Raw genomic sequence first — 57,671 nt, 5'->3', positions numbered from 1 at the left:
CACCTCCTCCTTTGTATTTTAAAATAGCGAGGTCTTGTGCAAATAAGAACACTGAAAAAAGAGAAAAGAAGAAGGAAATAAATAGTTTCATTAAAATTCGTTTAAAAATGCAACAGAATGGCAAGCTGCAATTGCAGCTGTTTCTGTTCGCAAACGTGTCTCACCCAAAGTTACAGGAATAAAGTTACGTTGCAAGGCCATTTCGATTTCTTTAACGCTAAAGTCGCCTTCAGGACCTATGAGGATTGTACAATCTGTTGCTGTTTTTAATTGTGATTTTAAAGATTTTTTATCTGTTTCTTCGCAGTGCGCAATAAAAATTTGAGCCTTAAAATTTTGATCTATAAAATCTTTAAAAGCAATGGGCTTGTTAAGTTTTGGTAAATAATATTGCAGGGATTGTTTCATTGCAGACTGAATGATTTTTTCAAAACGTTCAATCTTTACCACTTTTCTTTCACTGTGTTCGCAGATAATAGGAGTTATGGTTTCAACGCCAATTTCAGTAGCTTTTTCCAAAAACCATTCGTACCTATCGTTCATTTTAGTTGGTGCAACAGCTAAATGTAAATTGTAATTACGTTTAGGTTGTAAGCTTTTAGACTGTATAGAAACGACACATTTTTTTTGTTCAGCTAATATAATTTCAGCGACAAAAACCCAGCCTTTACCATTGGTAATGTGTAGTTTGTCGCCAATTGTTTTACGTAAAACTTTAGCAATGTGTCGGCTTTCGTCTTTGTCGAAACTAAAACTAGTATCGGTTTCCGAAATATTTGAATTGTAGAATAATTGCATTAATCTATGTCTTCAGAAAATTTTAAAACTGTAATCTCTTCAATAGCTGTTCTGTCTTCTGTTTTAATAGCGAGATAATATTTTTGATTTTCAATATCGTCTATTGAAAATATTTCGTCAATAGCATGGTTTTTACCAAAAGCAACTTCGTCAAAAGCAGTTGGCATTTCTCCGGCTTTAATCCAACCTGTATCTCCTCCTTTTTTTGCAGTATGATCAGTAGAGTGGTGTTTTGCTAAGTCTTTAAAACGGTAACCTTCTTTATACTGAGCTATTACCTTGTTACGCTTTTTTATGGCTTCTTCAGTAGACATTTTTGAGGCGTCTATTACAATAATGCTAAATTTTAAATAATCTATTTCAGCTTTATCAATGACTTTGTAGTAGGTTTTTTTAAAATCTGTTCTAATTACTTTTTTGCCACCTTTAGAAAGGTTAAATAAGTCATTAGCTAATCTGGTTTTATGTTTTTCTTTATTGAATATGAAAAGTTTACCTTGTTTGGGCTTGTTTTCTTTTAAAAACGTTGTAGCTTCATCTGAAGTAGAAATAGAATCTAATTGTTGCTCTAATGCTATTTGAGAAAAACCTAAGAAAGGAATTAAAAGCAATAGCGTAAATAAATGTTTCATGTTAAATTTTGTTTAAAGTGATTTGGATACTGCAAAACAACTAAATTTTAAGATACAATAGAGGTGAATAGTTGTAAGGATGTTAACAGATGTTTTAACAATTTTAGAGAAGTGATTGCTTTTTGATAATTAAATTAAATTTTTAAATAAATTTAAAACCCTTTAAAAGAAAAAAAATTGAGGAGTAATCAATAAAAGGGTTAAGATAAGCACATATCAATTAAAGTTAACATCGCTATTAAATACTAGAAATTTGGAATTACTCTTCGTTTATATTTTTAATCGGGCAGTAGCCATAACATTAAAATCTGAAAAATCCTTTTCTAAATATTTTAAATAACCAACAATAGCAATCATTGCGGCATTATCTGTAGTATATTCAAATCTTGGAATATAACTCGTCCAACCAAATTTTTGTTCGGCATCTTTTAAAGCTTTTCTAATACCAGAATTAGCAGAAACACCTCCGCCAATGGCAATGTGTTTAATGCCTGTTTGCTTTACCGCTAGTTTTAATTTGGCCATTAAAATACCTATGATGGTATATTGAATAGATGCGCAAATGTCATTTAGATTTTCTTCAATAAAATTAGGGTTTGCTTTTACTTCGCGCTGAATAAAATATAAAATATTAGTTTTTAATCCTGAAAAACTAAAATTTAACCCATCGACTTTTGGTTTTGTAAACTGATAAGCCTTTGGGTTGCCAAGTTGTGCACGTCTATCAATTTCTGGCCCAGCAGGATAGCCTAAGCCTAATACCTTTCCGCTTTTATCATAAGCTTCTCCTACGGCATCGTCTATAGTTTCTCCTAAAACTTCCATATCAAAATGAGTATTCACTTTTACAATCTGTGTGTGGCCTCCAGAAATAGTCATGGCTAAAAAAGGAAAAGGAGGTTTTTTATGATCTTTTTCGTCTATAAAATGTGCTAAAATATGCGCTTGCATGTGGTTTACGTCTATTAGCGGAATATCTAAACCAAAAGCCAGAGATTTGGCAAAAGATGTACCAACCAATAACGATCCCATTAAACCTGGACCACGAGTAAAAGCTATAGCGTTTAATTGCTCTTTTTTTATTCCTGCTTTTTCTAGGGCTTGGTGTACTACTGGAACAATATTTTGTTGATGCGCTCGAGATGCCAATTCTGGGACTACGCCTCCGTACTCTGTGTGTATTTTTTGATCAGCAACAACGTTACTTAAAATTTGGTCGTTGCATAGTATGGCAGCAGATGTGTCGTCACAAGACGACTCAATTCCGAGGATATAAATATTTTCTTTTTCCATAGTAGATATTAGGCACAATAATTGTTAATTTTGTTAGTTATAGCTCATTGCCATAATTAACAGCATAGTGTTGCTGCAAAGGTAGTGAAGATTTAAAACTTTAAAACGCATTAATTTTATCAAACGGGTACTTAAAATATTAGGAAAAATAGTAGCAATAATACTGCTACTTTTTTTCATTTTATTTTTGGTACTATCTATTCCTGCTGTACAAACCAAGTTAGGACGGTATGTTACAGATACACTTAATAAGGATTTTAAAACGGATATTAACGTTGGTAGAGTAGGTTTGCAACTGAATGGAGATGTTGAACTGAAAGAAATTTTAATTAGAGATTATAAAAAAGATACACTTATAAGTGTTGGTGAATTAAATAGTTCTATCATTAGTTTTAAGAATCTTTTGAATAGTAAGTTGAATTTTGGCGATATAGATTTGCAAAATGTCATTTTTAATTTAAAAACATACCAAGGTGAACAGGACTCAAATTTAGATGTTTTTGTAGCAAAATTTGATGATGATAACCCAAGAGTTGGTCCAAGTGAGTTTTTATTCTCTTCTAGTGATGTGTCTATAGAAAACGGAATTTTTAGACTAATTGACGAAAACCTAGAAACACCAGAAATCTTCGAATTTACTGAGCTTAATGCTAATACGACTAATTTTTTAATAAATGGGCCTGAGGTAAGATCTCGAATTAATACATTTAGTTTTAGAGACAGTAGAGGTATTGCTGTTAAGAATTTAATGGCAAACTTTGAGTACACATTAGATCATATGTCTTTTGGAGACCTTAATATTAAAACAGAACAGTCTGAGCTAAAAGGAGAGTTAAGATTTGATTATAATCGAGAAGATTTTAAACATTTTACAGACAAAGTTAATGTAGCCGCAAGTTTTAAGGATTCTGATATTTCTTTAACAGAGCTCAACGTCTTTTTTGATGAATTTGGGGTAAGTCAACATGCAAATTTTAATGCAGATTTATCGGGGACTTTGAATAATTTGATTGCTAAAAACCTTAATGTAAGTACCTCTAGAAATACAAGAATTATTGGTGATATTACGTTTAAGAATTTATTTAGTAAGGCCGACGATAGTTTTGCGTTACAAGGGAATTTTCAAAATTTAGCTTCAAATTATAGAGATTTAACGGCTTTATTACCAAGACTATTGGGGAATTCTATTCCTAGTGTTATTTCTAAGGTTGGGAATTTTAATATCAAAGGCACATCTTTTATCACAACTAAGCGTGTTGAAGCAGATTTGGAGATAGATACGGATTTAGGGTTTATAAAATCTAATTTACTACTTACAGATATCGATAATATTGACAATGCAAATTATATAGGGAATATTGTTTTAGATGAATTTAATCTCGGAGAGCTTATTAATGAACCTTCAGTAAAAACAGCTTCTTTAAATCTCGATGTTGATGGTAAAGGGTTTACTATTGAGAATTTAAAAACAGATGTAAAAGGAGATGTTTATGTTTTAGATTATAACGGTTATACGTACAGAGATATTTCACTTTCGGGAGATCTTGGAAATAAAATATTTAATGGTATTGTAAAAGCTGAAGATCTTAATTTACAACTCGACTTTAATGGTTTGGTAGATTTTTCTGAAGATCTTAAAAAATTCGATTTTAAGGCTAATGTTGGTTATGCCAATCTTAATAAATTAAATTTTGTTACACGAGATAGTATTTCAGAATTTAGAGGGTTAGTAACCATGAGTGCTAGAGGTACAACACTAGACAATGCAACAGGTGCTATTAATATAAAGAATACAACGTATAAAAATCAAGATAAGAGTTATGGTTTTCAAGATTTTGATATTGTCTCTTCTTTTAGAGATACCGAACGTACCATTACTATAAACTCTCCAGATATTATAGATGGAAAAGTCTCAGGCCAATTTAAAACTAAAGATATTATTGGATTAGTAGAAAATTCAGTAGGAAGTATTTACACGAATTATGTTCCAAATATTGTAGAAGAAGGGCAATACCTCAATTTTAGATTCAATATATATTCTAAAATAGCAGCGGTATTTTTTAAGGATTTAACTATAGGAAGTAACACGTTTATTGAAGGTAGAATAGAAACGGATGAGAAAGGATTTGAATTAACGTTTAATTCGCCAGAAATTAAATTTAAAGACTATTTTGCTAACAATATCAATATAAACATAGATAATAGCAACCCAATATATAACACGTATATAGAAATAGATAGTATTGGTGCAGGTATATACAACGCTTCTCAATTTAGCTTAATTAATGTTACAAAACGTGATACTTTACTCATCAAGTCTGAGTTTAAAGGTGGAGAAAATAATGCAGACGATTTTAACCTAAATTTATTTTACACTATTGACGAAACTAATAAATCTGTAGTTGGTTTTAGAAAATCAGATGTGTTATTTAAAGGTTACGATTGGCTTTTAAATTCTAAAAAAGATACCTTAAATAAAATTCGATTTGATAGAGATTTTAAAACGTTTGATATCTCACCAATTAAAATTACACATGATAATGAAGAAATTTTGCTTTCTGGTAAAGTAAAGGATTCAGTTAACAAAGATTTTAATGTAGATTTTAAAGATGTACAGCTTGTTAAAATTACGCCACGTATAGATAGTTTAGCTTTAAAAGGTATTGTAAATGGTAAACTTGATGTGGTTCAAAACAATGGAGTGTACCTGCCTAAATCTAATGTAGAAGTAAGTGGTCTTTTTGTTAATGATTATGATTTAGGAAACTTAAAAGCTAAAATTGAAGGGAATAACTCTATTACAAACTATAATGTAGATGTAACACTAATTAATGACAATTTAAAATCGTTAGACGCAAAAGGTGTTATTGATGTTGCAGAAAATAATCCTATTATAGATTTAGATGTAGTGTTTGAAGAATTTTTATTAGATCCATTAAACCCTTTGGGTGAAGGGGTTATTAGTAATATTAGAGGCTTAGTATCTGGTTATGCTAATGTAACTGGAAGCTTAAAAAAACCAGCAATTTATGGTGAGTTACTGTTAGATAGGGCAGGCTTGTCTATTCCATACCTTAATGTAGATTATGGTTTTGATTTTGACTCTAAGGTATCACTAAGAGGGCAGCAATTTGTTTTTAATGACGTTTCAATGACGGATTCTAAATACTTTTCCAAGGGAAGTCTCAATGGGTTTATAGCACATGATAATTTTTCGGATTGGAAATTAGGTTTAGAATTAAATACAGACCGTCTTTTAGTGTTGAACACTGAAGAAACAGAAGATGAGCTATATTATGGTACAGGTTTTATTTCAGGAAAAGCAGAAATAAAAGGACCAACAGATCAGCTGGTTATTAAAGTTATAAACGGACGAACGGAAGCTGGAACAGAGTTTTATATTCCATTAAATGATTCTGAAAGTTTTGGAGACAACTCTTTTATTCATTTTTTAAGTCCAGAAGAAAAAGCTGCCAGAATAAAAGGAGAGGTTTCAGATTTAATTGAAGTTAAAGGTTTAGTCTTAGATTTTGATTTAAATGTAAATCAAAATGCCGTGATTGAAATAGTTATAGATAAAGAGGCCGGTAGTACTATTAAAGGTAGAGGTGTAGGAGGTTTAAACTTTTTAATCAATACCAATGGCGCCTTTAATATGTGGGGAGATTTTGTGGTTTATGACGGAACATACAACTTTAAATATGGAGGTGTTGTAGAAAAAAAGTTTAAAGTAGAACAAGGAGGAAGTATTGTTTGGGAAGGAGATCCAATGAACGCGGAGCTAAACTTAAAAGCAGTGTATGAAGGTAGTGCTAATCCTTCTGTATTATTAGACAATCCTATTAATCAGAGTATAGACGTAGAAGTCGAAATTCATTTAACAGGTCAATTAGAACAACCAGACCCTCAATTCGATTTTAGATTTCCTAATGTAAGTTCTACAGTAAAGTCAGAGTTAGATTACAGGCTGTCCTCTAAAGATGAACGCGACAATCAGGCTTTAATTTTCTTAGCAACAGGAGGGTTCTCTAGTAGTTTAGGAGGTGCTAATTTTACAGGTACCATTTCAGAACGATTAACAGGGATTGTCAATAATCTTTTTGGTACAAATAATGGAAATTTAGATGTTGGTATCGATTTAGAACTAGGACAAGACACACCAGAATTACAAACCAATAATAAAGTAGGAGTTACACTTCAAACTAAAATAAGTGATAAGATTTTAGTTAATGGTAAAGTTGGTGTACCATTCGGAAGCGCCAGTCAAACAGTTATTAGTGGAGATGTTCAAATAGATCTTTTATTAAATGAAGACGGAACACTTAAAGCCAAAGTTTTTAATAGAGAAAATAGTATTAGAAATTTTGGAGAAGAAATAGGGTATACACAAGGTGTTGGTCTCTCTTATAATGTCGAGTTTGATACCTTTAAAGAACTCCTTCAAATTATCTTTTCGGGTAAAAACAAAAAAGATGAAAAGGCTAAAAATAAGTCACAAAAAAAAGAGAGTGACGATGAAAAAATGATGCCAAATTACATGACAATGAAGAAAAAAAAGACGAAAACTCAGTCTTAAAACCTTCAATTCTTCATTTATATTAAAATACTTATTAACGAAAACGTTTGAATTACTTTAATGCTATTTTTTTTATGATAATAGTCACATTATTATATGTATAGTTTCTTAATTTTACTATAAATAATTAAGACAATGCTACATACAATTAAAAAAATAGGTGTTTTAACATCTGGTGGAGACTCACCAGGAATGAATGCAGCAATTAGATCTGTAGTTAGAACATGTGCTTTTCATGATATAAAATGCTACGGAATTTATAGAGGTTATGAAGGAATGATCGATGGCGATTTTATTGAGATGGACGCACGAAGTGTAAAAGGAATAATCAATAAAGGAGGTACAATATTAAAGTCTGCACGTTCAAAAGGATTTAGAACTAAAGATGGTAGACAAACAGCCTACAATCAATTAAGAAAAGCAGGTATTGATGCTTTTGTGGTTATTGGTGGTGATGGTAGTTTTACAGGTGCTATGGTTTTTAATCAAGAATTTAATTTTCCTGTAATGGGAATTCCTGGAACTATAGATAACGACATTTATGGTACAACGCATACTCTTGGCTATGATACAGCTTTAAATACCGTTGTAGAAGTTATAGATAAAATTAGAGATACAGCAAGTTCACATAACCGATTATTCTTTATAGAAGTTATGGGACGTGATGTTGGACATATTGCTCTTAACGTTGGAGTTGGAGCAGGTGCAGAAGAAATTTTAATACCTGAAGAAGATTTAGGATTAGATCGTTTAGTAGAATCTTTAAGACGAAGTAAAGCTTCTGGTAAATCTTCTAGTATCGTTGTTGTTGCAGAAGGAGATAAAATAGGTAAAAGTGTTTTTGAACTGAAAGATTATGTTGATGAAAACATGACAGAATACGAAGTACGAGTTTCTGTTTTAGGACATATGCAACGTGGCGGAGCACCTTCTTGTTTTGATCGTGTTTTAGCAAGTAGAATGGGAGTAAAAGCTGTAGAAAGTTTAATTACAGGTAAAAGTAATTATATGGTTGGTATTAAAAATGATATTATGGATTTAACACCATTTGATCAAGCTGTAAAAGGGAAATCTAAAATAAACATGGAGCTTTTAAGAGTTTCAGATATAATGTCAATATAATTAAGAACAAAAATAAAAACAAAGATAGAGTAATGGCAAATTTAAAATTAGGAATCAATGGATTCGGTAGAATAGGAAGAATTGTATTTAGAGCAACAGTAAAACGTAATGATGTTGATGTTGTAGCAATAAACGATTTATTAGATGTAGAACATTTAGCGTATTTATTAAAGTACGATTCAGTTCATGGAAGATTTGATGGAACAGTTGAAGTAAAAGATGGTAACTTAGTTGTAGACGGAAAAACAATTCGTGTAACAGCCGAAAGAGATCCAAAGAACTTAAAGTGGGATGAAGCAGGAGCAACAGTGGTTGCAGAATGTACAGGTATTTTTACAACTCTAGAAACGGCTCAATATCATATAGATGGTGGTGCTAAAAAAGTAGTGATTTCTGCTCCAAGTAAAGATGCTCCTATGTTTGTAATGGGTGTAAATGATGATAAATTAACAGCGAATAATACAATTGTGTCTAACGCCTCTTGTACAACAAACTGTTTAGCTCCTTTAGCTAAGGTGATTGAAGATAATTTTGGAATTGAAGAAGCGTTAATGACAACAATTCACGCTGCAACGTCTACGCAATTTACAGTAGATGCACCTTCTCGTAAAAATTACCGTTTAGGTCGTTCAGCTATTAACAATATTATACCAACTTCTACAGGTGCTGCAAAAGCAGTAGGAAAAGTAATTCCAGAATTAGATGGAAAACTAACTGGTATGGCATTTAGAGTACCAACTGTAGATGTATCTGTAGTAGATTTAACAGTAAGAACTAAAAAAGAGACTTCATTAGCAGAAATTAAAGCTGCAGTTAAAAAAGCGGCAGAAGGTTCTATGAATGGAGTTATGGGCTATACAGAAGATGCTGTAGTATCTCAAGATTTCGTTAGTGAAGAAAGAACAAGTGTATTTGATGCAGATTCTGCAATAGAATTAAATTCTAAATTCTTTAAATTAGTATCTTGGTACGATAATGAGTTTGGTTACTCTAATAAACTTGTAGATTTAGCACAGAAGGTTAATAACCTTTAATTTATAATATAATTCTTAAATTCCGTAGGATTATGTGTTTGCATAGGCTACGGAATTTTTATATAAAAATATTATCATGATTCTAATTACAGATGGAGGTTCAACAAAATGCGACTGGATTGCGATAGATCAAAACGGTAAGCAAGCAGTTGATAAAATAAGAACTAAAGGCTTAAATCCGGCAATTGTTGCTGAAAAGAAACTCAATAAAACGATCCGAAAAAGTAAAGAGCTAATGGCAATAGCCAATGAGGTTACACATGTTTACTTTTATGGCGCAGGATGTGGCACAGAAAAGCCTAGACTTTTATTGAAAATGATACTAGAATCGTTCTTTACAAGTGCTATAGTAGAAGTAAGAGAAGATACTTATGCTGCAGTGAGAGCGTGCATTAATTCAAATGATGAAGCTGCTGTAGTTTGTATATTAGGAACGGGATCAAATTGTAGTTATTACGATGGTAAAGACTTACATCAACGTGTGTCAAGTCTTGGATTTATACTAATGGATGATGCTAGCGGAAACTATTTTGGTAAGCAATTAATTAGGGATTACTACTTTAAAAAGATGCCAGATACTATTAGCGTGGCTTTTGCTCACAAACATAATCTAGATGCTGACTATATTAAGTATAACCTTTATAAGCAAACCAATCCTAGTGCTTATTTAGCAGACCATGCAGAGTTTATGTTTATTAATAAGGATTCTGAATATATTAGTAATATCATAACTAAAGGAATTCGTCTGTTTGCAGAAAATATGATTCTTCAATATAAAGAAGAATTAAAAGCAGGAACTCCGGTTCATTTTGCAGGTTCTATTGCCTATTTTGGACAAGATGAAATTAAGCAAGTAGCCAAAGAATACGGATTTAAAGTCGGTAATTTTGTAAGACGACCAATAGAAGGTTTAGTCGAGTATCACGTTAAAAATCTTTAATATGGAAATAGCTATAATAGCTCACGATGGAAAAAAAGCAGAAATGGTTCAGTTTTTAAATGAGCATAGCGAAATTTTACATCACAAAAATATCAACCTAGTTTCTACAGGAACAACTGGAGAAAAAGTCTCTAAAGCAGGTTTTAATGTTAATGCGTTATTATCTGGTCCTTTAGGAGGAGATGCTCAAATAGCAGCGCGAGTAGCAGAAGGACAGTGTAATATGGTCTTGTTTTTTAGAGATCCATTAGATCGCCATCCGCATGAACCAGATATTCTTATGTTAATGAGACTGTGTGATGTACACAATGTGCCCTTGGCTACAAATCCTGCTACAGCAGATTTATTAATGAAGTCTCTATAAATTTTTTTAATAACCTGTTAATAAAACTAAGATTACCTATTGTAAAACTTATATTTTGGTTATATCTTTGTACTAACAAAACGTAAACGATACAAGAATTATGTTCGACTTTGATCAATATTTAGGATTTTTAGCATTTTTAACCATATTAACTATAGGCTTTTGGTTAATGATTTTCCTTTTAACTTTCGTTATTCCTTACTGGATTTTTGGTGCATCAATGGAACGTCTAAAAGAAATTAGAGAAGAAAAGAAAGCTAAACGTGAAGGGTTAACCCTTTAATAGCATATTATTATATAAAAAAAGAGCGCAATTTGCGCTCTTTTTTTTATGTGGTTATATTACAAATTACTTTAAACTTGTAACACACCCATATTAAATGGTTTTTCAATAGGAGCATGATTTGCGGCTTCTATGCCCATAGAAATCCATGTTCTGGTATCTAAAGGGTCAATCACACCATCAGTCCAAATACGAGACGCAGCATAATAAGGAGATACTTGATCATCGTATCTATCTTTAATTTTATTAAATAATTCTTCTTCCTTTTCTTTTGTTATTTTTTCGCCTTTTTTCTTTAGCGAAGCCGTTTCAATCTGTAATAAAACTTTAGCCGCAGAATTACCACTCATCACAGCAAGTTCGGCACTTGGCCAAGCTGCAATTAACCTTGGGTCATAAGCTTTTCCACACATCGCATAGTTTCCGGCTCCATAGCTATTTCCTAAAACAATAGTGAATTTTGGAACTACAGAATTACTAACAGCATTTACCATTTTTGCACCATCCTTTATAATACCAGAATGTTCAGATTTACTACCAACCATGAATCCTGTGACATCTTGTAAAAAGACCAAAGGAATTTTCTTCTGATTACAATTTGCTATAAAGCGCGTTGCCTTATCAGCAGAGTCGTTATAAATAACACCGCCAAATTGCATTTCACCTTTTTTGTTTTTTACTAATTTTCTTTGATTGGCAACAATTCCAACAGCCCAACCTTCAATTCTAGCATAAGCTGTGATAATAGTTTTGCCATAATCCTGTTTGTATTCGTCAAACTCAGAGTTATCTACCAAACGTTTTATGATCTCTTTCATATCGTATTGGTCAGCACGACTTTTTGGAAGAATTCCATAGATATCATCCGGATTCTCTTTTGGTTTTTTAGAATCAGTTCTATTATAACCTGCTTTATCAAAATCACCGATTTTATCAACGATGTTTCTAATTTTATCTAAAGCATCTTTATCATCCTTAGCTTTGTAGTCTGTAACTCCAGAAATTTCACAGTGTGTTGTTGCTCCTCCTAAGGTTTCGTTATCTATAGATTCACCTATGGCAGCTTTTACTAAATAGCTTCCCGCTAAGAAAATACTTCCGGTTTTATCTACAATTAAAGCTTCATCACTCATAATTGGTAAATAAGCACCACCAGCAACACAACTTCCCATGACAGCGGCAATTTGCGTAATTCCCATACTGCTCATTACAGCATTATTTCTAAAAATACGCCCAAAGTGTTCTTTATCTGGGAAAATCTCATCCTGCATTGGTAGAAAAACTCCAGCGCTATCCACCAAATATATAATTGGTAAACGGTTTTCTATGGCGATTTCCTGAGCACGTAAATTCTTTTTTCCTGTAATAGGAAACCAGGCTCCAGCTTTTACTGTGGCATCATTAGCAACAACAATACATTGTTTACCTTTAATATAGCCCATTTTTACAACGACACCTCCAGAAGGACAACCACCATATTGCTCATACATGCCTTCACCTGCAAAAGCACCAATCTCTATAGATTTAGATTTTGGGTCTAACAGATAGTTTATACGCTCTCGAGCTGTCATTTTGCCTTTTGCGTGATGTTTTTCTATACTTTTTTCGCCACCACCTAGCTTTACTTTTGCAAAGCGTTTTTTTAGATCAGAAACTAAAAGTTTATTGTGGTCTTCGTTTTGGTTGAATTTGATATCCATTAATACAGATTTGTTTTGCACGAATTTACAAAACGAAACGATGTTTGGAAAGCGAATGTTTTGCTAAATAATATTACATGGAATTATTTTCCTTGGAAACTAATTTGTTTTGTTGTAGATTTGTATCATTAAAACATATAAAAAATGAAAAAAAATAAAATTATTTATTACGTAGCTACAGGCTTATTAACCTTGTTAATGTTATTTTCCATTAGCATGTACTTTTTTAAACATGACGATATGGTAATGGCATTCACAAATTTTGGATATCCATCTTATATTATATATCCCTATGCTGTTGTTAAATTACTAGGATTGATAGTGCTTTGGGCACCAGGTTTAAAAACCTTGAAGGAATGGGCATATTCAGGCTTCTTTTTTGCATTTATATTGGCCTTTTTTGCTCATTATATGATTGGCGATGGTGAACAAATGGCAGCAGTATTAGCATTTGTTTTACTAATGGTATCATATATCTTTTATAAAAAAATAAATTAAACCTAAATAAGAAATCAATGAAACATATTATAGCGTTTGCAGGAAGTAATAGCAGTACTTCAATTAATAAACAGTTAGCCACTTACGCATCCCAATTAGTAGATGGAGTTAGTACAACAGTATTAGATTTAAACGATTTTGAAATGCCTATTTATAGTTCAGACAGAGAACAGGCTCAAGGTTTTCCTGAGCAAGCTGTAGCTTTTGTAGATCATTTAAAAGGAGCTGATGGTTTTATAATCGCTTTAGCAGAACATAATGGTGCATATACGTCAGCGTTCAAAAACATATTTGATTGGGCTTCTAGAGTAGAGCAAAAAACGTTTTTAAACAAACCGTTATTACTTATGGCAACATCGCCAGGAGCTAGAGGTGGAGCTTCGGTTTTAGAATTGGCTGCTGATCGTTTTCCAAGACATGATGCTAATATTGTAGGGCAGTTTTCTCTACCGTCATTTTATGATAATTTTTCTGATGGTAAGATTGCTAATGACGATTTAAATACAGAATTGTTGAATAAAGTGGAACATTTTAAAAACAGTCTATAATCATGGAATTAAAACACGACACATCAAATAAGAGCAATAGATTCTATCTTTTAGATAATGAGAAAGAAATTGGTGAAATTGCGTATGCATACGTTAATGAAGGTCTTATCGATATCAATCACACAGAGATTGACCCGAATTACAGAGGGCAAAATCTTGGTCATAAATTAATAGAAGCGGTTGCAGATTTCGCAAGAGAAAACAAATTACAAGCTACAGCAAGTTGCCCTTATGTCGCCAAAGTTTTTGGTAAGACCACGCAATATGATGATATCAAAGCTTAAAAAGAATTCTAAGACTATTAATTATGGGAGACTTATCTAAAGATATTAATTCAAAATTTGAAAACAATAGAGTTAAGGCGCTTCTAAACATTATTTATACTGCTAATTGGATTACGAGTATTCAAAGCGAATCTTTTAAAGCCTTTGGAATTTCACAGCAGCAGTATAATATTTTAAGAATTTTAAGAGGTGCTAATGAACCTTTGAAAGTACAGACTATTAAAAATAGAATGTTAGAACGTTCACCTAATGCTACACGATTAATGGATAAACTCTGTGCTAAGCAATTAATTAAACGTTTGCCATCAGAACACGATAGGCGTGTGGTTAAAATTGAAATCACACAGCAAGGTTTGGATTTGTTAAACACAATTCCTGATGATATGAATAAAGAGTTAATTCAAAATTTAAGTGAGGCTGAAGCGGAACAATTAAGTAATCTGCTCGATAAAATGCGCTAGTTAAAACCAATAAAAGGACATTATCATGAAAAAAGTACTACATAAAGCAGACACTAGAGGTTTTGCAGATCATGGATGGTTGCAAGCTAAACATTCCTTTAGTTTTGCAAGTTGGAATAATCCTGAACGCGTGCATTTTGGTGCATTAAGAGTCTTAAATGATGATATTATAGCACCAAAAATGGGGTTTGGAACACATCCTCATGATAATATGGAGATTATAACCATGCCATTAAAAGGTGTTTTAAAACATCGCGATAATATGAAGGATGATTGGCAAGCTGTTCTTCCTGGTGAAGTGCAAGTGATGTCAGCAGGAACAGGCGTTCAACATTCTGAAATTAATGGATCGCTTGATGAGCATTTAAGTCTATTCCAAATTTGGGTAATACCACAAGAACGAAATGTTGAACCACGTTACGATCAGAAAACATTTAAGGTTGAAGGTCGAAAAGGACAGCTTCAAACATTAGTAACATCTTTTGATGATAGTGATACAGAAAGTCTTAAAATTCATCAAGATGCTAAGCTTTCAAGAATTGATTTGTCAGAAGGCGAAGCATTCACATATCAATTAAAAGGAAAGACTCATGGTGTTTATGTGATGTTGATTTCTGGTAAAGCCAAAATTGAAGGAGATATTTTAGTGTCTAGAGATGCTATAGGGATTTCAGAAACGGATAGTTTTAATATAACAGCCAAAACCAATAGTGAGCTATTGTTTATTGAAGTTCCTATGATTAATTTTTAGTTTTTGATACAATTTACATTAGAAGCATCACAAATAGTGATGCTTTTTTTATTTAAAATGCGATATTTGTAAACTAACTAACGATTAAAATTAAGATTGATTATGGCAATGAATAAAAATACAGTATTAGCTTGGGCTACATGGATTATGCTTTTTGTAGGATTTGGATTAATTGCGCTTGGCGCATTCCGATACGATGATGTTGCAGGTTGGGGATTTGCTGCTGTTGGTGGTGGTTTTTTCTGTATAGCATGGGTTTTTAATGCTCTAAAAGGACGTGTGTAATTAATTTGTGATGTTCAATAGTTTAACTTTACAATAAATAAACTAACAATTATGAGTGACGATAAAAAAGTAATTTTTGCAATGTCTGGTCTCACAAAGACCTTTCCAGGAGCAAATACTCCTGTTTTAAAAAATATATATTTAAGTTTCTTTTATGGTGCTAAGATTGGGATTCTAGGTCTAAATGGTTCTGGTAAATCTACGCTTTTAAAAATCATAGCAGGTGTAGATAAAAACTACCAAGGAGATGTGGTTTTTCAACCAGGTTATACGGTTGGCTACTTAGAGCAAGAGCCGCAATTGGATGACGATAAAACGGTTATGGAAATTGTACGGGAAGGAGCAGCTGAAACTGTGGCTATTCTTGATGAATATAATAGTATCAATGACCAGTTTGGATTAGAGGAAGTATATAGCGATGCCGATAAGATGGAAAAGCTAATGAATCGCCAAGCAGAACTGCAAGATCAGATTGATGCAGCTAATGCTTGGGAATTAGATACCAAGCTAGAAATTGCAATGGATGCGCTAAGAACTCCAGATGGTGATAAGAAAATTGGAGTGCTATCTGGTGGTGAACGTCGTCGTGTAGCCTTATGTCGCTTGTTATTACAAGAGCCTGATGTATTGTTATTAGATGAGCCTACCAACCACTTAGATGCAGAGTCTGTACATTGGCTAGAGCATCATTTAGCACAATATAAAGGTACTGTTATCGCTGTAACACACGATAGATATTTCTTAGATAATGTAGCTGGCTGGATTTTAGAACTCGATAGAGGAGAAGGAATTCCTTGGAAAGGAAATTATTCGTCTTGGTTAGATCAGAAATCAAAACGAATGGCTCAAGAAAGTAAAACAGCGTCTAAACGTCAAAAGACTTTAGAGCGTGAGCTAGATTGGGTACGTCAAGGAGCAAAAGGGCGTCAAACAAAGCAAAAAGCACGTTTGAAGAACTATGATAAATTAATGAGTCAAGATCAAAAACAACTTGACGAAAAATTAGAAATCTATATTCCTAACGGTCCACGTTTAGGAACTAATGTAATTGAAGCTATTGGAGTTGCTAAAGCTTATGATGATAAATTGTTATACGACAACTTAAATTTTAATCTTCCTCAAGCAGGAATAGTTGGTGTTATTGGTCCTAATGGTGCTGGTAAAACTACTATTTTTAGAATGATAATGGGAGAGGAGAATCCTGATAAAGGAGAATTTAAAGTTGGTGAAACAGCAAAGATTGCTTACGTCGATCAAAAGCATTCTAATATAGATCCTGAAAAAACAATTTGGCAAAACTTTAGTGATGAGCAAGAGTTGGTTATGATGGGAGGAAAGGAAGTAAATTCTAGAGCCTATTTAAGCCGTTTTAACTTCTCTGGTGGTGAACAAAATAAAAAGGTAAAACTACTTTCTGGTGGTGAGCGTAACCGTTTACACTTGGCTATGACACTTAAAGAAGAAGGTAATGTGTTACTTTTAGATGAGCCTACTAACGACTTAGATGTTAATACATTAAGAGCTCTGGAAGAAGGTTTAGAGAACTTTGCGGGTTGTGCTGTAGTGATTAGTCACGATAGATGGTTCTTAGATAGAATTTGTACGCATATTTTAGCTTTTGAAGGAGATTCTCAAGTCTATTTCTTTGAAGGCGGATTTAGTGAATACGAGGAAAATAAGAAGAAACGTTTGGGTGGTGATTTAATGCCAAAACGAATTAAGTATAAGAAATTAGTACGATAATACTAAATGTTATAAACTAAAAAAGCCAGCAATTTTGCTGGCTTTTTTTATGATATATAAATGAGATTATTTTATAAATATTTTAGTATTGATTTTAATTTATGGGATTTAAGAGAAATGACCAAATCTAACCTATAAGTAGTAACGATTTTATAAGTAGCCTTTGTTAAAACAGCCCATAAAAACGGATAAATTTAGTTTTTAAATAACTGCTTTAGTTGTCGCCATAAAGATGTCCACTAGGAATATCTTGATTGGATTCTTCGTAATCTTTGTAGGCATTGGTTTGCATTAATTTTTTGTTTTCAGCTTTTAACTTATACATCTTCACAATAGCTATAAGAATAAAAACGAGAAAAATGGACGCTACAGCTATTAAAATCATAGTAAGTTGCGTAGTCGTCACAATTAAGGCTTTGGAAAGCAGGTTACTAAACATATAAGTATGGTTTTAGAATTGGGTTCTAGAATGCTAAGATAGAAAAAAACTTAATGTTAAATACTTAATATTAAAATATTTACAATTTTTAATCAACAAATTTATCGATTAAGCGTTTGTAATGTCCGACGAAACACAGTGTTTCTAAGCGAAAATCAACATTAAGTTATTTGTTAATAAATCAAATTTTAACAGTACTATAATTTGTTATTATGCCATAAAATGAGAAATATGGTATTAATTAAGATTTGGTAGGTGTAGTGTCATAGATATTAAAAAAATAGTAAGAAAGTTGTAACAATGTTAAAAGTATGACTACATATATTTTAGTAAGTAAAGTTTTTATAGTCTTAAAAAAATACCGAAATTGCTTTACAGAAAATAGTTCAACCAAATACCACACACAATATGTCTGATGATTTTGATTTATTAGAAACAAGTTCCAACGAAAAAGCAGCGAAAGTTGATGTCAATTGGGGAAAAGCCATAGACCAAATGAAGTCTAAATTGGCACAAGAAGATGATCCTGAAAGTCGTCAGAAAATATTAAATGCCACCTTAGATAATGTGGTAGATATGGCCGAAAAAGATAGAACTACTTTATTAGATGCCATTAAAGACTTAACAGATTATCAGGACGAAGTTGGTATTATGTTTGAAGGCTTTTCTGCATTAAATGCCGCAGAGCAAAAAATCATTGATGATGCCGTTAAGCGTTTAGAGCGCGCAAAAGTAGAACTTGAAGATGCAAATAATAAACCAGATACGTGGTGGAACAATCTTTGGGGACGTAAAAGTAAGATTAAAGATGCTGAGCAAGAACTTCAAAATGCTCAAAAAGAACGTGATGCATCAGACAATAAAGCAAAAGCAATGTTTCAACAACGTATTGAAACAGCAGATGTTCAAACCTTATTAAATGAATTGTCATTTAAGAGTCAGGCTGCAATTAAGCGTTTAAAAGATAGAGAAATCGAAATAAAAGAAGTCGAAGAAAGTCTTAAAACAGCTATTGTTGAAGCGTCTAATAATCATACCAAAGCACTTCAAAAGAAAAAAGAAGTAGAGGATAAGCTTGAAGAGCAATATGCTCTATTAAAACAAGCGCGTCAAGCTTTAGAAGAAGTTGCAGATAAACAATCTACAGATTATTCAGATGCTTTAAGCAAAGTAACCACCTTAGAGCAAAAAGTAGAAGAATTAGAAGGCCTTAAAAATGCTTATACCACATTAGCAGCTTCTAAAGATAGTTTTGTTCATAAACATAACTTAACTATTAAAGTATTAACGTCTTTACGTAGTAACTTACAAACGCATCGTGCAAAATTAAAGTCAGATACAGACGAGCGTCTTAAATATTACGATGGTTATGTGGTAGCTTTAAAAGCACGTACAGATCAAGAATTCGCAGCAATTTTAGAGCATTTAGGTGTTAAGACAGACGAGCATATTGGTGAAACTTTAGCCGCAATGCATACTGCAAGTGCTAGAGCACGTCAAGAAATGATGGATAATATTCCAGTGCACGAAAAAGTTATGCAAGGGGTTTATGGTAGTTATGCCGAAGCTTTAAGTGAAATTAGAGAAAAGGATAAGTCTATTCAAAAGAATTTTGCTGAGCGTTACGGAATTGATATGAAAGAAATTTTTGAAGATTACTACGCAGCAGATGCAAACGCACCTTCAGGTGACGGAGGAGGAGAGCCAGCAGGCGAACCAAAACCAGAAGCTAACGAAGATGACCTTTTAGGATAATAATAAGTTGTGAGTCAGCAGTATTCAGTTAACAGTCAAATGAAGACTGAATACTGTGGCTAACACTATATATTCAATATATTTTTAAATAATACTTTTCAGGTATTCTTGGTATACTACAAACTGAATACTGCCAATTGCCTACAAAAATGATAGTAACACCATTAGATTCCGCCATATTAGATTCCAAAGAACAATATGTGTTCTATCACAGAATGATAGATTTTGCATTAAAGGAACTCATCGTTGCTGTACAACAAAAACAAATACTAAATCAACAAGAAGTACTTCTCTTTAAGCAATACAGTGATTTGTTGCTGTATTCTATTGAAGCCATGCGTGTAAAATACATGTATGACGAAGAGGAAAACATGAAAGTAGATTTAACTGATTCAAGCTTTCCTAATTATTTAGAATTCCGCTATTTGTTTAATGATTTAGCATTACGAGAAGATTACTTAGGTAAGCTTACAGATGTAGAAACGCTAAAAGAGGAATTTCTAGACACTTTGATGCGAAAGAAAGAACCTATCGCTAAACGTAAGCTCTTTCAGGCAGCTTCAATAGTGTATTATACCTCGGCCAAAAAAGAATATATTTTTAACCGTTTTGTTCAAGGTAAAATAATAGCAGCACCAGAAGGTTCAGCGGCTGAATATTTAGTGAGCTGGAGCTTCTATGATGTATCTCACAACAGACCATTCATTTGCTACATGTATTTTGATTACGATGGCAAAGATCCTTTAAAAGAACGCAGTGAAATATACAGTGCTTTAAAGTCTATTGCAGACCGAGAAATGGCTTTAGATACTATGGCTTACGGCATAGATAAGCGTTTGCCAAAAGTATTACCCAAACTGATAAAACGTGTAGATTTAGGACCAATTCATAATGTGTTTGCTAAGGATGAAAATAAAGTGACACATGCCATTTTACAAGGCATTGCAAATAAAGAAATTCCATTAGAATCTTATGCAATTTCACTAAAAGTAGACGAATTAAAATCGGGAAGCGAATTTAAAGAAGGTGGTTTTTTTAGCAAACAAACCTATCAACGTTGGGATGCTATGTTTAGGCAACGATACGTCTTTGCGCCACATCGAATCATACAATTACTATATAATAAAACACCTGAAATTATGAATAAGTTAGCAATGTCTCCTATTCAGATTTCTGAATTAAAAATGGAATGAGTCTGCAGTGTGCAGTCCTCAGTTAGCAGTCAGAATCAGTAAATATTAATATGTCTTTTAAAACATTATTGGCTTATCAAAAAGGATTCGATTTAGCAATGGAAATATTTCATTTAGTTAAAGCGTTTCCTAAGGCTGAAATATTTGGCTTATCGTCGCAAATGATAAGATCTAGTACGTCGGTTTGTTCTAATATTGCTGAAGGCTATAGAAAACGACAGTTCGAAAAGCATTTTAAAAGTAAATTATCTGACGCTGACAGTGAAAATTCTGAAACACAATTATGGCTGGATTTTACTTTAGCATGTGATTATATTTCAGAAGAAAAGAAAAATGAATTACAATATAAAAGTGAAGAAATAGGAAAGCTTATCAATTACATGATGAAACATCCTGATAAATTCGGATTATAAAATTATAAAAATACTAAGCAACACAAGAAGTCGCAACAGTTGGTACTGAAGACTGAAGACTAAATAAAAAGCAAGAGTAAGCTGGAACAGTAAATACTGAAGCCTGCATACTGTAAACTGAAGACTAAAAAAATGGAACACAACTCAACTTTCCCTATAAAACAAAATGAATTAGATATGCTTCGCGATGAAGCCACATCGTATTTAAAATCCATACAATGGGAGCAAAGTCAACGCGCTAAAAACAAAGATAATGATGCTAAAGATGAATCAATCTTATTGTATTTATCTAGGGCGAATAACGGTAGTAATGTTAATGTTACATCTGTTTCAAAAACGGTTTTAGCTTTAAAGAAACGTTTGTTACCAGAATCAGTGGCACTTCCAATTTATTTAAATCAAACGTTGTATGCTGTACAGGAAGGTTTAAATCTTGGTATTTGGATTAAGGATTCCTATTACGATGCTTCAGGTTTATCGAGTTTAAGTGAAAACAAATCGGCATTAGATCGTTCTGGAAGGAGAGAGTACGAAAGCAAAATGCATACAGCAACGGCTTTTATGTTGTTTGCAACAGCGTATAAGATTTTACACGATTTAAAACCACATGCTTCAGACGATTTATCGGTGATGAAACAGAAGTTTGCAGGTATTCCGGAAGTGTCTCTATTAACACCTTTAAAAGGTATTTCGTGTCAGTTATTTTATTACGACAAATATTTAGGGCATCCAGAAATCATTAAATCAGACAAAGATGTTATTGATTTTACGGTTGTTTATTTTGAAGCTTTAATAGATGAAATTCAACTACGCAAAAGTAGCTTAGAATATACAGAAACGATTGTTGACAGAACTTACAAGTTAGAAAATAGTGACTTTGCAATTTCGGGTTGGGAGAATGCTTTTTCTGGTACAGCTAAGAGTGTTGAGTTTAATAAAATTCAGTTTGAGCAAATTGTAGGTAACAGAGATGCCAAACATTTTGCACGTCGTTTAACCGAACGTATGCTGAGTTACGATTTTGAAGCTAAGAAAAATCCTTTTCAAGAATTAGGCGGTTTTATGCCAGTTTTTATGGGGTATGGAATTCCGGGAACAGGAAAAAGTATGTTGATTGCTGCCATCGCCACCCGATTAAAAGAACATTCTGATAATTTAGATATTCCATTTTTATTCCATCCCATGCCTGATACTTTAATTAGTACCTTTCAAGGTGGTTCAGCAGAGAAAATGGTAGAGTGGATGAAGCCATTACAAGATCCTACAAAATTAATTTTTGCACCTATTGATGATGCCGAAAATAATTTACAAGAACGAACAGCGCAAGGAGTTTCTGCTGGTGTTAAAGAGGTGATTGGTGTATTTTTAAGGTATACCGAAGGTGCTTATGCCGTTAATTACGGAAACAGTTCTATTGGTTTATTTACCAATTTGCCTGAAATGTTAGATAAAGCAGTGATTTCTCGTGTGCAAGGTCGATTTAAAATAGATGGTGCACGTACTGAGCACGATTTTGTAGACCAAGACTATATCTGGTGGAAGAAATTGCAAAATACCATGCCAGATTTCGTAAATATGGACGATCCTGAAACCTATAAATACTTGTCAGATCAAGGTTTGGCAAACAGCATGGGAGAAATTCTGAATGCCATAGAGCATCCTTCAGAAGCACGTGTTCACGAAACCTTTGATAAAATTGAAAAGCTTCATGAAACTAATGATCACATGTTTTATGCGGCTCTGTATAAAGAAATTCAGAAGATATTTCCGTTTTTCTCTTCAAGAGATGTGCGTAATATTCAATCTGCAATTTCATTACGATTAACCGATTTCGATTTAGAACAAGACTGGTTTGAAAATCCTGAAACCTATTTTAAAAAGGATTATGATACCAAATTTAATATGCTTCAAGAATTAATGAAGTCTAATATGAAAGGTTTAAACTTTTCAGATATAAGACGACAAGAAGTCATTCGTTATTTAGATAATGTGGCAACGATTGCAGATACAGACTTTAAACGAAAAGTGGATGCAAGAGTGAATCAGTTGAATATTGAAACTGAAGCTAGAGAACAGTTTGGTAAATAAAGTGAAATATTAAAAGTATGAAGTTTTTGTCTTTCAGACAGAATAAGGCATAAGCGACGAAAAATCTCATGAACAACCTAAAAAACATAACTAAAACAACCCTTTCTAAAGAATGGGCAAGATTAGATAGAATTGATTACGATTATCAATTTAAAAATGGAGAATGGAAACGTTTATCTCGCGAATGTTACAATCGTGGTAATGGTGCTGCTATATTACTGTATAATGTAAAAAAACAAACGGTGATTCTTACTAAGCAGTTCCGTATGCCTGCTTATGAGAACAATAAAAATGAAGGTATGTCTATTGAGGCCTGTGCAGGTGCCATAGATAATAATGATAAGCCTTTAGAAACCATAATTAGGGAAACAGAAGAAGAAGTGGGTTATAAAATTGATAATGCTAAACAAGTTTTAACCGCATATACCTCACCAGGTGCCTTGACGGAAAAGATGTATTTATTTGTGGCAGAATATAATGAAACCATGAAAGTAAGTAAAGGTGGAGGATTAGAAAGCGAAGATGAAGACATTGAAATTTTAGAACTTTCATTTTCTAAAGCTATAGCAATGGTAAAGAACGAAGAAATTATAGATGCAAAAACGATTATGTTATTGCAATACGCTCAGATTAATGAATTATTAATTCCTGTATAGATAGGAACCTGATTTGAAATAAAATATAGAGTTTTGATATATTTGAATACTATACGTTATCACTAGAGTTAGTGAGAATTAGTAAAATTCATGTCAAAAAAGAATAAAAGAAAAATTTAGATTACCGCATTTGCGGCAACAAGATGCAAAAACTAAAACAAGCAAATTTATACAGAAGCGAACTTATTCCCATCAGTGGAAAATTAGTAGAACGTTACAATAAATGCTTAAAAACTCTAGGGTTTAAAGAAACAACATTGACCTCTTTTTTTATAGATGGTATTGGTTGGAGTCCTGAAGTTGCTGAAGAAATGAATAATATGCATTACCTTAATCATGGTGATGCAAATCCGCATGGTATTATTATTTCTCCATTGCAAAAAGGAAAACCTGTGTATTTACCTTTTCATTCGTTTGATAAAGATATGATGCAACATGTGTTTAGAACACATGGCCAGAAAATCAATGATATTACTAGAGATTCTGCTATCTGTATTGATTTTGATCAAGACATCGATGTGTTTTATGAACCTTTAGATGTCTTAAAGTATGACAAAGTCAATATTACTTTCCGCTTAATTGATCATCTCGAAGAAAAGCAAAAGGAGCAATTAAGATTAGTAGATAGGTTTAGGCTAGGTAATAATTTTATAGATGAAGATATTCACCAGCTATTATTAAATTCTGCTACAACTTATGGCGATTTAAGAGGCAGAGATTTAAGCTTAGGACCATTACAATATACAACAGGCTCATTTTATACAAGAGCTTTTGATGGTGTGTATTTGCTTCGAGATTTTATAAAACCAATTGTTGTTTTTGAAAGCAAAGAATTTTATAAAGAAGCCATAAAAGATACCATTCACGATGTGCTAATTTATCATATCTCACAACCGGAATTAGTTGCTAAATTAAAGGATCATATCATTATAGAATGTGATTTAGAACACATTGTAAAAACACCAAATTACGACCGAATTAAGAAATACGAATTAGCACAATTTTTAAAAGATACAGAACACCCAATTGCAGCTATTTTGAATGATAAAGTGTTATTCAAAAGTTATTTGAATAAAATTGATATCAATGCGAGGAAGCAAGTAATGAGCGTTGAACTGTATCTTGAAAAATTAGAACGCAGTAATGCTTATAAAATTGAAGATATCGTAGATCAAGATTTATATTTTGCGTTGCATCAGCCACATTCGTCATTGTCGTCTGAGCATCGTGATTTAATACATAAATTGTTAATTAATATTGCGCCAATGGATGTGTTATTCTTGTATTGGTATGATAAAGAACAGTTTTATAAAAATTACGACACTTGGGACGATTCTTTTAAGGATTGGGTAATTGAGCGTATTCGTAACAATATTTAATATAATTAGACTAATTTTATAAGAAACCAAAACATAGATTATGATGTCACTCGAAATAATAGTTTTTATTGCAGCCATACTGTTTGGAATTGTATTGTATTGGCGCGAATCTAAAAGTAACAAAGTATATCGTTTTTTTAATAAGATATTTTACTCTAAAGAGCTACAGATGCCTAAAAGTAGTACAAAAGGGTTTCTATATCAGCAGTCTTTTTTAATGCGTTTGGTTTATATTGGAGTGCTTTTTTTAGTTGGAATTGTTGTCGTTAGATTTGTAATTCCTATTGATTTAGCAACCATATCATTATTCGCATCTAGTATTTTTGGTACCTTATTAGGGACGTATTTGGCAAATTTTGTATTTAAATCATCTGAGGTTATTGACGAAAAAAGTGATTCGCTTTTAGATGCTGTTAAGGATACTGTTGAAAAAGGAAAAGATTTTATTCATGATTTAGAATCAAAAGATGCTAAGGTTGAAACAGAAGTGAAACAAGAAATTAAATCTAAACCTGAAGTTGAAAAAACAAGTGCACGTGACCGATTGAAAGATAAGGGTCTAATGTAGTTGAAATACGTTATGAAGTTTAAGTGCTTTACATAACATGACTTAATAATTATAAAACAAACCGATTGCTAGAGTTGAAAAAATAGTCAGCTTCGCAATGAGAAATTGATACTATGATAAAATCATACTGGAATAAAGGAGGTAAACAAAAACGAATCACCATTTTCGTAGTGTTGCTATTATTAATTTTATTGTTCTTTTTTAGAGACGATTACCAACCTGTTTTGCTATTTCTACGAAAGTATATTTTCGTCATATTAGTTAGTGGCTTAGTTTTATATTTTGGTTTGCGTAAATTTAGAAACTCTGCTCATGTTGGTAGTCGTTTAGGAATTTTAGCATTACTAATTGTCTTTTTTGGATTGCTATATGGTGTTGGTTGGCATTATAAAATGTACGACTACATGAAAACCTATAATGTGTTTAATGATCTTAATAAAGTAGAAATTAACGAACTACCATTAACACAAAACGAACGTATCCAACCCTTAAGAAACATCTTTTCTATGGCCAACGAAAGTGTTGGAGAAACTAAAGATGTGTCTTTACCGCATTTGGTTAGAGTAGATGATCAAAATAAATGGACTATGGCTATTCAGCCAAGTGAGAAGTATGTAATGCAGCAAATAAGTGATAACACAGAAGAAGTGTTTGCTGTGAGTAGTACAACTCCATTTCCTCGTTTTTCTAACGAAAATCGTATTTCGGTAACGTTTTCAATTGGAGAATCTTTAAAATTTAGTCGTAACACATACAATGCTGTTGTGCAACGTTTTAATCCTTGGATGTTATTTAATTATGAACCAAGTGATACGTTTTACATGAAAAATGATGATGGTAATTGGGTAGAAGTGGTGAGTTTAATAAAATGGAAAGGTTTCTTTTTTCCATATCCCAGTTTTGGTGGTGTGATGATTATAGATAGTGGTGAGCACGATATTAATGATTATATAGAGCGTATTACCATTGGAAAAGGCACATTTGTGAGTCCAGATAATATTAAAAATTATCCGTTTTTAAATAAACAAAACACCTTAGCAGAAAAGGTATCACAGTTGCAAGCAGAATCGTTAAAGTTTTTAGGTGGTTTTAGTGATCCATTACCTTGGAATATGGAAACGGCTGTAAAAATTCCAATAATGCCAAAAGACCAAAACCAACAACCTTATGTTACTGATTTTGATTTTGCAGGCTCAAACTCTGATGCATACAGTGGCTTATACCATTGGTTTGGATTAGAACCAGTAGGAAATGAACGTACCAGTTTAAGTTATAGCGTTTTTATTCCAGCAGATGGAACGGATAAAATGTATTACTATGATCATGCAACCAAAAAACAAGGTTATGCAGGTGTTTCTGCAATGCCTTTAAAAGTAAAAGAATCTCGAAAAGAATACGATTGGAATGCGAGTACACCAGTAGAGTTTAGACCTTATATTAAAGATATTGCAGGTAGAAAGCGTATGTTTTTCTTAGGAACTATATCTTCTATTAGTTCTTCAGATGCTCAGCAATTTGATGGTTCTGCTACACCAGATTTGGTTTTAATTGATAGCGAATACAGAGATGTGATTTGGATAGATGTAAAACATCCAAGTACTTGGGATGAGGAAGTGTATAATCAGTTAAATGAAGCTTGGAGAGCCAGTGAAGGTATTGGCTATTATTACAACGAACAGCCAAAAGATGAAGATATTATGGAACGCGAAATGGATTCTTTAATGCGTATTCCAAAAGTAGAAGATAATACAGATGCTATTGATAGATTACAGCGTCAAATCGATTCTTTAAAGGCGGTTGGGAATTAATAGTCTTATAACTTTAATAACATCTTAATATCGGAACGAACATAAGGCGAATTACGTTCTAATTGTAATTCTTCAAATCCATATTTTCGATATAAATAAATAGCGTTTTCTAATTTTTTGCTAGAGTAGAGTAGTAGCCCGTTTAGATGTTGTGCTTTTCCAAAATCAATACAGTGCTGTAATAGACGTTGCCCAATTTTTTTACCGCGTTGTTCTGGACATATAGCCATTTTAGTTAATTCTAAAAGGCCTGTTTCCTCAGTTGGCATTAAAGCAACAGTTCCAACAACGTTGTCATTTTTTATAGCGAAGAAAATAAAACCACCTTTACTAATGATGTGTTTTTTTGGTTGACTTAAAACGTCCTCATCATAAGCTTCAACATAAAAGAAGGCTTTTAACCATTCAATATTTAAATCGTAGAAGTTTTGGGTATACTTGGCATGAAAATCTATAATTTTAATTTCCATGAGCTCTAATAAAATCTGTAATTAGGTAAGTTATTAATTTGCCAACTTTAGTTTCTGTTTTTTGAGTAGGTGCCGCTTCACAGATATGTAAATATGTAGCATTTTCATGCTTACCAAAGTAATTAACAAATCGTCTTGCTTTTTTTACACTAAATCCGCTGGGAGTCATAGCACTACTAGGTATGTTTTTTATGGCATCACAATCTATTTCAATACCAAAAGGTTTTTCAGAAACATGAGTTAATGCATTTTTCATTTCTGAATTAAAATCGAGATCTTTTCTAACTTCAATAGCTTCGTAAGTATTATATTTAATAGATTTTACTTTCTTCATGGTTTTGAGTAAGGTATCAGAAGTATAGTTTTCGTGAAGACCAAATACAAAATAATTTTTTAAGAATCCTTCAGCATAAGCATAGCTAAAACCGTTACCACTATGTCTCCCTTCTTCTGCTCTAAAATCGGAATGTGCATCAAAATTAATCACATTGACTCTTTCGTTATTTGCTAAAGCAGAACCTTTTATATTTCCATAAGCATTGTTGTGACCTCCACCTATTATTATCGGAATTTTCCCAGCTTTAATAATTGAAGAAACGATATGGGTCACATCTTTATCAATGGTTTCTGTGTATTTTCGGATTTTATTTAGATTTTTCTTTTTAGAGGTATTTAATGTTAGTAGTTCTTCACGTTTGTCAGAATACTCTAAATGTCCTAATATTAAAACACGTTTTGCTTGTGTAAAACTATTACTCTGGACATTTAACAAAACTTTTAGAGTGGCTTCCCAAGCCTTATAAGTACCTGTTTGTCCGAGGTTTCCGTAAACGCCTATATCTTCTTTTATTCCAAATAAAACAAAGTCAACATCTAAATTAACAATATCATCGTATATGTTAGTGAGGTTAGTAGTTAACTGAACATGTTCTCCAAATTTTGTTTCACCTGTACGTTTCTTTAAAAACAGTTGTTGTTCTTTTTCTGTAAATAGGGTAAGATGTTCCATTTGGGTAAAAATTAATATATTAGAATAAAAGTACAGATTTATTTAATTACTTTGATCTCAAATTAACAATTAAAAAAAATTAGATTTAACAATACTTAAAACCAAACAGTTTATGGAAGGTGCACAAAAATCAAACACAGGATTAAAAGTTGGCTTAGTTATACTTGCGGTATTATTCTTAGGTACTGCATTTTATACATCTAAGCTTTACAATGAAAAGCAAGAGAACGAAAAATTATTAGTTAGCGAAAAGCAACAAGTAATGAATGATCTTAGTAATATGGCTAAAGATTATGATGAAGCGATTGCTGAAAGTGAAATAAAAAATGAAGAAATCATTGCTGCTAGAGAGCGTATTCAAGGTTTAATGGATTCTTTAAAAATTTCTCAAAATAGTGTTGGTAGCTTATGGAGGTACAAAAAGAAATATCTAGCCTTACAGGAGGAAATGGATATTTTGTTAACTGAAAATGACCGTTTAAAAGTTGAAAATGAGTATTTAGCAACATCGTTAGATAGTACAAATGTTCAATTAGCCGAACGTACGATGTTTACAGATTCTCTTTTGGTACAAAACACAGAATTAGCTACAGTTGTTAGAGATGCTGCAGCATTGCAAACAGTAGGTCTAGTAGGATTGGGAGTGATAGAAAGAAGAAGCGGAAAGCAAATTCCAACTGAACGAGCGAGTAGAAGTGATAAACTTAAAGTATGTTTTACAGTCGCTAAAAACACCTTAGCTGAGGCTGGAGACAAGGAATTGTATATACAAGTAATTGATCCAAAAAATAATGTATTAGGTTCTAACGACCAAATTGAGTTTGAAGATCAAGTGTTAAACTACAGCTTAATTAGTAGATTTAACTACGAGAATAGAAATTTAAATATTTGTGAATACATCAATGAATTAGAAGACTCCAAGTTTGAAAAAGGACGTTATAAGATTAATGTATTTAACGATAAAGAATTAATTTCCTCTTCAGAGTTTACAATGAAGTAAGAGATGAATATTGATTAATTAATAGTAAGAAAATCCAAAAGTACGCTTTTGGATTTTTTTTGTTACAACAATTGACCGTTTATGATGACCTGTTCTATAGGATTGTGCGCGAAAGCATAAGGTATTTCGCTATAATGATTCATAGGTTTTGTAATAATAAGATTTGCCTTTTTTCCTCTTGTGATACTGCCGTACATATTACTAATTCCCATAGCATAAGCACCATTTATAGTTGCTGCATTTATTGCTTCTTCAGGAGTTAGCTTTAGTTTTACACAAGCAGCACTAACAACAAAGTTCATGTTTCCACTAGGAGCCGTGCCAGGATTGTAATCTGTAGCAATGGCTAATGGTAAACCTGCGTCAATAATTTTTCTAGCTGGTGTATAAGGAATGCTTATAAAGTAGGAGCAACCAGGTAAAGCAACTGAAATGGTATCACTTCCTTTTAAAGCTTCAATATCGTCATCGTTTAATTCTTCTAAATGATCTACAGAAAGTGCATTATGTTTAACTCCAAGTGCTATGCCGCCTAAAATATTAAATTGATTGACGTGTATTTTTGGTCTTAAATTGTGTTTTTTTCCAGCTTCTAAAATAGCTTCAGTGTCTTTAATGTCAAAATAACCTTCTTCACAAAATACATCGACATAATGTGTAATATTTAGTTTAGCAGCTTGTGGGATTAACTCTTCTGTGATGTATTTAATATAGTCTTGTTTTTTAGATTTGAATTCTTCAGGAATAGCATGTGCAGCTAATAGTGTAGGTATAATTTTGGCTAAGCTTTCTTGTTTAATTCGTTTAATAACACGTAGCATTTTCAGTTCAGCTTCAGTGGTTAAACCATAGCCTGTTTTAATTTCTACAGCACCAGAACCCATGGCTATAAGTTCATTTAATCGCTTTATTGATTGTTCAAATAAATCGTCTTCAGAAGTGTCTTGAAGTTTCTTTGCAGAATTTAGAATTCCTCCACCTTTGTTAGCTATTTCAGCATAAGACAATCCGTTAATTCTATCTACAAATTCAGACGTTCTATCACCTGCGTAGACAACATGGGTATGAGAATCGCACCAAGATGGTAGCACAATTTTTCCTGTGGCATCTATAACAGTATCTGCTTCAATAGGCCTGTAGTCTTCCATTTTACCATATTCAATAATAGTATCGTGGTTTATATAGACATACGCATTTTCTATAATAGGTAAATTTTTCATAGCATCACCTTTTACAATAGTAACGTTAGAGTCGTGAACTTGTAATAATTGTTTAATGTTGATAATTAGGATAGACATATGGATTGGTATTTTTGTAAAGATTGCTATTTTTTTGAACAAAAAAAAACGCTAGTCGTAATTTACTAGCGTTTTTAGATTTTACAAAGATGATTTTTTATTCCTTTATGAATTTTGAAGCAAATTTATTATTAAACTTAATGGTGTATAGACCACTCACTAATTGAGATACGTTAAGTGTTTCTCCATAATTTAATGTTTGTTCTAATACTTGCTTTCCTAAAACATCAAAAACTGAAATTTTAATAGTTTCATTAATACCTTCAAAGGTTAAAACATCCTTTGTAGGATTAGGAAAAATCTTTATTGAAGTTGCATCAAAATCTGCAATACTTAATGTTTCATAAAGGTTTTCAATATAATTTAGATTGTCTGCACCATAAGCATTACTTGCAATGTCTAAATCCAAATCACCATCAAAATCTGCAACAGTAAATACATAAACTTGAGATTGTGTATCGTTTATAATTTGTTCAGGACCAAAAGTGCCATCACCATTATTTTTAAACCACACCAAATCAATAACATCTCCTAGCGCACCACTACTTAATATAATATCAACTAATCCGTCATTATCTAAATCTTTAGCTTGAGCCATTGAAGGGTTGTTTGTAGAGGTCGTAAATGTTGTTTCAGTAAAACCAGCACCATTATCTTCGTACCAGTATAAATGACCAGTAGGGCCACTTCCATAAGAAATCTCAGTAGCTAAGATATCTAAGTTTGCATCTCCGTCTAAATCTTCAAAAGAGACATAAAAAAGGCCTGCTTTTCCAGTAGCAACAGATGTGGCATCTTTTGTAAATGCAACTGCACCTCCTGGAATTAAGTCGTTTCTAAAAATTTCTAAAACATCTCCAGCGTAATTTGTTGTTCCTATTAAAGCATCTAAATCTCCATCGTTATCAATATCTTTCATATTAACAACTCCAGGTCCCGACAATGTGTTATCTATTGTGCCACCAACTGTAAAGTTGCCAGATCCATCATTAGAAAGCCATACGACTTGGTTATCAGCATTAGACGTTAGAGCAATATCAGGAGTTGTTCCTGCATCAATATTACCAACAAAGATACCACTCATGCCATCATAAGCATCGGTTATCAGTTGCTCTGCACCAAAAGATCCAGTACCATCTCCTTGAAACCAAACAATTTTTGAATCAGAGCCTATAGAACCTGTATAGTTTCCATACCCAGCAGCCAAAATATCCATATGAGTGTCATTGTTTAGGTCAGCTAATTTAATACTTCCAAGATTTACTAGTGTGTTGGTAATTTCAGCTTGTTTTGAAAACGTACCGTCACCGTTACCTTTATACCATACTATTATGTTATCGGCTTCTGTACCTATTAAAATATCGATGTTACCATCATTATCCATTAGACCTGAGTCAATGGCGTAAGGAGTGTCTCCAGTAGCATTATCAATTGTTGTTTTTGGTGCCCAATCAGTTTGAGCATTTGCGGTTATAGTAATACAAAATGCTGATAGTAAGCCTAGTAGTTTTGTTTTCATAATAATTTTAGTTTGTGCTAATATATAAATTATTTCGCAGCAGATGTATTTTGTCGATAATAATTTACACTTTAACGTTATTTTAGGCTTCCTACCATATTTTCTGGTTTTACCCATTCGTCATAATCTTCGGCAGAAACGTAACCTAAATTTACAGCTTCCTCTTTTAATGTAGTTCCGTTTTTATGTGCTGTATTTGCAATTTCAGCAGCTTTGTAATAGCCAATTTTTGTATTTAAAGCCGTAACTAGCATTAAGGAGTTGTTTAATAATTCTTTAATGACTTGGTGGTTGGGTTGAATGCCGCTAGCACAGTGCTCCTCAAAACTCACACAAGCATCTCCAATTAATTGTGCAGATTGTAAAATATTTGCAGCCATCATTGGTTTAAACACATTTAGTTCATAATGTCCTTGTGTACCACCAACAGAAATAGCAACATCGTTACCCATAACTTGGGCACAAACCATTGTTAAGGCTTCGCATTGTGTTGGGTTTACTTTTCCTGGCATAATAGAACTTCCTGGTTCGTTTGCCGGAATTATAATTTCACCAATTCCAGAACGAGGACCAGAAGCCATCATTCTAATATCATTGGCTATTTTATTTAATGAAACGGCTAGTAATTTTAACGCTCCATGAGTTTCTACAATGGCATCATGTGCCGCTAAAGCCTCAAATTTATTGTCTGCTGTTACAAAAGGTAAACCTGTAAATTCGGCAATGTATTTAGCAACTAAAACATCGTATCCTTCTGGTGTGTTTAGTCCTGTTCCTACTGCTGTACCGCCTAATGCTAATTCGCTAAGGTGTGCCAAAGTAGCTTCCAAAGCTTTAAGACCATGGTCTAATTGCGATACATAACCAGAAAACTCTTGTCCTAAAGTTAAAGGTGTTGCATCCATTAGGTGTGTACGACCAATCTTTACAACCGTTTTAAATTCTTGAGCTTTTTTATGTAGTGTATTACGTAATTGAATCACTCCTGGAATTGTAGTTTCTACCACTTTCTTGTAGGCGGCAATATGCATTCCTGTTGGAAAGGTATCGTTAGAGGATTGCGATTTGTTTACATCATCGTTAGGCTGAATTGTTTTCTCGCCTTCACCAATAACTTTTCCAACAATTTGATGTGCTCTGTTAGCAATAACTTCATTAACATTCATGTTGCTTTGTGTACCAGAACCTGTTTGCCAAATAACTAAAGGAAACTGATCGTTGTGCTTGTTGTCTAAAATTTCATCACAAACTTGAGCAATTAAATCACGCTTTTCTTTAGATAATACTTCTAGCTCACAGTTTGTATATGCCGCTGCTTTTTTTAAATAAGCAAAGCCATGTACTATTTCTAAAGGCATAGATGCAGATGCTCCAATTTTAAAGTTGTTGCGAGAACGTTCTGTTTGTGCTCCCCAAAGTTTGTCTGCAGGCACTTTTACCTCGCCCATGGTGTCTTTTTCTATTCTGTAATTCATGTGTATTGTATTTATTGCATTACAAAATTAAAGGTTTTGTGAGTTTTATAGGATATAATGTATGGTTTTATTTGAACAGCTTTTTATTTAAATAGTTAATAAGTTTTTTGCTTATAAAACATTTTATCAATTCTATTTTAATGGTCTTATGATATCCTAAATCATCATTAAAAATATAACTCTCCATTGTTTTCAATTTAATGAGTGTTGTGTAAGAAGGGGAAATAAATGTTGATTTTAGTCTAGCTACGTTCAATATCTTTAAAAAGAAAAGGAGTAGGTTTTATGGATGAAGCACAAGTAATATATGACAACTATATAATATGGTAAAAACAGAACTTCAATGCACAAAGTTGACCGTTCAGTTTTTTAAAACTATTTTAGCCTAGTCTTTTTTACTTGAGAAGATATTCAAATCAATAGTATATGGCAACAAATCAGGACCTTATTAATAAGCTAATTGAAAAATTAGAATTGCTTTTTAAAAAGCAAGCTGAGTTTTCTTCCGAGATTAATAGTCTTAAAGAAGAATTGTATCGCTTAAAATCTGATGCAACTACAGAAAAACAAATTGAAGTTGAGAAAGCGGTAGAATTAGAACCTGATATTAAACTTGATATTGATGTTGATAATGAGGTTGATAAGCCTTTGGTGTTAGAATCAGATTCTGTTTTAGAAACAAAACATACAACAGAATTTATTGAACAAGAAGCACCAAAAGTTTCTTATGATACACCAAAATCAAAATCGAGTTTAGAAAAGTTTATAGGTGAAAACATTCTGAATAAAATAGGAATTATTATCACAATTATTGGTGTTGCTATTGGTGCAAAATACTCCATTGAAAATGATTTAATAAGTCCGCTAACACGAATTGTTTTAGGTTACCTAACAGCTATTGGTTTACTTGCTTTTGGAATAAAACTTAAAAAGAAATACGAATCTTACAGCGCAGTTTTGGTAAGTGGTTCTATCGTTATTTTGTATTTTATCACCTTTTTTGCTTATAGCTTTTATGATCTTATTCCGCAACTATTTACGTTTGCGCTCATGGTGGTTTTTACCGCATTTACAGTTGTTGCAGCTACAAGTTACAATAAACAAGTGATTGCACATATTGGTTTAGTTGGTGCATATGCAGTTCCATTTTTATTGAGTGATGGTTCTGGGCAAGTTGAAATTCTGTTTAGTTATATGGCTATAATTAATATTGGCATATTAGTGCTTTCATTTAAGAAATATTGGAAATCATTATACTATTCAGCCTTTATATTTACATGGCTAATTTTCGGGACTTGGTTCTTTTTTGAATATTACGAAGACGAACAGTTTAGTTTAGCTTTAGTTTTTCTGAGCTTATTTTTTGTTATTTTCTACATCACATTTTTAGCCTATAAGATGTTTAAAAGAGAGGTCTTTAAAAAGAGTGATGTTGTATTGTTACTGTTTAATTCCTTTTTGTTTTTTGGATTTGGCTATGCTATTCTAGAACGTAATAGCATTGGCTCACAACTTTTAGGGGTGTTTACACTTGGTAATGCTGTTATTCATTTTATTGTTAGTGTCATATTTTACAAGAAAAAACTGGGAGATAAAAACTTGTTTTATTTAGCTTCTGCAATGGTTTTAGTATTTATTACAATTACAATTCCGGTTCAGTTAAATGGCAATTGGGTAACACTTTTATGGGTAAGTGAAGCAGCCTTACTATTTTGGTTAGGAAGAACAAAAGGTATTAAGGTTTACGAAAAATTATCGTATCCATTAATGTTTCTAGCATTTTTAAGTATTCTACAAGATTGGTCTTATGCGTATGATTCATTTTATGGAATTGACATAGAAAATAAAGTGACCTCAATTTTTAATATTCATTTTTTAACATCGTTGCTATTTGTTTCAGCATTTGGAGTTATTGTTTGGTTATCTATAAATAAGGAATATACTTCTGCATTAAAACCAACTTCAATTTGGTACCGTTTGTTGTCTTATGTGATTCCTTCAATATTGGTGTTTAGTGCTTATTATGCCTTTAGGTTAGAAATTGAAATGTATTGGGATCAATTATATCATACTACAGATTTATTGATTGCTACTGAGGGTAATTATAAAGAGCCCATCTTTAATTATGATTTAAGAGATTTTAAGACCATCTGGATTCTCAATTATTCTTTAGTATTTGTAGCGTTGTTAGCTTTTATTAATTTTAAGCTTATAAAAAATAAAATATTAGAGAAAATCATTTTAGGCTTAACAGTGGTGAGTATATTTGTTTTCTTAACACAAGGTTTATTAGCATTAAGTGACTTAAGAGAAAGTTATTTAAATCCTTCAGAATATTTTGCGCAAAACAGTTTTTATTTATGGATTAGATATGTGTCGTTTATATTCTTGGCCTTAGCATTATATACATGTTATAGGTTTATAAAGCGTGAGGGTATAACCAAAGGCTATAAAATGGCATACGATATTATACTTCATGTGTCTCTTATTTGGGTGTTAAGTAGTGAGCTTATTCATTGGATGAATATGTTTGAATCTACTCAATCATATAAACTAGGCTTGAGTATACTTTGGGGAGTCTATTCGTTTTTATTAATTGCTTTTGGAATTTGGAAAAATAAAATTTATTTGCGAATTGGAGGTATGGCTTTCTTTGGAATTACTTTAATAAAACTCTTCTTTTACGATATTGTACATCTTAATACCATTTCAAAAACTATAGTATTTGTGTCGCTAGGTGTACTACTTTTAATTATTTCATTTTTATATAACAAATACAAAAACCAGATTACAGATGACGTTAACGAATAAGTTATTTATAGGGTTATTTATTGGATTTACAACTTTTTGTTCGGCTCAAATGGAAACGTATAATTATAAACGAGCTCTTAATGAGGTTACTAACGAATGGCATCAATTAATTATACCAGAAGCTGTTTTTGGAAGTTTGAAATCAGATTTTTCAGATCTTAGAATTTATGGAGTTACTAAAAATGACACTATTGAAGCTCCTTATTATCTTAAAGTATTGTCAGAGAGAATAACGCATAGATCCAGTTCTTTTGATATTATTAATAAAACCAAAGGCGATAAAGGCTATTATTTTACATTTCAGTTGCATTCAGAAGTGGTCATCAATCAAATTAGTTTAGATTTTAATGAGCATAATTTTGATTGGAAAGTAGAGTTGCAAGGCAGTCAAAATCAGCAAGAATGGTTTACTATACTAGAAGATTATAGAATTATGTCTATTAAAAATAAATCGACAAACTTTAAATTTACAAAGCTAGAATTTCCAAATTCTAAATTTCGTTTTTATAGACTTATTGTAAAGCATGATGAGCAGCCACAATTAAATTCTGCACAACTTTCTAAATACGAAACTACTGAAGGTACTTCTATTAATTATAGCATAAAAAAGTTAGAAACAATAGATGATAAAGAGCAGAAAGCAACTATTGTAAATTTAGAACTAAAGCAACCTGTTGCATTAAGTCAATTAAACATTGATGTTAGCAATACATTTGATTATTACAGACCTGTAAAAATTGAATATAGAAGAGACAGTGTAAAAATTGAAAAAGGGTGGAAATATGATTATAAAACAGTAGCTAGTGGTACATTAAACTCTTTAGAGGCTAATCTGTTTAAACTTCCTAATATAATTGCTAAGCATTTAAGAGTAACCATTTATAATGATAATAATCAACCACTATCAATTGCTGGTGTTTCTGTAAAAGGTTATGAATTTCAAATGATAGGAAGATTTACAGAGCCTGCAGATTATATGTTGGTTTATGGAAATCCTTCTGCTAGCCAGCCAGTCTATGATATTAATAGGTTTGAAACCAAAGTACCAAAAGATTTAAAAACGTTAACAATAGGAGCAGAGGAATTAATTGTAAAACCTAAACAAGAAAAAGTAAAGCCATTATTTGAAAATAGTTATTGGCTTTGGGGAATTATAGGTGTTGTGATGTTGTTGTTAGGAGGTTTTACTTTAAGAATGTTAAAAAAGAGCTAGTGTTTTTATTATTCATTAACAATTTTCCCATCAACCATAGTTAGCTTTCGGTCTGCCATTTCTGCTAATTCTTGGTTATGCGTAACAATAACAAACGTCTGATTAAATTCATCTCTAAGTTTAAAAAACAAGTTATGAAGTTGGTCTGCAGATTCGCTATCTAAATTTCCTGAAGGTTCATCAGCAAAAATAATATTTGGTCTGTTAATTAAAGCTCTAGCAACAGCTACACGTTGTTGTTCGCCACCAGACATGCTATTGGGTTTGTGATGAATGCGTTCGCTAAGTCCTAAATAGTCTAATAATTCTTTTGCACGATTTTCTGCTTCAGCTTTAGGTGTGTTATTAATAAAAGCAGGAATACATACATTTTCTAAAGCCGAAAACTCAGGTAATAATTGATGAAACTGAAATATAAAACCAATATTCTTATTTCTAAATTTAGCTAAAGCTTTATCGTTTAAAGACTTTATAGATTGGTTGTTAATAATGAGTTCCGTTTCAGATGTATAATCTGGTTTATCTAAAGTACCTAAAATTTGAAGTAAGGTTGTTTTACCAGCGCCAGAAGCTCCAACTATGGATATGATTTCGCTTTCTAAAATGGTTAGGTCAACACCTTTTAAGACCTGAAGATCTTTATAGGCTTTCTTAATTTGTTTTGCTGAAATTACGATATTGCTCATAAGAGGTGAAAATAATACTTAATGCATTAATCCACAAAATTAAGATGCAGATTTGTTTTTATTAAATACAGATTTAATGCCATTAAAATCAATAAAATATTGAAGACGTAATGAAAACGTGTGTTGTATAGGTTGTTCAAAAAGATTGTTTAAGCTTTCAGAATAATTATTTTGGGCAATAGAATTAGCGTTAAACAATTGGTTTCTGTATAAAGCGGTTAAAAAACTTCCAGGTGCAAATTGCCAAGAGTAATTTAAATCGATGTTCCAAGTACTAAAATTAATATTTGGAGATTCTTCAATATTACCTAATGTATAACCAGAAGCAGTTGTTAAATGACCAGTATCTAAAAGGGTAAATAAATCGTTGTCGTAATTTACAGTATCCCAATAATGTCTAAAGCTAAGTACTAAAGAGTTAAAAGGATTGAAGGCGTAGTTAGCAGAAATACTATTGGTTACAATTTGCCTGTTTCGTTCTCCAAAAATAGTTTGTTCATCTGCTTCTGTTGCATAACCACGATCACCGTTAGCAAAGTCGTAACTCAGTTCGTAAATAAGTAAGAGTTTATTGTTAACTCTAAGGCGTGGTTTAAAATCAAAATCATAAGTAAATAAGTCTCTGCCATTTTCAAATAAAGTACCAATGTTGGCGCTTAAATCTAGGGCAAATCTTCGGTTGTAATTTGATGAAATCCATCCGCCAGTGCTTACAAAATTTTCATAGATAAATGGTCTGCCATCTCTAGATTCAAAGTAATCGTTCTGTCTGCCTGGTTCTATGTTTAATCTAAAACCAAAACCATCTAATTTATTTGTTGTAGCTTGATATGTGATGCCAAAATTAGACTGCGCATATACATTAGGATCTACTAATTTATTATAATTAAAAAAGGCATTGATGCTATAATTATTTAAACTTCCGCTAGGCTCAAAGGTTTGGTACGATATATCAGAACTAAATGTGTTGTAATTATTTCTTAATAGAAGTCCAAGGTCGTTAATATTAAATTTAGTGTCTGCAAAACTGTGTTCTACACTATAGCGTAAATTACCATGAATTTTAGCCAGTTTTAAATAACTACTAAAGCCTGTTTCGTTACTAGAGTTTTGGTAGTTTACATTGCTCATTCGTAAATCGGACGCTACACTATAGGTATTGCGTTTATTAATTAGGTTAGCAACTAAAGCTGTTGCATTAGCATCTCTAAAATGACCTTCTCTAAGTACATTAGTATTAATTAAACTAACAGAAGAGTTGCCGTTAAATTGTTGGTCTACAACTAAAATATTGTAATTAGCAAACGGTTCAACTACGGTTTTGCGTTTTTCGTTAGTTAGTGTATTTTTTATGGTAGCTGTGGTTTTTTCTGTAATAGCATTAAAAAAGCCTATACCAAGACCATTTTTTGTTCTACCAGACACTTTTACGGCATTTAAAACTTTAACGTCATTTGGTGTGTTAGCTTCTTCATTTTCGTTAAGAACAATTTTACCGCTTGGTTTATTTCCAATACGTCTAGAAAAGAATAAACCTCCTTTAGAAAATAAATCGACACCTTCTGTAAAAAATTGACGTTGTTCAGAGAAGGTTTGTTCAAAAGGACCAAGGTTTAAAACGACATTATCAAATCCTGCTTGGCTAAAATCGGGGACCAATGTTGCGTCTAAGGTAAAATTATCTGTGAGTCCGTATTTAACATCCATTCCAAATTTTAAGTCGGTATTAGTTTCTCCATCAAAACTATTAACGATACCTGTAGTAAAAGGGTAGAGGTTTAACCTAACAGGTGGTTCTATAGCTTTAAGGCCTTTTATTTCACCATGATATAATCCTGAATTACCTTGGGTGGGATCAATGGGATTCCAAGTAAATCGCGATCTAGATCGTCTAAATTCTCTATGAAATTGAACTCCCCAAGTCGGTTCTTCTTGATCTGCAAAACGTAATGTTCTATATGGGATTTTCATTTCTACAACCCAACCGTCGTCCATCATTTTAACAGCACTATTCCAAACACCATTCCAACCAAAATCCTCTCCAATAGTTGGATTAACTATAGCATCTGCTTGCTGGCCAGAACTAAAAACATAAAAGGAAGTATCATTTTGAGCATCGTTATTGGGGTTTAGAACAAGTATAAAGTAGTCGGTTTGTCCAAAATTATCTCTACTAGTGAGTTGATTCATTATTTTAGTAGGATCATCATATAGGTAAGCTGCAACATAGATGGCTTTATCATCAAACGTCATCTTTACTTCTGTACGTTCGTTATGTGGAGCTTTTTTACCAATTTCGGGTCTGTTAGAAATAAAACCAGTAGCCGTTTCAGTATTTTTCCAAATAGTATCGTCTAAAATGCCGTCTATTTTTGGTGCTATTGCTGTACGTTGAATATGTAATACTTTTTTATCTTGAGCTATACTGATTTGTACATAACATAAAAATGTAAGCAAAAGCGTTAAAGAGCGAGCGGTCATAATTGGTTTAGTCGTTTAGAATACAGATGTCATTATTTAGCGGTTATTACATCTGTATCGCCACAAAGCTAAGTTCTCAAATTAAGCAAAGCTCTTAATTAAACGTTAAATATAAAGTGCGTAAGCCACTTACCGTTTAGTATTAGAAAATGATATTCATATATTATTTGGAATAATTATTGCTTTAAATTAACTAGTAACTAATAGAATATATGAATAAATACAAAAAATTAATAATAGGCATTCTCCTTGATGGTTTAGGTTTGGTCTCATTTATAATTCCAGGTGTCGGAGAATTTTCAGATATCGTTTGGGCTCCAGTTTCGGGTTGGTTAATGACTAAATTATATGCCGGCAAGGCAGGTAAGGTAGCAGGACTTATTACCTTAGTAGAAGAAGCGCTGCCAGGCTTTGATGTGATACCAACATTTACATTAATGTGGTTTTACACTTATGTTTTTAAAAGAGAGAAAATTGAAAATAAAACATAAAAAAAGCACTCAAAATGAGTGCTTTCTTTAACTGTATTACAAAATAAGATTATTGAACTTGTATTGGAAATGTTACTTCTACATCTGTACTACCACCAGCATTTATAGAGGTTCCATCGTTTGGTTTTGTTGGTTCGTGAATTAATTCTATAGTCAATGAACCTGTTCCGGCATCGCCAGTAACAAATGTTGTTGCTATTCCAATAGGATTACCATCTTCATCTATATCATTTTTACTAATTGTAATGTCTGAAATTGTAGTTGTGTAAAAGAACTCATGATCATCGCCTTCGTCTTCAACTTCTAAGGTAATATCATCAGCAGGATTTTCGGTTTCATTTAATAGTTTGATGGCACCTGTATATGTTGTGTTTGCTGTTAATGGACCAGACACATCATAAGTTCCATCTGCACCACCTTCTCCGTCTAAATCTTGAAACTCTAAAGTAACAATATCTGTACCATTAGTAAGTGTATAGCGTACTGTAGTGATAAGTTCTTCTTCATGATCATGATCGTCATGGTGTCCATCGTCGTCACTAGAGCAGCCTACAAATGCTAAACTTGAAACAAAAAGTAAGGCTAATAATTTAATTGTATTTGTTGATTTGATATTTTTCATCATTTTAATTTTTGAGTTAATAATTGATCTTTATTTTTAAGTTAATGTTTCTGCCCAATTCATTAGCAAAATACCTTTGTCTATTTAAGTACTCATTGTACTTTGTGTTAAATAGATTTTCGACATTTAATTCTAATTTTAATGTTCCTGTTTTAAAAGCTTTAAAGCTAACAGAGCTATTAAAACTAAATAATGAATACGCAGGTGGAGTAGAGCTAATGTCTACATACACATCTTCTTGTAGTATTGGGTTAAATGTATAAAAGTTATAATCTGGAAATTTATTTTGTTGTAATACAGTTTTGTGAATTAAATTAATGGATAATTGATTTAACTCGTCATTATAATAGGATATACTATTCGTAAAATTTGTTGAAGGCATATGTATAAGTGGTATGTCTTGGCTAAGGTTTTCACCTTTTAAAAGACTTATACTGCCTTTGTAATTAAATTTATCGGTGATTTTTTTATTGACATCAATATCAACACCGAAAATTTGTGCATTAATCTGATTATATTCCCATACAGGAAACGCTCCTCTAATGGTTGTGGTAATACCAACAGGAATAAGTTGAATATAATCGTTAATAGCTTTAAAATACGGACTGATTGAAAATCCAAAATTCTGATTGTTTCTTTCTAAAGACGCCACGAACTTATTCGCGATTTCTTTATTAAGGGTTAATAAACCAGTTTCTATTCTCGCAGCACTATGATGTAAACCGTCGCTAAACAATTCTGATGGGTTAGGTACTCGCGTTGCCAAACCATAATTAACAAATAAGGATATGTCGCTATTAAATTGCTTAGAATATCCCAAATTGGCAGAAATGTTATGAAATGTAAATTCCGGACGTGTTAAAATCTTAGAATTATCTATATTATTAGTTTCAAATTGCGGGAATAATTCATCGTAATTATACGTGTCATTCCAATCTGTTAAATTATACCGCTTTTCAGCTTCAATTCTTGTAAAATCGTAACGCGCTCCAGCACTTATTTCAGAAGACTCATTTAAGTCATAATTTCCAATCATATAAATACTTGCATCATACTTTTGAAAATCAGGAATTAAAGGACTTATTCCAGTCCCTGAAACAGCATCATTTTGCTGATAACGCACTAATAAGCCTGTATCTATTTTAAGATTATCAATAGCATCTATATTCAAATTAGTCTGTAAAGAATTTGTGAATAATCTAAGATCTATAACAGGAGTGTCTGCTAAATTACCTCTTCTTAAATCGAATTCTTTTCGTCTGTTAATTTGCATATCATATTGCACCGATAATTTCCCAAAGTTCTTAAACCGCTTATAGGCTTCAATCTTTGCTAAATGATGCAAAATATTTTGTTTCGGGTAATCAATATTATATGAGAAATCTTCAATGACACGTGGTTCTCTGCTATTTATTGCAGCAACCAAATCTCCGACATTACCAATGTGTGATGCTTGTAAAATAGCGAACTCATTACTCACAACACTATAGTAGGCATCAAAACCTTTTTCAAAAGTTCTGTAGCCGATTCTTGCAGAGGCATTGCTATTTTTTAAACCGCTATTGGTTAAATAATAGTCAGGTGCTTTAAAATCTCCGAATTGTTTGTAGCTTGCTTGAATTCTACCATAAAATCCAGATTTATAGGTTTTAACCAGTTCTGAATTTATATTACCACCACGTCCATTTGAATTTAATGATAACATAGTGCTACCAAATAAACTGTCTTGAGCAACGTATTTTTTAGGTTGTACAAGGATTAATCCTCCAATGGCATCACTTCCATACTTTAAGGTATTAGCCCCTTTAATCACTTCAACTTTATTACTAGAATTAATATCAATGTTTGGTGCATGTTCATCTCCCCATTCTTGGTCAAACATGCGTACATTATTATTAATAATTAATAAACGGCTGCTGTGTAAACCATGTATCATGGGTTTTACAATAGTATTTCCCGTATTTAGTGAAGACACACCACTTACCGAATTTAGAGCATCACCTAAGGATTTATCGGTGTATTTTTCTAAATCTGCTTTATTAATAGTTTTCTCTATACTAGTACCTTCTGTTTTTAAATGAGAATTCACCACAACTTCATTTAGTTCTTCTAAATGGTGTTCTAAGGAAATAATTTTAAAAACATCATTGTCAATGGTATATGAAACCGTTTTTGTTTCGCATCCAATATGAGAAATAGTTAATGTTAAAGTGCCAGAGCAAAGGTTTTCAATTCTGAACTTACCATCAAAATCTGAAATTATATATTTATCACTTTCTTTAATGTAAATAGTAGCAGATTCAATGGGTGTGCCATCATGAAAATCTTTGACTTCACCTAAAAAAATATAGCTGCAGTTTTGACTGTAGCTAAAGCCAGAAATAGCTATAACTAAGCCAATAATTATTGATTTCATTCAAATAGATTTTATGAGAGTATTAGAAAATTTTTATTCTAACTCACATGAGGAGGTCCTCTTACAAATCGTGTGGAATGCTGATAACTTTTTAAAGAATTATAATATGAAGACAGCTGTTCTGTCGCTGTTATTTTTGTAATTATTTCATAGTTGTTACAGACTAGAAATAAGTTGTTTGTGAGTTTGAATTTATAAAAATCACAATCTAAATCAGATTCATGAAAGTGAGTTTTAAGCGCGTTGTCTGAATCACAGACCTGATGTGAATGATGATTAAAAGCATGGGTTAATTTTACAGCAGAAGGTAACAACACAGAAAGCATTAGCACAATTGCTAATGTTTTAAAAAGTGATGTTATTACTGTTTTTGTTTTCAATCTAAAAAGCGTTTAAATCCGAACCTTCGTAGCATTTTCTTTTCAAATTCCCAGAAAAATTTAAACTGACCAAAAAGCCATCCAAACATTACTAATAGAATTTGGTAGAAAATGAGCCCAATAATAATAAATAAAAACCAATAGAGAATAGGGTTTAAGTTTTCTTTAGTAATTCCAATAAGCTTTATTATGGGTCTTCCAACAAATAAGGATGATGTACCTGTAAAGGCAAATACCATAAAGACACGGATCATTTCCCATTTATAATCGAGAATCCATTTCTTTTCTAATTTTTTAAACATGAATAACGTTAATTTTAATAACAGAAAGAAAACAAAAATAGAAGCGACCAAACTCAGCGTTAAACCGTAGTTTTCTAAAAAGGCATTAGAAATTTTAAAAGCAGAATACCCTAAAATAACCAAACCAAAAAAAGGAAATAACAACTGCCAATTGTGTTGAATTTCCCAATGTTTTTTAAATTTTTTCATAGCACGAATATCGTGCTGCAAAATTAGTAAATTATGATGGTTTTCTATACTAAATTCTAGGTGTAAAAGAAGATAGTTTTTGCTTGTATGTTAATTGGAAATAGATAAAGTAGTTATATAGCTTATAGTTTATTTCATATCCATAATCTGTACGTGTATCATAATCTATACGTAATTCATAAAGGTTTGGGTCGTAAGTTTGAGGTTGCATATTTCTTTGATTCCATGATTGTACAAATATGGCATTTCTAGATTCTAAAAATTCTTGAGAATAATAACCTTCAGGTCTTGCAGTACTCGCTAACCATGTGTTAAATCCTGGCTCTATAATAATAATTTCGTAATCGTTTTCATCACTATTTATATAAACGGTATCGCTTTGCACTAAGCTATTTTTGTTCTCATTATTAATGGTTTGGTTTGTGTTATACGATTTGCAACTAGCAATTAAAACGAGCACAATAATAAATGGAATAATCTTTTTCATGTTTTTTTGTTTTTTTTTGATGGATAGAGAGGTTTACTATTACTCATTTTTTTATTTTTTATAATAATATATTAAACGGCCTCGTTCCATAAATATTAAAGGTATTAAAAATTGTTAGTGTATGTATGTTTTTACTTCAAATTAACACTACAAAGCAAGGTGATATTTACTGTTTTTACAACCTAAATTATGTGAACTGACCATTTGAGTGCGTTAACGTATCTTTTCTGAAAGGTAAATGTTGTAGAATAAAAAAAAGCAGCTCGTTTGAGCTGCTTTTTAATATTTTGAATGGCATTTTATTTTCCGAATAAACCGCCTAAAAGACCGCCAATTCCTCCTGAGCTTTTATTTCCTCCGCCTAAAACCATGCCAGCGACATCATCGATAACACTACCGTCACCATCGGCGTCTAATATTTTTTCTAAGAAACTTTGTTCATTGGCAGTATCGTTACCTCCAAGTAAACCACCTAAAAGGCCACTAATATCATTTTGTGAGCTTACATTGTTTTGGCTAGCTTGTTTTCCTAAAACACCCATTAGTATTGGAGCTGCTACTTTTAAGATGTTAGCGACAGATCCTGCATCTAAACCAGCTTTTTGACCAATAACTTGTTCTACACCTTGCTGCTTACTTCCTAATACATGATTAAGGATTTTAGCTCCATCATCTTTTACATTATCATCAACACCACCACCAAACAAACCTCCGAGGTTATCTAAAATGCTACCATCATGCTTGCTGCTTAATGCTCCCATAAGTCCAGCTGCTCCATCTGGAGTAGAAGCGTTACGCTCCATTGCTTTCATTAACACTGGTAACGCCATTGTTAATACGCTACTTGTTTTATCTTGATCGGTTCCTGTAGAACCAGAAACACCACTAATGATGGTTTTTCCTAAGTCACTGTTTAATAAATCTAAAATTCCTGCCATTTTGTTGTATATAATTAAGGTTAATAAAATTAAGCATTGTGTAAGGTACAAAAAAAAGTCCCACGTTAGTAGGACTCATTTTATTTGCTTTGGTCACATTTAAATGCTTAACCTAAAATATTTATAATTTGTTCTGCTAATTCAGTACCAATTCTGTCTTGTGCTTCGTTGGTTGCTGCTCCTGTGTGTGGTGTCAATGATAATGCAGGATTCATTAATAATTGTACCTCAGGCTTAGGTTCTTTTTCGTATACATCTAAAGCTGCTCTAGCAACTTTACCGCTTTCTATTGCTTTTACTAAAGCAACTTCATTAACAACTCCACCACGTGCTGCATTGGCTATAATTACACCGTCTTTCATTTGGTTAAATTCGGCTTCGTCAATTACGTAGTCTTTTTGTGCTGGTACATGCAAGGTTAAAAAATCGGCTTGTTTTAAAACTTCTTCTTTTGAAATGGTTGTAATTTCAAAATTTAGTTTCTGACCATCAAAGAAATCTAATTGTAAGTCTGCTTTTTCTAAAAACGGATCAAAGGCTACGACTTTCATTCCGGCACCAATAGCCACTTTAGCTGTTGCTTGTCCTATACGTCCAAAACCTAAAACACCTAAAGTTTTACCTTTTAATTCGGTGCCTTTAGCATAAGATTTTTTTAAGCCTTTAAAGTTAGCATCACCTTCTAATGGCATATCGCGATTAGAATTATGTAAATAACGTGCTAAACCATAAAAATGGCCAAATACCAATTCTGCAACTGAGTGTGATGATGCTGCAGGCGTATTTATCACTTTTAAACCTTTGCTACGTGCGTATTCTACATCGATATTATCCATACCAACACCGCCTCGTCCTATAATTTTAAGGCTTGGACAGTTGTCAATAATATTTTTTCTTACTGTTGTAGCACTTCTTACTAATAAAACAGAAATGTTATTTTTATTGATATAGTTTTCTAATTGTTCTTGTGCGACTGTGGTTGTTAATACTTCGTAACCAGCTGCTTCTAAAGCGTTAATTCCACTTTGAGAAACTCCGTCGTTTGCTAATACTTTCATTGAAAAACTTGTTTTTCATTTCCGTAAAACGGAAACATTAAATTTTGTTATAATTATTTTGTGATGCGATTCCCATTTGTATGGTAGCTCACTTTAGGCTTTGCTCTCTAATTCACTCATGACTTCAACTAAAGCCTTCACACTATCTAATGATAGAGCGTTGTACATTGAAGCTCTGTAGCCACCAACACTTCTATGACCATTAATGCCATTAATACCAGCTTCTTTAATCATAGCTTCAAACGTTTCCTTAAGATTTTCGTTTTCTAAAGTGAATGTTGCATTCATCATAGAGCGATCTTCTTTTACAGCGTAACCTTTAAATAGTGGGTTTAAGTCAATTTCAGAATACATTAAACGTGCTTTCTTTTCATTTAACTCTTCAATGGCTTTAATACCTCCTAAGTTTTTCAACCATTCTAAGGTTAGCATAGATGTATACACTGCAAAAACAGGTGGAGTATTAAACATACTGCCTTTACTGATATGTATTTTGTAATCCATCATAGAAGGAATTTTACGCGATACTTTTCCTAAGATGTCTTCTTTTATTACAACTAAAGTTGTTCCGGCAGGTCCCATATTTTTTTGAGCGCCTGCGTAAATCAAATCAAATTTTGAAAAATCTAATTGACGTGAAAATATATCACTACTCATATCACATACTAAAGGAACAGGTGAGTTTGGGAAACTCTTCATCTGTGTTCCAAAAATGGTATTGTTAGAGGTACAGTGAAAATAATCGTAATCCTCTGGAATATCATATCCTTTAGGAATATAGTTGTAGTTGGCACTTTTTGAAGAGCCTACTTCATATATATCATCATAGATTTTAGCTTCTTTAATAGACTTGTCTGCCCAAGTACCTGAATTTAAATAACCAGCTCTTTTTTCTAAAAGATTTAAGGCTACCATTAAAAATTGTGTACTTGCACCACCTTGAAGAAATAAAGCTTTATAACCCTTACCTTCAAGACCTAACAATTCTAATGCTAAGGATCTAGCGTTTTCCATAACATCTACAAAAGGTTTGCTACGGTGTGAAATTTCTAAAAGCGATAAACCGTCGTCAAAATTTAAAACAGCTGCTGCTGCTTGTTCTATTACTGACTTTGGTAATACGCATGGTCCTGCACTAAAATTATGTTTTTTCATTGTATACTGAATTTAATCCTGAAGTTAAAACAGCTACAAAGGTGCTAATTAATTGGTTATTTTATGTTATTAAATTGATAATTTTTAGGCTACATTTTTAACAAAAACTCAACAGTATCTATATTGTCTGCATATTCCCAAAGCTGTGGCTTTTGAGTTTTACCAAAAATAATTTCATCAGTAGAAAAATTATTTGCGACAATACATTGTATTTTATCTGCATCTGTTTTTAACTTATGCTCTAAATTTGTTTTGTTATCATAATACTCATAAAATAGCGTTGCTATAGGTGAGGCATAGCTTTCGTCTTCCTTTATCATTAGGAAACCATTTTCTAACATATCAAATTCACTCATTAAATAGACAGCCTTGTTGTAGTCGTAATTATTTGCGTATTTAGATTCGTTAATAATAGGATGCCATTTGTAAACAGCATTAAAAAAGGCGTCAAAATTATAGTCTTTAGGTACAAATAACTTTGATACATTTCTGCAGCCTAAACCATAATATCTAAATATATCATGAGATAAGGCTTCTAGTTCTTCATTAGTTTCGTTACCTGTTAATATAGCAACCGAATTTCTGTTTTTTCTTATTATAGAAGGTTTGTCTTTAAAATAGTATTCAAAATAACGAGCCGTATTATCACTTCCTGTAGCGATAACGGCATCAAAGTTTTCTAGTTTTTCTTCAGTAAATTTGATTTTACCTTTAAAATTAGGTTCTATGACTTCTAAATATTTGGCTAAAAATGGTAATAAATGTTTGTCGTTAGAGGATTGTTTTACCAAGACATTATGACCGGAAATTAAGACAGATAAAAAATCGTGAAAACCAACCAATGGAATATTTCCTGCCATAATTATGGCTACAGTTTTGGGATTATTAATATTAAACTGATACTTTTCTATCCAGCGGTTAATGTTTTTGTTACTTAATACATTAGACCAGTTTTCTAAAGTAAATGTAATGTTTTGTTGTGTAAACCAGCCGTTGTGTTCTTGAGCCAATTTTATTTGGTGTTTAAATCCGTCAAAGAATAAATCGTTAGCTTCAATCTTGTCGTTTTTGCTGATTTTATTTTGCTGAAATTGATTTATAAATTCGCCTAATTTTACAAAAGCGTTAATTCTTTGTTGTAAATCCATATACTGTTTGGTTATACGATGTTTTGGCTCTATTTTTGCAATTGCAAATTTACGCAATAAAGAGAAATGAGCTAAATAAAAGTTTTAGATTGTTGTTGAATTAATTTTTGATGCAGTCTTAAAATCGCTTAATTAGCTATAAAAATAATAGATTAAAATAATGTTATGGCAATAATAATCACAGATGAATGTATAAATTGTGGAGCGTGTGAGCCAGAATGTCCAAATACTGCTATTTATGAAGGTGCAGACGATTGGCGCTATTCCGATGGTACCAGCTTAAAAGGTAAGATAGTTTTAACAAACGGTAAAGAAGTGGACGCAGAAGAAACACAGGAACCTATAAGTGACGAAGTGTATTACATTGCACCAGATAAGTGTACGGAATGTATGGGCTTTCATGAAGAACCGCAATGTGCGGCTGTTTGTCCAGTAGACTGTTGTGTTCCGGATGAAGACCACGTAGAAACGGAAGAACAGCTGTTAGGAAAACAACGTTTTATGCATCCTGATGGCCATTAATCGTTTTAACCATAGATATTATAAGAATCCTAAGTCTTTAGCTTGGGATTTTTTTTGCTTTTAAAAATTAAATAGTGCGACTGTATTGCTGTTGTATATAGATAAGCTAACTTCGCCTCATTGTGCTAAACATGTTTTAGTGCTTCATTATAAAAGGATACGTTCCATAAAAATTACTCATATAATATGACACAAACTGAATTCTTAGAAAAAAATGTATTTAACGATTTAGAAAATGTAAACGATGGATTTGATAGTGAATCTACACACTATTTTTCAGCATCAGATTTTGAAACCGTATTAAAGCGTGTAGAGCATTTTGGTATATCAGTTTATGAAATTGAGCCTTGGTTTGAATCAGAGGTATATGATGTTGCTAATCACGACGCTTTTAAAAAGAAAGCCACAGATTCTAAATGGTATACTAAAGCATTCTCAGATTTTAAAAAACGCCAAGAAGGCTTGTTGTATTCTGCAACTTTTAAGGTTTCTAAAAAGCTGTTAGAGCGAGAGTAATGTAGTGTTATTTGTATTATTAATTGAGATTTAAATCCTGAGTTGTTAACTTGGGGTTTTTAATATTGTAGCCGTTAATTGTATGGGGTTTATATCTTTTTTTTAGCCCGTTTAATTAAGTGTTTATCCTAAAACGTTAGTAGTATTATTTATTTTTAAATTTATGACATATCAAGATGAATTTATTGTTTTCTGGGAACAGGTAAAAGAAAGTATAGCGGACTGTACTTTTGCAAAATTAACCATGGCTAAGACTATAGGTAAGCCTGAATTAAAGAATATATTTATTAGGCCAATATATTCTGATAGCGACTTTAAGGTTATGCTTAAATATAGTTTTAGACCAAGGGAAACTGAAGATATTGAGGAAGAACTTACTTTAGAAGATGCATTAGTTATTTTAAAATCACACTTAAAAAGCTCTTTTTTATCTGTTTTATTGTTTACAACAGAAAAGGATGTTGTTTTTAAGGTAAATAAAAAAGGTGTAGGGAGTATTACTGAGAGTTCGCCAACTTTTAAAAACGTAATACAAGCCTAGGGCTTCTTGAGAATATAATGTTGTAGAAGCGCAAGGTGTATAAAATCAAGGTGTTGCAGCCTGGTGTTTGTTTTGTTATGAGGGCCCTCTACATGTGTATTTAAGCTATCAATTATTCCAATAAAAATATATCTCAACTATTCTACGAATTACTTACATTTGCACTCGCAAAATTTGCGATTAAAAATTAACAAGATTCCCTTCTTTAAGGGAAGGCAAAACAAGTTTTTCGATGAAAGCTGGAATAGTAGGATTACCAAACGTAGGAAAGTCAACCTTATTTAACTGTTTATCTAACGCTAAAGCGCAAAGTGCTAACTTTCCGTTTTGTACTATAGAACCTAATATTGGTGTGGTAAATGTACCTGATCCAAGATTAGAGAAATTAGAAGAATTGGTGAATCCAGAGCGCGTATTACCAGCAACTGTAGAGATTGTTGATATTGCAGGTTTAGTAAAAGGTGCTAGTAAAGGTGAAGGATTAGGAAATCAATTCTTAGCTAACATTAGAGAAACTGATGCTATTTTACATGTTTTACGTTGTTTTGATAACGAAAACATTGTACATGTTGATGGTTCTGTAGATCCGATTAGAGATAAGGAAACCATTGATATGGAATTGCAGCTTAAAGATTTAGAAACTGCTGAAAAGAAACTAGATAAAGTTAAGCGTGCTGCCAAAACAGGAAATAAAGAAGCGCAGAAAGAAGAGGCCGTACTTTTAACTATAAAAGAAAAGCTTGAAGCTGGTATTTCAATTAGAGCGATAGAGTTTTCTGAAGAAGATTATGAAGATTACGTAAAGCCATCACAGTTTATTACAGATAAGCCGGTAATGTATGTGTGTAATGTAGATGAAGGTGCTGCAACTACAGGTAATGCTTATGTAGATAAAGTACGAGAGGCTGTAAAAGATGAAAATGCAGAAGTTTTAGTTTTAGCTGTTGGCACCGAAGCAGATATTAACGAATTAGACGACTACGAAGAGCGTCAAATGTTTTTAGCAGATATTGGATTAGAGGAGCCAGGTTCGGCAAAATTAATCCGTTCTGCATATAAATTATTAAATCAGCAAACCTATTTTACAGCAGGTGTAAAAGAAGTAAGAGCATGGACAGTTAATGTTGGAGCAACTGGTCCGCAGGCTGCAGGTGTTATTCATACCGATTTTGAAAAAGGATTTATTAGAGCTGAAGTTATTGCTTACGAAGACTACATTGCCTATGGCAGTGAAGCTAAAGTTAAAGAAGCTGGTAAAATGCGTGTAGAGGGTAAAAATTATATTGTTAAGGATGGTGATATAATGCACTTTTTATTTAACGTGTAAAGTTTGGCTCTTAGCTTTTAAGGCTTAGCTATTGGCTTTTTATGGTGTCTTCTTTTTAGTGTAGAGGATTTTGTTGGTGTTTTGTTTTTAAGCGTTATACGTCATTTTTTTTGCTGTTAGAAATGCGTTTTTAAAACAAAAAACTAAGGAATTATCTCAGATTTGACAAAACTGCTATGTTCTCAACAATATTAGGTGGTTATTGTTAATTACTTTACGCTATCCGTATTTCATTTTTTAAGGTATAATCTTATATTAGCGTTCCAACAAAAAAATTGACCTAAATTTTATGGCAGAACAGTCTAACTATACAGAAGATAACATACGCTCACTAGATTGGAAAGAACACATCCGAATGCGACCTGGTATGTATATCGGAAAGTTGGGTGATGGATCTTCTCCAGATGATGGTATCTATATTTTACTAAAAGAAGTTTTAGACAACTCTATTGATGAGTATGTCATGGGCGCAGGTAAGACTATAGAAATTTCTGTGCAAGGAGATCGTGTTATTGTTAGAGATTATGGTCGTGGTATTCCATTAGGAAAAGTGGTAGATGTGGTTTCTAAGATGAATACCGGTGGAAAGTACGATTCTAAAGCCTTTAAAAAATCTGTTGGTTTAAATGGTGTAGGTACTAAGGCGGTTAACGCTTTATCTTCTTATTTTAGAGTAGAGTCTACAAGAGATGGACGATCTGCTTCTGCGGAGTTTGAACAAGGAAACTTAACTCACCAAGAGTTGTTAGACGATACATCTAGACGAAAAGGAACTAAGGTTAGTTTTATTCCGGATGAAATCATCTTTAAAAAATACAAATACAGAAGCGAGTATATTGTTAAAATGCTTAAAAACTATGTGTATCTTAATCCAGGATTGACCATAGTTTTTAATGGAGAAAAATATTTTAGTGAAAATGGCTTAAAGGATTTATTATCTGAAAATATTAACGAATCAGATATGTTGTATCCTATTATCCATTTAAAAGGTGATGATATAGAAGTTGCTATAACACATAGCAAAACACAGTATAGCGAAGAGTATCATTCGTTTGTCAATGGTCAGAATACGACACAAGGTGGAACGCATTTAGCTGCTTTTAGAGAATCTTTGGTAAAAACGATACGAGAATTTTATGGCAAAAACTACGAAGCTTCAGATATTAGAAAATCTGTAGTTGCTGCAATTGCTATAAAAGTTATGGAGCCTGTTTTTGAAAGTCAGACTAAGACCAAATTAGGATCTACAGATATGGGCGGTGACTTGCCTACAGTAAGAACCTATATCAATGATTTTGTTAAAAAGTACTTAGATAATTTTTTACATAAGAATCCTGATTCAGCAGAAAAAATTCAACGTAAAATTCTTCAAGCAGAACGTGAGCGTAAAGAGTTATCTGGTATACGAAAACTAGCAAAAGATAGAGCAAAGAAAGCAAGTCTTCACAATAAAAAATTACGCGATTGCCGTGTGCATTTTGGAGATACTAAAAACGAACGCTATTTAGAAACAACCTTGTTTATAACAGAGGGAGATTCTGCATCTGGTAGTATAACAAAGTCGCGAGATGTAAATACACAAGCTGTTTTTAGTTTAAAAGGGAAGCCTCTAAATTGCTACGGATTGAGTAAAAAAATCGTTTATGAGAATGAAGAATTTAATTTGCTTCAAGCTGCGTTAAATATTGAAGAATCTCTAGAGGATTTACGCTATAACAACGTCGTTATTGCTACAGATGCCGATGTGGATGGTATGCACATTCGGTTGTTGTTAATTACGTTCTTTTTGCAATTCTTTCCAGAAGTTATAAAAGATGGACATCTTTATATTCTACAGACACCATTGTTTAGAGTGCGAAATAAAAAGGAAACTATTTATTGCTATTCAGAACAAGAGCGTAAAGATGCTATGGAAAAATTAAAACCAAAACCAGAAATCACTCGATTTAAAGGTTTGGGTGAAATTTCGCCAGATGAGTTTGTTCATTTTATTGGTGCAGATATTCGTTTAGATCCTGTAATGTTGGATAAAGACATGTCTATAGAAGAGTTATTGTCTTTCTACATGGGAAAAAATACACCTACACGTCAAGAATTTATTATTGACAATCTTAAAGTTGAATTAGATGTTGTAGAAGATACTATATGAGAACAGATAATAGAAAAGTAAAAAATACTATAATATCCTTATATTTTTTATTGGTCGTAGCAGCAGTTTTGTTAGGAACTGTGTTTAAGTCTATTGAATTATTTGAAGGAAGTTCATTTTATGTCATATTGGGGTTAATCGTTGCAGTAGTTATTGTACATTTTGTAGCCAGATATTTTGAGTACGATAGTGATGGTGCAAAAATTGTAATTACTAATAGTGGATTAATACTGACAGAATTCATTAATTACAGAGAAAACAAAGTTGAGATTTCTAAACATAAATTAATAGGTTTTAAGGTTCATGATTACATTGTATATAGCGTTTTAGTGATTGCTAAAGAGAATAGCGATGGAACAATATCTAAAGAGCGTTTTAATATAACATTGTTAAAACGAAAAAAATTAAAGTATGTAAAGCAGTCTTTAAGAAAGATTATAAAAGAAAACATAAAGCATAAAGTTGGATAGATGATAGAAGAACATGATGAGTTGTTAAATGAGGACGAAGGTAGCCAGGAAACCATTACCAAGGTTACTGGAATGTACAAGGAATGGTTTTTGGATTACGCTTCTTATGTCATATTAGAACGTGCTGTACCTGCCATTGAAGATGGTTTTAAACCTGTTCAGCGTCGTATAATGCATTCTATGAAAGATTTAGATGATGGTCGTTATAACAAAGTAGCGAACATTGTTGGTCATACTATGCAGTATCATCCGCATGGTGATGCTAGTATTGCTGATGCTATGGTGCAGATTGGTCAGAAAGATTTATTAATAGATACCCAAGGAAACTGGGGAAATATTTTAACGGGAGATCGTGCTGCAGCTTCAAGATATATTGAAGCTAGACTTTCTAAGTTTGCTTTAGATGTTGTTTATAATCCTAAGATTACCGAATGGCAAGCTTCTTATGATGGTAGAAGAAAAGAGCCTATTAATTTACCAGTTATGTTTCCTTTGCTTCTTGCACAAGGAGGAGAAGGAATTGCTGTAGGTTTGTCTACAAAGATTTTACCGCATAATTTTATTGAGCTTATTGATGCTTCTGTAAAACATCTTAAAGGAAAGCGCTTTACGTTATTGCCAGATTTTCCAACAGCTGGTATTGCAGATTTCACCAATTATAATGATGGTTTACGTGGAGGTAAGGTTAGAGTTAGAGCTCAAATTTCTCAACGTGATAAGAATACTTTAGTTATTACTGAAATTCCTTATGGTACTACAACATCGTCGCTTATAGACTCTATACTTAAGGCAAACGACAAGGGGAAAATTAAGATAAAAAAGATTGAAGATAATACAGCTGCTAATGTAGAGATCTTAATTCATTTGCCTTCAGGTTTGTCGCCCGACAAAACCATTGATGCATTGTATGCTTTTACGAGTTGTGAAACGTCAATTTCTCCATTGGGTTGTGTTATTGAAGATAACAAGCCGTATTTTGTTGGTGTCACAGAAATGTTGCGTCGCTCAACAGATAATACCGTTCAGCTTTTAAAAAGTGAATTAGAAATAAAACTTGGTGAGTTTGAAGAGCAATGGCACTTTGCGTCATTAGAGCGTATTTTTATTGAAAATAGAATCTATCGCGATATTGAAGAAGAAGAAACTTGGGATGGTGTTATAAATGCTATTGACAAAGGACTTCAGCCTCATATAAAACATTTAAAACGAAAAATTACAGTTGAAGATATTACGCGCTTAACCGAAATTAGAATTAAGCGTATTTCTAAATTTGATATTGATAAAGCACAGCAAAAAATAGATGCTTTAGAAGATCAAATAGCTGAAGTAAAACATCACTTAGCGAATCTAATTGATTACGCTATAGCTTATTTTGAACGTTTAAAAA

At 32.4% G+C, this 57,671-nt stretch carries 54 protein-coding genes (2 of these 54 only partly in view); 32 read left to right on the top strand and 22 right to left on the bottom strand.

Going from position 1 to position 57,671, the window contains the following annotated elements; translation table 11 throughout:
- From VDP25_RS10140 to tsaD, 4 genes are all read right to left on the bottom strand, one after another.
- Nucleotides 1–91, bottom strand: partial view of a DUF4159 domain-containing protein gene (locus VDP25_RS10140; RefSeq protein WP_334469391.1) — the 5' end (the start) only. It extends 551 nt beyond the left edge of the window; the window shows 91 of its 642 coding nt (coding positions 1–91); it begins with the start codon at nucleotides 89–91; its stop codon lies off the left edge, out of view.
- Complete coding sequence (locus tag VDP25_RS10135) at nucleotides 91–798, bottom strand: 16S rRNA (uracil(1498)-N(3))-methyltransferase (protein ID WP_334469389.1); 708 nt, start codon at nucleotides 796–798, stop codon at nucleotides 91–93. The genes VDP25_RS10140 and VDP25_RS10135 overlap by 1 nt, the downstream gene beginning before the upstream one ends.
- Nucleotides 798–1,430 carry a peptidylprolyl isomerase gene (locus VDP25_RS10130; protein WP_334469387.1) on the bottom strand — a complete coding sequence of 211 codons (633 nt, stop codon included), beginning with the start codon at nucleotides 1,428–1,430 and terminating at the stop codon, nucleotides 798–800. The genes VDP25_RS10135 and VDP25_RS10130 overlap by 1 nt, the downstream gene beginning before the upstream one ends.
- 270 nt (nucleotides 1,431–1,700) lie before the next feature.
- Complete coding sequence (gene tsaD / locus VDP25_RS10125; RefSeq protein ID WP_334469385.1) at nucleotides 1,701–2,723, bottom strand: tRNA (adenosine(37)-N6)-threonylcarbamoyltransferase complex transferase subunit TsaD; 1,023 nt, start codon at nucleotides 2,721–2,723, stop codon at nucleotides 1,701–1,703.
- A 187-nt stretch (nucleotides 2,724–2,910) separates the two neighbouring features.
- Between tsaD and VDP25_RS10120 the strand changes: the two genes are divergently transcribed.
- The 6 genes from VDP25_RS10120 to VDP25_RS10095 all read left to right on the top strand — a co-directional run bounded on the left by VDP25_RS10120 (nucleotide 2,911) and on the right by VDP25_RS10095 (nucleotide 11,042).
- Nucleotides 2,911–7,299, top strand: a complete 4,389-nt coding sequence (locus VDP25_RS10120; RefSeq protein WP_334469383.1) for a translocation/assembly module TamB domain-containing protein — start codon at nucleotides 2,911–2,913, stop codon at nucleotides 7,297–7,299.
- Nucleotides 7,300–7,434: 135 nt separating this feature from the next.
- Nucleotides 7,435–8,421, top strand: coding sequence for a 6-phosphofructokinase (gene pfkA, locus VDP25_RS10115; RefSeq protein ID WP_334469381.1), 987 nt, complete (start codon nucleotides 7,435–7,437; stop codon nucleotides 8,419–8,421).
- Nucleotides 8,422–8,453: 32 nt separating this feature from the next.
- Entirely contained in the window at nucleotides 8,454–9,455 is a 1,002-nt protein-coding gene (gene gap / locus VDP25_RS10110; protein ID WP_215925793.1) for a type I glyceraldehyde-3-phosphate dehydrogenase, read from the top strand.
- A 76-nt stretch (nucleotides 9,456–9,531) separates the two neighbouring features.
- Nucleotides 9,532–10,395: an N-acetylglucosamine kinase gene (locus tag VDP25_RS10105; RefSeq protein ID WP_334469378.1), complete on the top strand. Its 864-nt coding sequence runs from the start codon at nucleotides 9,532–9,534 to the stop codon at nucleotides 10,393–10,395.
- 1 nt (nucleotide 10,396) lies between these two features.
- Nucleotides 10,397–10,759 carry a methylglyoxal synthase gene (locus VDP25_RS10100; RefSeq protein ID WP_215925791.1) on the top strand — a complete coding sequence of 121 codons (363 nt, stop codon included), beginning with the start codon at nucleotides 10,397–10,399 and terminating at the stop codon, nucleotides 10,757–10,759.
- A gap of 100 nt (nucleotides 10,760–10,859) precedes the next feature.
- Complete coding sequence (locus VDP25_RS10095; RefSeq protein WP_215925790.1) at nucleotides 10,860–11,042, top strand: hypothetical protein; 183 nt, start codon at nucleotides 10,860–10,862, stop codon at nucleotides 11,040–11,042.
- A 71-nt stretch (nucleotides 11,043–11,113) separates the two neighbouring features.
- Here VDP25_RS10095 and VDP25_RS10090 read toward each other — a convergent pair whose 3' ends face one another.
- Nucleotides 11,114–12,742, bottom strand: coding sequence for an acyl-CoA carboxylase subunit beta (locus VDP25_RS10090; RefSeq protein ID WP_215925789.1), 1,629 nt, complete (start codon nucleotides 12,740–12,742; stop codon nucleotides 11,114–11,116).
- 144 nt (nucleotides 12,743–12,886) lie between these two features.
- Between VDP25_RS10090 and VDP25_RS10085 the strand changes: the two genes are divergently transcribed.
- The 7 genes from VDP25_RS10085 to ettA all read left to right on the top strand — a co-directional run bounded on the left by VDP25_RS10085 (nucleotide 12,887) and on the right by ettA (nucleotide 17,312).
- Nucleotides 12,887–13,240 carry a DoxX family protein gene (locus VDP25_RS10085; protein ID WP_215925788.1) on the top strand — a complete coding sequence of 118 codons (354 nt, stop codon included), beginning with the start codon at nucleotides 12,887–12,889 and terminating at the stop codon, nucleotides 13,238–13,240.
- Between the two features lie 17 nt (nucleotides 13,241–13,257).
- Nucleotides 13,258–13,788 (top strand): NADPH-dependent FMN reductase, encoded by a 531-nt coding sequence (locus tag VDP25_RS10080; protein WP_334469373.1) that lies wholly within the window; start codon nucleotides 13,258–13,260, stop codon nucleotides 13,786–13,788.
- Between the two features lie 2 nt (nucleotides 13,789–13,790).
- Nucleotides 13,791–14,072, top strand: coding sequence for a GNAT family N-acetyltransferase (locus VDP25_RS10075; RefSeq protein ID WP_334469371.1), 282 nt, complete (start codon nucleotides 13,791–13,793; stop codon nucleotides 14,070–14,072).
- 23 nt (nucleotides 14,073–14,095) lie between these two features.
- Nucleotides 14,096–14,533 (top strand): MarR family winged helix-turn-helix transcriptional regulator, encoded by a 438-nt coding sequence (locus VDP25_RS10070; protein WP_334469369.1) that lies wholly within the window; start codon nucleotides 14,096–14,098, stop codon nucleotides 14,531–14,533.
- A 25-nt stretch (nucleotides 14,534–14,558) separates the two neighbouring features.
- The gene (locus tag VDP25_RS10065; protein ID WP_334469367.1) at nucleotides 14,559–15,284 is read left to right on the top strand and encodes a pirin family protein; all 726 of its coding nucleotides are present in this window, start codon (nucleotides 14,559–14,561) and stop codon (nucleotides 15,282–15,284) included.
- A 102-nt stretch (nucleotides 15,285–15,386) separates the two neighbouring features.
- Nucleotides 15,387–15,569: a CAL67264 family membrane protein gene (locus VDP25_RS10060; protein WP_110475140.1), complete on the top strand. Its 183-nt coding sequence runs from the start codon at nucleotides 15,387–15,389 to the stop codon at nucleotides 15,567–15,569.
- Between the two features lie 51 nt (nucleotides 15,570–15,620).
- The gene (gene ettA / locus VDP25_RS10055) at nucleotides 15,621–17,312 is read left to right on the top strand and encodes an energy-dependent translational throttle protein EttA (RefSeq protein WP_334469363.1); all 1,692 of its coding nucleotides are present in this window, start codon (nucleotides 15,621–15,623) and stop codon (nucleotides 17,310–17,312) included.
- 214 nt (nucleotides 17,313–17,526) lie between these two features.
- On the opposite strand, the gene VDP25_RS10050 is transcribed toward ettA, so the two are convergent.
- Nucleotides 17,527–17,751, bottom strand: coding sequence for a hypothetical protein (locus tag VDP25_RS10050; RefSeq protein ID WP_334469362.1), 225 nt, complete (start codon nucleotides 17,749–17,751; stop codon nucleotides 17,527–17,529).
- Between the two features lie 408 nt (nucleotides 17,752–18,159).
- Here VDP25_RS10050 and VDP25_RS10045 point away from each other — a divergent pair, with 408 nt between their 5' ends.
- From VDP25_RS10045 to VDP25_RS10010, 8 genes are all read left to right on the top strand, one after another.
- The gene (locus tag VDP25_RS10045; RefSeq protein ID WP_334469360.1) at nucleotides 18,160–19,506 is read left to right on the top strand and encodes a microtubule-binding protein; all 1,347 of its coding nucleotides are present in this window, start codon (nucleotides 18,160–18,162) and stop codon (nucleotides 19,504–19,506) included.
- A 149-nt stretch (nucleotides 19,507–19,655) separates the two neighbouring features.
- Complete coding sequence (locus tag VDP25_RS10040; protein ID WP_334469358.1) at nucleotides 19,656–20,699, top strand: hypothetical protein; 1,044 nt, start codon at nucleotides 19,656–19,658, stop codon at nucleotides 20,697–20,699.
- A 50-nt stretch (nucleotides 20,700–20,749) separates the two neighbouring features.
- Nucleotides 20,750–21,112 (top strand): four helix bundle protein, encoded by a 363-nt coding sequence (locus VDP25_RS10035; RefSeq protein WP_334469356.1) that lies wholly within the window; start codon nucleotides 20,750–20,752, stop codon nucleotides 21,110–21,112.
- Nucleotides 21,113–21,244: 132 nt separating this feature from the next.
- Complete coding sequence (locus VDP25_RS10030; RefSeq protein ID WP_334469354.1) at nucleotides 21,245–23,200, top strand: AAA family ATPase; 1,956 nt, start codon at nucleotides 21,245–21,247, stop codon at nucleotides 23,198–23,200.
- A 68-nt stretch (nucleotides 23,201–23,268) separates the two neighbouring features.
- The gene (locus tag VDP25_RS10025; RefSeq protein ID WP_334469352.1) at nucleotides 23,269–23,856 is read left to right on the top strand and encodes an NUDIX domain-containing protein; all 588 of its coding nucleotides are present in this window, start codon (nucleotides 23,269–23,271) and stop codon (nucleotides 23,854–23,856) included.
- Nucleotides 23,857–23,999: 143 nt separating this feature from the next.
- Nucleotides 24,000–25,235 carry a DUF6638 family protein gene (locus VDP25_RS10020; protein WP_334469350.1) on the top strand — a complete coding sequence of 412 codons (1,236 nt, stop codon included), beginning with the start codon at nucleotides 24,000–24,002 and terminating at the stop codon, nucleotides 25,233–25,235.
- 40 nt (nucleotides 25,236–25,275) lie between these two features.
- The gene (locus VDP25_RS10015; RefSeq protein ID WP_252723643.1) at nucleotides 25,276–25,803 is read left to right on the top strand and encodes a hypothetical protein; all 528 of its coding nucleotides are present in this window, start codon (nucleotides 25,276–25,278) and stop codon (nucleotides 25,801–25,803) included.
- Between the two features lie 113 nt (nucleotides 25,804–25,916).
- Nucleotides 25,917–27,611, top strand: a complete 1,695-nt coding sequence (locus VDP25_RS10010; RefSeq protein ID WP_334469347.1) for a hypothetical protein — start codon at nucleotides 25,917–25,919, stop codon at nucleotides 27,609–27,611.
- 5 nt (nucleotides 27,612–27,616) lie between these two features.
- Here the strand turns inward: VDP25_RS10010 and VDP25_RS10005 are convergent, their stop codons facing one another.
- Entirely contained in the window at nucleotides 27,617–28,081 is a 465-nt protein-coding gene (locus VDP25_RS10005) for a GNAT family N-acetyltransferase (RefSeq protein ID WP_334469345.1), read from the bottom strand.
- Nucleotides 28,071–29,090, bottom strand: a complete 1,020-nt coding sequence (locus VDP25_RS10000) for a formimidoylglutamase (protein WP_334469343.1) — start codon at nucleotides 29,088–29,090, stop codon at nucleotides 28,071–28,073. Before VDP25_RS10000 ends, VDP25_RS10005 begins: the two co-directional genes overlap by 11 nt.
- Before the next feature lie 112 nt (nucleotides 29,091–29,202).
- On the opposite strand from VDP25_RS10000, the gene VDP25_RS09995 reads away from it, so the two are divergent.
- Nucleotides 29,203–30,090, top strand: a complete 888-nt coding sequence (locus VDP25_RS09995; RefSeq protein ID WP_215925772.1) for a chromosome partitioning protein ParA — start codon at nucleotides 29,203–29,205, stop codon at nucleotides 30,088–30,090.
- A gap of 62 nt (nucleotides 30,091–30,152) precedes the next feature.
- On the opposite strand, the gene hutI is transcribed toward VDP25_RS09995, so the two are convergent.
- The 3 genes from hutI to fumC all read right to left on the bottom strand — a co-directional run bounded on the left by hutI (nucleotide 30,153) and on the right by fumC (nucleotide 34,382).
- Nucleotides 30,153–31,388, bottom strand: a complete 1,236-nt coding sequence (gene hutI / locus VDP25_RS09990; RefSeq protein WP_334469340.1) for an imidazolonepropionase — start codon at nucleotides 31,386–31,388, stop codon at nucleotides 30,153–30,155.
- A gap of 97 nt (nucleotides 31,389–31,485) precedes the next feature.
- Nucleotides 31,486–32,907, bottom strand: a complete 1,422-nt coding sequence (locus VDP25_RS09985; protein WP_334469338.1) for a T9SS type A sorting domain-containing protein — start codon at nucleotides 32,905–32,907, stop codon at nucleotides 31,486–31,488.
- 77 nt (nucleotides 32,908–32,984) lie between these two features.
- Nucleotides 32,985–34,382, bottom strand: a complete 1,398-nt coding sequence (fumC, locus tag VDP25_RS09980) for a class II fumarate hydratase (protein ID WP_334469336.1) — start codon at nucleotides 34,380–34,382, stop codon at nucleotides 32,985–32,987.
- A 426-nt stretch (nucleotides 34,383–34,808) separates the two neighbouring features.
- Here fumC and VDP25_RS09975 point away from each other — a divergent pair, with 426 nt between their 5' ends.
- Together VDP25_RS09975 and VDP25_RS09970 are read left to right on the top strand one after the other, a co-directional pair.
- Complete coding sequence (locus VDP25_RS09975) at nucleotides 34,809–37,193, top strand: DUF2339 domain-containing protein (protein WP_334469334.1); 2,385 nt, start codon at nucleotides 34,809–34,811, stop codon at nucleotides 37,191–37,193.
- Nucleotides 37,177–38,406 carry a DUF3999 family protein gene (locus VDP25_RS09970; RefSeq protein WP_334469332.1) on the top strand — a complete coding sequence of 410 codons (1,230 nt, stop codon included), beginning with the start codon at nucleotides 37,177–37,179 and terminating at the stop codon, nucleotides 38,404–38,406. Before VDP25_RS09975 ends, VDP25_RS09970 begins: the two co-directional genes overlap by 17 nt.
- Nucleotides 38,407–38,414: 8 nt before the next feature.
- Here the strand turns inward: VDP25_RS09970 and VDP25_RS09965 are convergent, their stop codons facing one another.
- Entirely contained in the window at nucleotides 38,415–39,092 is a 678-nt protein-coding gene (locus VDP25_RS09965) for an ABC transporter ATP-binding protein (protein WP_334469330.1), read from the bottom strand.
- Between the two features lie 39 nt (nucleotides 39,093–39,131).
- Nucleotides 39,132–41,573 (bottom strand): DUF5916 domain-containing protein, encoded by a 2,442-nt coding sequence (locus VDP25_RS09960; protein ID WP_334469329.1) that lies wholly within the window; start codon nucleotides 41,571–41,573, stop codon nucleotides 39,132–39,134.
- 212 nt (nucleotides 41,574–41,785) lie between these two features.
- On the opposite strand from VDP25_RS09960, the gene VDP25_RS09955 reads away from it, so the two are divergent.
- Nucleotides 41,786–42,064, top strand: a complete 279-nt coding sequence (locus tag VDP25_RS09955; protein WP_215925764.1) for a hypothetical protein — start codon at nucleotides 41,786–41,788, stop codon at nucleotides 42,062–42,064.
- Nucleotides 42,065–42,113: 49 nt separating this feature from the next.
- On the opposite strand, the gene VDP25_RS09950 is transcribed toward VDP25_RS09955, so the two are convergent.
- From VDP25_RS09950 to VDP25_RS09910, 9 genes are all read right to left on the bottom strand, one after another.
- Nucleotides 42,114–42,689 (bottom strand): type 1 periplasmic binding fold superfamily protein, encoded by a 576-nt coding sequence (locus tag VDP25_RS09950; protein WP_334469327.1) that lies wholly within the window; start codon nucleotides 42,687–42,689, stop codon nucleotides 42,114–42,116.
- Nucleotides 42,690–42,702: 13 nt separating this feature from the next.
- Nucleotides 42,703–45,102 (bottom strand): TonB-dependent receptor, encoded by a 2,400-nt coding sequence (locus VDP25_RS09945; RefSeq protein ID WP_334469325.1) that lies wholly within the window; start codon nucleotides 45,100–45,102, stop codon nucleotides 42,703–42,705.
- A 38-nt stretch (nucleotides 45,103–45,140) separates the two neighbouring features.
- The gene (locus VDP25_RS09940) at nucleotides 45,141–45,482 is read right to left on the bottom strand and encodes a hypothetical protein (protein WP_334469323.1); all 342 of its coding nucleotides are present in this window, start codon (nucleotides 45,480–45,482) and stop codon (nucleotides 45,141–45,143) included.
- Nucleotides 45,479–45,973, bottom strand: coding sequence for a DUF6787 family protein (locus tag VDP25_RS09935; RefSeq protein WP_334469321.1), 495 nt, complete (start codon nucleotides 45,971–45,973; stop codon nucleotides 45,479–45,481). Before VDP25_RS09935 ends, VDP25_RS09940 begins: the two co-directional genes overlap by 4 nt.
- Before the next feature lie 49 nt (nucleotides 45,974–46,022).
- Nucleotides 46,023–46,460 (bottom strand): DUF6146 family protein, encoded by a 438-nt coding sequence (locus VDP25_RS09930; protein ID WP_334469319.1) that lies wholly within the window; start codon nucleotides 46,458–46,460, stop codon nucleotides 46,023–46,025.
- Between the two features lie 299 nt (nucleotides 46,461–46,759).
- Nucleotides 46,760–47,398 (bottom strand): DUF937 domain-containing protein, encoded by a 639-nt coding sequence (locus VDP25_RS09925; RefSeq protein WP_215925759.1) that lies wholly within the window; start codon nucleotides 47,396–47,398, stop codon nucleotides 46,760–46,762.
- 107 nt (nucleotides 47,399–47,505) lie between these two features.
- On the bottom strand, nucleotides 47,506–48,456 hold the full coding sequence (locus tag VDP25_RS09920; protein ID WP_334469316.1) for a D-2-hydroxyacid dehydrogenase: 951 nt from the start codon (nucleotides 48,454–48,456) through the stop codon (nucleotides 47,506–47,508).
- Between the two features lie 93 nt (nucleotides 48,457–48,549).
- Nucleotides 48,550–49,611, bottom strand: coding sequence for a 3-phosphoserine/phosphohydroxythreonine transaminase (gene serC / locus VDP25_RS09915; protein ID WP_215925757.1), 1,062 nt, complete (start codon nucleotides 49,609–49,611; stop codon nucleotides 48,550–48,552).
- A gap of 89 nt (nucleotides 49,612–49,700) precedes the next feature.
- On the bottom strand, nucleotides 49,701–50,759 hold the full coding sequence (locus tag VDP25_RS09910; RefSeq protein ID WP_334469313.1) for an acyl-CoA reductase: 1,059 nt from the start codon (nucleotides 50,757–50,759) through the stop codon (nucleotides 49,701–49,703).
- Between the two features lie 165 nt (nucleotides 50,760–50,924).
- On the opposite strand from VDP25_RS09910, the gene VDP25_RS09905 reads away from it, so the two are divergent.
- From VDP25_RS09905 to VDP25_RS09875, 7 genes are all read left to right on the top strand, one after another.
- Entirely contained in the window at nucleotides 50,925–51,281 is a 357-nt protein-coding gene (locus VDP25_RS09905; RefSeq protein ID WP_215925755.1) for a 4Fe-4S dicluster domain-containing protein, read from the top strand.
- A gap of 186 nt (nucleotides 51,282–51,467) precedes the next feature.
- On the top strand, nucleotides 51,468–51,797 hold the full coding sequence (locus tag VDP25_RS09900; RefSeq protein WP_334469311.1) for a hypothetical protein: 330 nt from the start codon (nucleotides 51,468–51,470) through the stop codon (nucleotides 51,795–51,797).
- Between the two features lie 163 nt (nucleotides 51,798–51,960).
- Nucleotides 51,961–52,338 (top strand): hypothetical protein, encoded by a 378-nt coding sequence (locus VDP25_RS09895; protein WP_334469309.1) that lies wholly within the window; start codon nucleotides 51,961–51,963, stop codon nucleotides 52,336–52,338.
- 232 nt (nucleotides 52,339–52,570) lie between these two features.
- Nucleotides 52,571–53,665: a redox-regulated ATPase YchF gene (gene ychF, locus VDP25_RS09890; protein WP_334469307.1), complete on the top strand. Its 1,095-nt coding sequence runs from the start codon at nucleotides 52,571–52,573 to the stop codon at nucleotides 53,663–53,665.
- A 289-nt stretch (nucleotides 53,666–53,954) separates the two neighbouring features.
- On the top strand, nucleotides 53,955–55,814 hold the full coding sequence (locus VDP25_RS09885; RefSeq protein WP_334469305.1) for a DNA topoisomerase IV subunit B: 1,860 nt from the start codon (nucleotides 53,955–53,957) through the stop codon (nucleotides 55,812–55,814).
- A complete protein-coding gene (locus VDP25_RS09880; protein WP_334469303.1) occupies nucleotides 55,811–56,284 on the top strand; it encodes a hypothetical protein in 474 nt (157 codons plus the stop codon). The genes VDP25_RS09885 and VDP25_RS09880 overlap by 4 nt, the downstream gene beginning before the upstream one ends.
- Nucleotides 56,285–57,671, top strand: the 5' portion of a protein-coding gene (locus VDP25_RS09875) for a DNA gyrase/topoisomerase IV subunit A (protein WP_334469301.1). 1,289 nt of this gene lie beyond the right edge of the window; only the first 1,387 of its 2,676 coding nucleotides appear in the window; its start codon is at nucleotides 56,285–56,287; its stop codon lies beyond the right edge, outside the window.

The organism is Winogradskyella sp. ECml5-4, from assembly GCF_036903175.1.
GTDB lineage: Bacteria > Bacteroidota > Bacteroidia > Flavobacteriales > Flavobacteriaceae > Winogradskyella > Winogradskyella damuponensis.
Note: the sequence above shows the minus strand (reverse complement) of the source record. Positions and strands in the feature narration are given on the sequence as shown.

Excerpts from the sequence above, each read along its gene's own strand:
- VDP25_RS09975 (WP_334469334.1), top strand. The coding sequence starts at position 34,809 with ATGGCAACAAATCAGGACCTTATTAATAAGCTAATTGAAAAATTAGAA.
- VDP25_RS10050 (WP_334469362.1), bottom strand. The coding sequence starts at position 17,751 with ATGTTTAGTAACCTGCTTTCCAAAGCCTTAATTGTGACGACTACGCAA.
- VDP25_RS10135 (WP_334469389.1), bottom strand. The coding sequence starts at position 798 with ATGCAATTATTCTACAATTCAAATATTTCGGAAACCGATACTAGTTTT.
- VDP25_RS10095 (WP_215925790.1), top strand. The coding sequence starts at position 10,860 with ATGTTCGACTTTGATCAATATTTAGGATTTTTAGCATTTTTAACCATA.
- VDP25_RS09925 (WP_215925759.1), bottom strand. The coding sequence starts at position 47,398 with ATGGCAGGAATTTTAGATTTATTAAACAGTGACTTAGGAAAAACCATC.
- VDP25_RS10130 (WP_334469387.1), bottom strand. The coding sequence starts at position 1,430 with ATGAAACATTTATTTACGCTATTGCTTTTAATTCCTTTCTTAGGTTTT.
- VDP25_RS10090 (WP_215925789.1), bottom strand. The coding sequence starts at position 12,742 with ATGGATATCAAATTCAACCAAAACGAAGACCACAATAAACTTTTAGTT.
- VDP25_RS10020 (WP_334469350.1), top strand. The coding sequence starts at position 24,000 with ATGCAAAAACTAAAACAAGCAAATTTATACAGAAGCGAACTTATTCCC.
- VDP25_RS09960 (WP_334469329.1), bottom strand. The coding sequence starts at position 41,573 with ATGACCGCTCGCTCTTTAACGCTTTTGCTTACATTTTTATGTTATGTA.
- VDP25_RS09945 (WP_334469325.1), bottom strand. The coding sequence starts at position 45,102 with ATGAAATCAATAATTATTGGCTTAGTTATAGCTATTTCTGGCTTTAGC.
- VDP25_RS10030 (WP_334469354.1), top strand. The coding sequence starts at position 21,245 with ATGGAACACAACTCAACTTTCCCTATAAAACAAAATGAATTAGATATG.
- ettA (WP_334469363.1), top strand. The coding sequence starts at position 15,621 with ATGAGTGACGATAAAAAAGTAATTTTTGCAATGTCTGGTCTCACAAAG.
- tsaD (WP_334469385.1), bottom strand. The coding sequence starts at position 2,723 with ATGGAAAAAGAAAATATTTATATCCTCGGAATTGAGTCGTCTTGTGAC.
- VDP25_RS10010 (WP_334469347.1), top strand. The coding sequence starts at position 25,917 with ATGATAAAATCATACTGGAATAAAGGAGGTAAACAAAAACGAATCACC.
- VDP25_RS09885 (WP_334469305.1), top strand. The coding sequence starts at position 53,955 with ATGGCAGAACAGTCTAACTATACAGAAGATAACATACGCTCACTAGAT.
- VDP25_RS09905 (WP_215925755.1), top strand. The coding sequence starts at position 50,925 with ATGGCAATAATAATCACAGATGAATGTATAAATTGTGGAGCGTGTGAG.
- serC (WP_215925757.1), bottom strand. The coding sequence starts at position 49,611 with ATGAAAAAACATAATTTTAGTGCAGGACCATGCGTATTACCAAAGTCA.
- VDP25_RS09900 (WP_334469311.1), top strand. The coding sequence starts at position 51,468 with ATGACACAAACTGAATTCTTAGAAAAAAATGTATTTAACGATTTAGAA.
- VDP25_RS10040 (WP_334469358.1), top strand. The coding sequence starts at position 19,656 with ATGATAGTAACACCATTAGATTCCGCCATATTAGATTCCAAAGAACAA.
- VDP25_RS09965 (WP_334469330.1), bottom strand. The coding sequence starts at position 39,092 with ATGAGCAATATCGTAATTTCAGCAAAACAAATTAAGAAAGCCTATAAA.
- VDP25_RS09895 (WP_334469309.1), top strand. The coding sequence starts at position 51,961 with ATGACATATCAAGATGAATTTATTGTTTTCTGGGAACAGGTAAAAGAA.
- VDP25_RS10070 (WP_334469369.1), top strand. The coding sequence starts at position 14,096 with ATGGGAGACTTATCTAAAGATATTAATTCAAAATTTGAAAACAATAGA.
- VDP25_RS10100 (WP_215925791.1), top strand. The coding sequence starts at position 10,397 with ATGGAAATAGCTATAATAGCTCACGATGGAAAAAAAGCAGAAATGGTT.
- VDP25_RS09970 (WP_334469332.1), top strand. The coding sequence starts at position 37,177 with ATGACGTTAACGAATAAGTTATTTATAGGGTTATTTATTGGATTTACA.
- VDP25_RS10085 (WP_215925788.1), top strand. The coding sequence starts at position 12,887 with ATGAAAAAAAATAAAATTATTTATTACGTAGCTACAGGCTTATTAACC.
- VDP25_RS09955 (WP_215925764.1), top strand. The coding sequence starts at position 41,786 with ATGAATAAATACAAAAAATTAATAATAGGCATTCTCCTTGATGGTTTA.
- VDP25_RS10045 (WP_334469360.1), top strand. The coding sequence starts at position 18,160 with ATGTCTGATGATTTTGATTTATTAGAAACAAGTTCCAACGAAAAAGCA.
- VDP25_RS10000 (WP_334469343.1), bottom strand. The coding sequence starts at position 29,090 with ATGGAACATCTTACCCTATTTACAGAAAAAGAACAACAACTGTTTTTA.
- VDP25_RS09920 (WP_334469316.1), bottom strand. The coding sequence starts at position 48,456 with ATGAAAGTATTAGCAAACGACGGAGTTTCTCAAAGTGGAATTAACGCT.
- VDP25_RS10035 (WP_334469356.1), top strand. The coding sequence starts at position 20,750 with ATGTCTTTTAAAACATTATTGGCTTATCAAAAAGGATTCGATTTAGCA.
- VDP25_RS09880 (WP_334469303.1), top strand. The coding sequence starts at position 55,811 with ATGAGAACAGATAATAGAAAAGTAAAAAATACTATAATATCCTTATAT.
- fumC (WP_334469336.1), bottom strand. The coding sequence starts at position 34,382 with ATGAATTACAGAATAGAAAAAGACACCATGGGCGAGGTAAAAGTGCCT.
- VDP25_RS10105 (WP_334469378.1), top strand. The coding sequence starts at position 9,532 with ATGATTCTAATTACAGATGGAGGTTCAACAAAATGCGACTGGATTGCG.
- VDP25_RS10025 (WP_334469352.1), top strand. The coding sequence starts at position 23,269 with ATGAACAACCTAAAAAACATAACTAAAACAACCCTTTCTAAAGAATGG.
- VDP25_RS09930 (WP_334469319.1), bottom strand. The coding sequence starts at position 46,460 with ATGAAAAAGATTATTCCATTTATTATTGTGCTCGTTTTAATTGCTAGT.
- VDP25_RS09935 (WP_334469321.1), bottom strand. The coding sequence starts at position 45,973 with ATGAAAAAATTTAAAAAACATTGGGAAATTCAACACAATTGGCAGTTG.
- ychF (WP_334469307.1), top strand. The coding sequence starts at position 52,571 with ATGAAAGCTGGAATAGTAGGATTACCAAACGTAGGAAAGTCAACCTTA.
- VDP25_RS09910 (WP_334469313.1), bottom strand. The coding sequence starts at position 50,759 with ATGGATTTACAACAAAGAATTAACGCTTTTGTAAAATTAGGCGAATTT.
- VDP25_RS09995 (WP_215925772.1), top strand. The coding sequence starts at position 29,203 with ATGGAAGGTGCACAAAAATCAAACACAGGATTAAAAGTTGGCTTAGTT.
- VDP25_RS09950 (WP_334469327.1), bottom strand. The coding sequence starts at position 42,689 with ATGATGAAAAATATCAAATCAACAAATACAATTAAATTATTAGCCTTA.
- hutI (WP_334469340.1), bottom strand. The coding sequence starts at position 31,388 with ATGTCTATCCTAATTATCAACATTAAACAATTATTACAAGTTCACGAC.
- VDP25_RS10015 (WP_252723643.1), top strand. The coding sequence starts at position 25,276 with ATGATGTCACTCGAAATAATAGTTTTTATTGCAGCCATACTGTTTGGA.
- gap (WP_215925793.1), top strand. The coding sequence starts at position 8,454 with ATGGCAAATTTAAAATTAGGAATCAATGGATTCGGTAGAATAGGAAGA.
- VDP25_RS10060 (WP_110475140.1), top strand. The coding sequence starts at position 15,387 with ATGGCAATGAATAAAAATACAGTATTAGCTTGGGCTACATGGATTATG.
- VDP25_RS09985 (WP_334469338.1), bottom strand. The coding sequence starts at position 32,907 with ATGAAAACAAAACTACTAGGCTTACTATCAGCATTTTGTATTACTATA.
- VDP25_RS10005 (WP_334469345.1), bottom strand. The coding sequence starts at position 28,081 with ATGGAAATTAAAATTATAGATTTTCATGCCAAGTATACCCAAAACTTC.
- VDP25_RS10065 (WP_334469367.1), top strand. The coding sequence starts at position 14,559 with ATGAAAAAAGTACTACATAAAGCAGACACTAGAGGTTTTGCAGATCAT.
- VDP25_RS10080 (WP_334469373.1), top strand. The coding sequence starts at position 13,258 with ATGAAACATATTATAGCGTTTGCAGGAAGTAATAGCAGTACTTCAATT.
- pfkA (WP_334469381.1), top strand. The coding sequence starts at position 7,435 with ATGCTACATACAATTAAAAAAATAGGTGTTTTAACATCTGGTGGAGAC.
- VDP25_RS10075 (WP_334469371.1), top strand. The coding sequence starts at position 13,791 with ATGGAATTAAAACACGACACATCAAATAAGAGCAATAGATTCTATCTT.